Source organism: Mycobacterium celatum, from assembly GCF_002101595.1.
Classification (GTDB): domain Bacteria; phylum Actinomycetota; class Actinomycetes; order Mycobacteriales; family Mycobacteriaceae; genus Mycobacterium; species Mycobacterium celatum.
The window spans coordinates 1-49382 of the sequence record NZ_LQOM01000005.1 but is presented as its reverse complement, the minus strand read 5'-3'; the positions used below and the strand labels follow the sequence as shown (position 1 = coordinate 49382).

Annotated in this window: 45 protein-coding genes and 4 pseudogenes; 25 read left to right on the top strand and 24 right to left on the bottom strand. The window is 68.7% G+C overall.

The features are described from left to right. Positions 1 to 70 precede the first annotated feature (70 nt). Entirely contained in the window at positions 71 to 865 is a 795-nt protein-coding gene (locus AWB95_RS00530; RefSeq protein WP_085167417.1) for an LLM class flavin-dependent oxidoreductase, read from the top strand. Positions 866 to 875: 10 nt separating this feature from the next. On the opposite strand, the gene AWB95_RS00525 is transcribed toward AWB95_RS00530, so the two are convergent. Continuing rightward, positions 876 to 1670, bottom strand: a complete 795-nt coding sequence (locus AWB95_RS00525; protein WP_157011784.1) for an alpha/beta fold hydrolase — start codon at positions 1668 to 1670, stop codon at positions 876 to 878. Between the two features lie 176 nt (positions 1671 to 1846). On the opposite strand from AWB95_RS00525, the gene AWB95_RS00520 reads away from it, so the two are divergent. Continuing rightward, entirely contained in the window at positions 1847 to 2287 is a 441-nt protein-coding gene (locus AWB95_RS00520) for a SpoIIAA family protein (protein ID WP_062541927.1), read from the top strand. Here the strand turns inward: AWB95_RS00520 and AWB95_RS00515 are convergent. The 5 genes from AWB95_RS00515 to AWB95_RS00495 are packed head-to-tail and all read right to left on the bottom strand — an operon-like array spanning position 2284 to position 8153. Next, positions 2284 to 3492: an FAD-dependent oxidoreductase gene (locus tag AWB95_RS00515; RefSeq protein WP_085167410.1), complete on the bottom strand. Its 1209-nt coding sequence runs from the start codon at positions 3490 to 3492 to the stop codon at positions 2284 to 2286. The genes AWB95_RS00520 and AWB95_RS00515 overlap by 4 nt on opposite strands. Positions 3493 to 3546: 54 nt before the next feature. Then, positions 3547 to 4407 carry a haloalkane dehalogenase gene (locus tag AWB95_RS00510; protein ID WP_085167408.1) on the bottom strand — a complete coding sequence of 287 codons (861 nt, stop codon included), beginning with the start codon at positions 4405 to 4407 and terminating at the stop codon, positions 3547 to 3549. 18 nt (positions 4408 to 4425) lie between these two features. Continuing rightward, positions 4426 to 5442: a beta-ketoacyl-ACP synthase III gene (locus tag AWB95_RS00505; RefSeq protein ID WP_085167406.1), complete on the bottom strand. Its 1017-nt coding sequence runs from the start codon at positions 5440 to 5442 to the stop codon at positions 4426 to 4428. 17 nt (positions 5443 to 5459) lie between these two features. Then, complete coding sequence (locus AWB95_RS00500; RefSeq protein ID WP_085167415.1) at positions 5460 to 6767, bottom strand: sensor histidine kinase; 1308 nt, start codon at positions 6765 to 6767, stop codon at positions 5460 to 5462. A 60-nt stretch (positions 6768 to 6827) separates the two neighbouring features. Then, positions 6828 to 8153 (bottom strand): NAD(P)/FAD-dependent oxidoreductase, encoded by a 1326-nt coding sequence (locus tag AWB95_RS00495; protein WP_085167403.1) that lies wholly within the window; start codon positions 8151 to 8153, stop codon positions 6828 to 6830. 107 nt (positions 8154 to 8260) lie between these two features. On the opposite strand from AWB95_RS00495, the gene AWB95_RS00490 reads away from it, so the two are divergent. Then, positions 8261 to 9157 (top strand): crotonase/enoyl-CoA hydratase family protein, encoded by an 897-nt coding sequence (locus AWB95_RS00490; RefSeq protein WP_085167401.1) that lies wholly within the window; start codon positions 8261 to 8263, stop codon positions 9155 to 9157. Here the strand turns inward: AWB95_RS00490 and AWB95_RS00485 are convergent. The 4 genes from AWB95_RS00485 to AWB95_RS00470 are packed head-to-tail and all read right to left on the bottom strand — an operon-like array spanning position 9100 to position 12431. Next, complete coding sequence (locus tag AWB95_RS00485) at positions 9100 to 9969, bottom strand: hypothetical protein (RefSeq protein ID WP_085167399.1); 870 nt, start codon at positions 9967 to 9969, stop codon at positions 9100 to 9102. The genes AWB95_RS00490 and AWB95_RS00485 overlap by 58 nt on opposite strands. A gap of 7 nt (positions 9970 to 9976) precedes the next feature. Beyond that, positions 9977 to 11506 carry an aldehyde dehydrogenase family protein gene (locus tag AWB95_RS00480; protein WP_099539556.1) on the bottom strand — a complete coding sequence of 510 codons (1530 nt, stop codon included), beginning with the start codon at positions 11504 to 11506 and terminating at the stop codon, positions 9977 to 9979. A gap of 21 nt (positions 11507 to 11527) precedes the next feature. Continuing rightward, complete coding sequence (locus tag AWB95_RS00475) at positions 11528 to 12052, bottom strand: mycothiol transferase (RefSeq protein WP_062538794.1); 525 nt, start codon at positions 12050 to 12052, stop codon at positions 11528 to 11530. A 10-nt stretch (positions 12053 to 12062) separates the two neighbouring features. Next, positions 12063 to 12431, bottom strand: a complete 369-nt coding sequence (locus tag AWB95_RS00470) for a VOC family protein (protein ID WP_062538795.1) — start codon at positions 12429 to 12431, stop codon at positions 12063 to 12065. Positions 12432 to 12478: 47 nt separating this feature from the next. Here AWB95_RS00470 and AWB95_RS00465 point away from each other — a divergent pair, with 47 nt between their 5' ends. Together AWB95_RS00465 and AWB95_RS00460 are read left to right on the top strand one after the other, a co-directional pair. Beyond that, positions 12479 to 14206: an N-acyl-D-amino-acid deacylase family protein gene (locus AWB95_RS00465; protein WP_062538796.1), complete on the top strand. Its 1728-nt coding sequence runs from the start codon at positions 12479 to 12481 to the stop codon at positions 14204 to 14206. Then, positions 14203 to 14595, top strand: a complete 393-nt coding sequence (locus tag AWB95_RS00460) for a hypothetical protein (RefSeq protein WP_062538797.1) — start codon at positions 14203 to 14205, stop codon at positions 14593 to 14595. Before AWB95_RS00465 ends, AWB95_RS00460 begins: the two co-directional genes overlap by 4 nt. 69 nt (positions 14596 to 14664) lie before the next feature. On the opposite strand, the gene AWB95_RS00455 is transcribed toward AWB95_RS00460, so the two are convergent. After that, complete coding sequence (locus AWB95_RS00455; protein ID WP_062538798.1) at positions 14665 to 15537, bottom strand: hypothetical protein; 873 nt, start codon at positions 15535 to 15537, stop codon at positions 14665 to 14667. A gap of 188 nt (positions 15538 to 15725) precedes the next feature. Next, a complete protein-coding gene (gene groL, locus AWB95_RS00450) occupies positions 15726 to 17348 on the bottom strand; it encodes a chaperonin GroEL (RefSeq protein ID WP_062538799.1) in 1623 nt (540 codons plus the stop codon). A 317-nt stretch (positions 17349 to 17665) separates the two neighbouring features. Here groL and AWB95_RS00445 point away from each other — a divergent pair, with 317 nt between their 5' ends. Next, positions 17666 to 18157, top strand: coding sequence for a cupin domain-containing protein (locus AWB95_RS00445; protein WP_062538800.1), 492 nt, complete (start codon positions 17666 to 17668; stop codon positions 18155 to 18157). A gap of 72 nt (positions 18158 to 18229) precedes the next feature. Then, on the top strand, positions 18230 to 19885 hold the full coding sequence (locus AWB95_RS00440; RefSeq protein ID WP_062538801.1) for a DEAD/DEAH box helicase: 1656 nt from the start codon (positions 18230 to 18232) through the stop codon (positions 19883 to 19885). Here AWB95_RS00440 and AWB95_RS00435 read toward each other — a convergent pair. Then, entirely contained in the window at positions 19882 to 21249 is a 1368-nt protein-coding gene (locus AWB95_RS00435) for a PH domain-containing protein (protein ID WP_085167414.1), read from the bottom strand. The genes AWB95_RS00440 and AWB95_RS00435 overlap by 4 nt on opposite strands. A gap of 23 nt (positions 21250 to 21272) precedes the next feature. Then, the gene (locus AWB95_RS00430; RefSeq protein ID WP_180275974.1) at positions 21273 to 21785 is read right to left on the bottom strand and encodes a PH domain-containing protein; all 513 of its coding nucleotides are present in this window, start codon (positions 21783 to 21785) and stop codon (positions 21273 to 21275) included. A gap of 55 nt (positions 21786 to 21840) precedes the next feature. Here AWB95_RS00430 and AWB95_RS00425 point away from each other — a divergent pair, with 55 nt between their 5' ends. The 5 genes from AWB95_RS00425 to AWB95_RS00405 are packed head-to-tail and all read left to right on the top strand — an operon-like array spanning position 21841 to position 27658. Further along, positions 21841 to 22764 (top strand): SDR family NAD(P)-dependent oxidoreductase, encoded by a 924-nt coding sequence (locus AWB95_RS00425; RefSeq protein WP_085167397.1) that lies wholly within the window; start codon positions 21841 to 21843, stop codon positions 22762 to 22764. Beyond that, complete coding sequence (gene moeA / locus AWB95_RS00420; RefSeq protein WP_085167395.1) at positions 22764 to 23975, top strand: molybdopterin molybdotransferase MoeA; 1212 nt, start codon at positions 22764 to 22766, stop codon at positions 23973 to 23975. The genes AWB95_RS00425 and moeA overlap by 1 nt, the downstream gene beginning before the upstream one ends. A 9-nt stretch (positions 23976 to 23984) precedes the next feature. Beyond that, complete coding sequence (locus AWB95_RS00415; RefSeq protein WP_085167393.1) at positions 23985 to 24686, top strand: phosphatidylserine decarboxylase; 702 nt, start codon at positions 23985 to 23987, stop codon at positions 24684 to 24686. Continuing rightward, complete coding sequence (gene pssA, locus AWB95_RS00410; protein ID WP_062540981.1) at positions 24683 to 25531, top strand: CDP-diacylglycerol--serine O-phosphatidyltransferase; 849 nt, start codon at positions 24683 to 24685, stop codon at positions 25529 to 25531. Before AWB95_RS00415 ends, pssA begins: the two co-directional genes overlap by 4 nt. Beyond that, positions 25532 to 27658 carry an AAA family ATPase gene (locus AWB95_RS00405; protein WP_062540980.1) on the top strand — a complete coding sequence of 709 codons (2127 nt, stop codon included), beginning with the start codon at positions 25532 to 25534 and terminating at the stop codon, positions 27656 to 27658. It abuts the gene before it with no gap. Here AWB95_RS00405 and AWB95_RS00400 read toward each other — a convergent pair. Beyond that, positions 27640 to 28203, bottom strand: coding sequence for a TetR family transcriptional regulator (locus tag AWB95_RS00400; protein ID WP_238600896.1), 564 nt, complete (start codon positions 28201 to 28203; stop codon positions 27640 to 27642). The genes AWB95_RS00405 and AWB95_RS00400 overlap by 19 nt on opposite strands. A gap of 20 nt (positions 28204 to 28223) precedes the next feature. Here AWB95_RS00400 and AWB95_RS24010 point away from each other — a divergent pair. The 7 genes and pseudogenes from AWB95_RS24010 to AWB95_RS00365 all read left to right on the top strand — a co-directional run. Beyond that, positions 28224 to 28442, top strand: a pseudogene (locus AWB95_RS24010) (hypothetical protein); the annotation flags it as partial. Positions 28443 to 29014: 572 nt separating this feature from the next. Next, positions 29015 to 31852 carry a Na+/H+ antiporter subunit A gene (locus AWB95_RS00390; protein ID WP_085167387.1) on the top strand — a complete coding sequence of 946 codons (2838 nt, stop codon included), beginning with the start codon at positions 29015 to 29017 and terminating at the stop codon, positions 31850 to 31852. Next, complete coding sequence (locus tag AWB95_RS00385) at positions 31849 to 32310, top strand: Na(+)/H(+) antiporter subunit C (protein ID WP_062541383.1); 462 nt, start codon at positions 31849 to 31851, stop codon at positions 32308 to 32310. The genes AWB95_RS00390 and AWB95_RS00385 overlap by 4 nt, the downstream gene beginning before the upstream one ends. Continuing rightward, positions 32307 to 33935, top strand: a complete 1629-nt coding sequence (locus AWB95_RS00380; RefSeq protein WP_062541382.1) for a Na+/H+ antiporter subunit D — start codon at positions 32307 to 32309, stop codon at positions 33933 to 33935. Before AWB95_RS00385 ends, AWB95_RS00380 begins: the two co-directional genes overlap by 4 nt. Before the next feature lie 5 nt (positions 33936 to 33940). Continuing rightward, complete coding sequence (locus tag AWB95_RS00375) at positions 33941 to 34468, top strand: Na+/H+ antiporter subunit E (protein WP_062541381.1); 528 nt, start codon at positions 33941 to 33943, stop codon at positions 34466 to 34468. Continuing rightward, positions 34465 to 34728 carry a monovalent cation/H+ antiporter complex subunit F gene (locus AWB95_RS00370; RefSeq protein WP_062541380.1) on the top strand — a complete coding sequence of 88 codons (264 nt, stop codon included), beginning with the start codon at positions 34465 to 34467 and terminating at the stop codon, positions 34726 to 34728. The genes AWB95_RS00375 and AWB95_RS00370 overlap by 4 nt, the downstream gene beginning before the upstream one ends. Then, positions 34725 to 35036 (top strand): annotated as a pseudogene (locus tag AWB95_RS00365) (monovalent cation/H(+) antiporter subunit G); the annotation flags it as partial. The gene AWB95_RS00370 and the pseudogene AWB95_RS00365, both read left to right, overlap by 4 nt. Positions 35037 to 35051: 15 nt before the next feature. Here AWB95_RS00365 and AWB95_RS00360 read toward each other — a convergent pair. The 6 genes and pseudogenes from AWB95_RS00360 to napA form a co-directional block, all read right to left on the bottom strand. Beyond that, positions 35052 to 35561, bottom strand: a pseudogene (locus AWB95_RS00360) (DUF222 domain-containing protein); the annotation flags it as partial. Between the two features lie 41 nt (positions 35562 to 35602). Continuing rightward, a complete protein-coding gene (locus AWB95_RS00355) occupies positions 35603 to 36217 on the bottom strand; it encodes an LON peptidase substrate-binding domain-containing protein (protein WP_062541384.1) in 615 nt (204 codons plus the stop codon). Positions 36218 to 36240: 23 nt separating this feature from the next. Continuing rightward, positions 36241 to 37392 (bottom strand): glutamate--cysteine ligase, encoded by a 1152-nt coding sequence (locus AWB95_RS00350; RefSeq protein ID WP_084707327.1) that lies wholly within the window; start codon positions 37390 to 37392, stop codon positions 36241 to 36243. Continuing rightward, the gene (gene sodC / locus AWB95_RS00345) at positions 37373 to 38077 is read right to left on the bottom strand and encodes a superoxide dismutase[Cu-Zn] (protein ID WP_062541377.1); all 705 of its coding nucleotides are present in this window, start codon (positions 38075 to 38077) and stop codon (positions 37373 to 37375) included. The genes AWB95_RS00350 and sodC overlap by 20 nt, the downstream gene beginning before the upstream one ends. A 9-nt stretch (positions 38078 to 38086) precedes the next feature. Further along, entirely contained in the window at positions 38087 to 38548 is a 462-nt protein-coding gene (locus tag AWB95_RS00340; RefSeq protein WP_062541376.1) for a LytR C-terminal domain-containing protein, read from the bottom strand. Positions 38549 to 38600: 52 nt separating this feature from the next. Then, positions 38601 to 38909, bottom strand: coding sequence for a nucleoid-associated protein NapA (gene napA / locus AWB95_RS00335; RefSeq protein WP_062541375.1), 309 nt, complete (start codon positions 38907 to 38909; stop codon positions 38601 to 38603). A gap of 130 nt (positions 38910 to 39039) precedes the next feature. Between napA and AWB95_RS00330 the strand changes: the two genes are divergently transcribed. From AWB95_RS00330 to AWB95_RS00310, 5 genes and pseudogenes are all read left to right on the top strand, one after another. Next, positions 39040 to 39633: a peptide deformylase gene (locus AWB95_RS00330; RefSeq protein ID WP_062541374.1), complete on the top strand. Its 594-nt coding sequence runs from the start codon at positions 39040 to 39042 to the stop codon at positions 39631 to 39633. Continuing rightward, positions 39633 to 40490 (top strand): N-acetylglutamate synthase, CG3035 family, encoded by an 858-nt coding sequence (locus tag AWB95_RS00325; RefSeq protein WP_062541373.1) that lies wholly within the window; start codon positions 39633 to 39635, stop codon positions 40488 to 40490. The genes AWB95_RS00330 and AWB95_RS00325 overlap by 1 nt, the downstream gene beginning before the upstream one ends. Positions 40491 to 40492: 2 nt before the next feature. Beyond that, the gene (locus AWB95_RS00320) at positions 40493 to 41299 is read left to right on the top strand and encodes an exodeoxyribonuclease III (protein WP_062541372.1); all 807 of its coding nucleotides are present in this window, start codon (positions 40493 to 40495) and stop codon (positions 41297 to 41299) included. Between the two features lie 174 nt (positions 41300 to 41473). Then, a complete protein-coding gene (locus AWB95_RS00315) occupies positions 41474 to 41911 on the top strand; it encodes a hypothetical protein (protein WP_085167385.1) in 438 nt (145 codons plus the stop codon). A gap of 39 nt (positions 41912 to 41950) precedes the next feature. Continuing rightward, a pseudogene (locus tag AWB95_RS00310) lies at positions 41951 to 46108 on the top strand (HAD-IC family P-type ATPase); the annotation flags it as partial. Here the strand turns inward: AWB95_RS00310 and AWB95_RS24050 are convergent. Then, positions 46077 to 46331, bottom strand: coding sequence for an Rv1535 domain-containing protein (locus AWB95_RS24050; RefSeq protein ID WP_373280818.1), 255 nt, complete (start codon positions 46329 to 46331; stop codon positions 46077 to 46079). The pseudogene AWB95_RS00310 and the gene AWB95_RS24050 overlap by 32 nt on opposite strands. Positions 46332 to 46394: 63 nt before the next feature. Between AWB95_RS24050 and AWB95_RS00305 the strand changes: the two genes are divergently transcribed. Beyond that, the gene (locus tag AWB95_RS00305) at positions 46395 to 46670 is read left to right on the top strand and encodes a hypothetical protein (protein WP_099539561.1); all 276 of its coding nucleotides are present in this window, start codon (positions 46395 to 46397) and stop codon (positions 46668 to 46670) included. Here the strand turns inward: AWB95_RS00305 and AWB95_RS00300 are convergent. Both AWB95_RS00300 and AWB95_RS00295 read right to left on the bottom strand, forming a co-directional pair. After that, on the bottom strand, positions 46649 to 48811 hold the full coding sequence (locus AWB95_RS00300; RefSeq protein ID WP_085167382.1) for a SpoIIE family protein phosphatase: 2163 nt from the start codon (positions 48809 to 48811) through the stop codon (positions 46649 to 46651). The two genes, AWB95_RS00305 and AWB95_RS00300, sit on opposite strands and share 22 nt — an antisense overlap. Next, complete coding sequence (locus AWB95_RS00295; RefSeq protein WP_085167380.1) at positions 48808 to 49176, bottom strand: STAS domain-containing protein; 369 nt, start codon at positions 49174 to 49176, stop codon at positions 48808 to 48810. The genes AWB95_RS00300 and AWB95_RS00295 overlap by 4 nt, the downstream gene beginning before the upstream one ends. Positions 49177 to 49382: the final 206 nt, after the last annotated feature.

Here is a 49382-nt window from a genome sequence, read left to right as displayed (position 1 = left end):
GCCGCCGCCACCGATCCGCCCCGGTCGGTTGCTGATACGGCGATTCGGCGCGCAGGCTACGGTCGGCTTCGTGCGCCACGCGATCTATCTGCCATTGTTTGGAGACCTTGCTGATCCTCGGGCTTTAGTCGATATCGCGCTTGCGGCCGAAACGCACGGATGGGACGGGCTTTTCGTCTGGGACCACGTCCTCAGTCCGGTCCCTGGCGAGTGGGCGATCGCAGATCCTTGGATTGCCTTGGCCGGCGGAGCCACTGTGACTTCGCGCATCCGGTTAGGCCCCATGGTCACCCCTCTGCCGCGCCGCAGAATCATCAAAGTGGCACGCGAAACCGTCACCCTGGATCGCCTCAGCGACGGTCGACTGATCCTGGGACTGGGCATCGGTATCGACACGGGCCGCGAGCTGTCAGCATTCGGCGAGGTTACCGATCCGCGTCAGCGTGCTCGCATGCTCGAGGTCGGGACCAAGGCGTTAGTCGACTTGTGGTCCGGCGTAACGGTGAATTACACGCACGAGGTCATCCTTGACGGTGTGCGTGCAATTCCCGGCCCGGTTCAGCAGCCGCGAATCCCGATTTGGTTCGGCACCGAGCGCGTCAGTGGGTCACCAGTCGCGCGAGCTGCCCACTACGACGGACTCTTTCCTCTCCACGCCAAGCCCGCCGACGTCCAGCGCATTTTCGAAGCCGTCGCCGAGATCCGCGGCGGCATCGACGGTTTCGATGTCGCGATCGTGGCCCGCCGCGACACCGACCTCGACAACTTCCAGAGTGCCGGAGCGACATGGGCGATGCATGCCTTCTGGCCCGGCCACCGTACCGACCAAGTACTCCGGCTCATCGAAAGCGGCCCGCCCAACTGAAACTGAAAAATCACGTTTCGCAGCGCAGCCGGTCGATAGCCGAGACAGTCGCGTCGATGTAGGCGTCCGGATCGGCGAGAAATACGTCGTGGTCGGCGTCGATCTCGATCACCGTGGCGTCAAGCAGTTTGGCCATGAGACGTTGGTCGCGGGCCGGCACCGCTCGGTCGCGGGCGGTGACGACCACTACGGTGGGCACCCCGGCGATGGTCGGCGCATGCGGGCGAAAGTCGAAGGCGTATTCGTCGAGAATCGCATCGACGATCACGCGCGGGCGGCACAACACGAGCTCGCCGCGCAGCCATGGCCACCACGAGCTCGTGTTCGGATGGACACCGCGCATGCGGTTGAAATAGCGCAGCGGCAATGACCGGCCAACGCCGCGGCTGCGATCAGCCAACGGGCGCAACGCCCGCAGCGCGACGCGGCTGATCCGGTCGCCTGGGGTGTCGAAGGACAAGGCGGTTGCCTGCAGGATCAGTCCGGCGATGCGACGACGGTGGCGGCGCGCGAATTCCAGTGCGACCGGCCCACCTAACGAATAGCCGCAGACAACGACCCGGTCGAGATCTAGCGCATCGAGCAGCGCGGCGGCATCGTCGGCGCACTGGGTGATGCCGAACCGTTCGGTCCGCGACAGCGGTAGGCCGCGACCGTGTCCGCGCAAATCCATGACGACAACCCCGAAACGCTGCGCAAGCGGGCTCATCACATGGCAGAAGTTGAAGTCCGCGGTGATCGCCCACCCGTGCAGTAGTAGCACGGGGTTTGCGCCCGCCGCGACGCGCACCATGGCCTGCCCCATACCGCCAGGGAATTCGATTGAGCGCAACGGCGGCAGTTCGCAGCCGACATCCTCCGGGCTGAGGGGAACCCCGGATTTCATCGTGCGGCGGCAGCGGATTGGTTTGTTCTGTCCATCCATTAAGCAATACCCCCGTAGGAGTTCACAAAATCCCCGTCTACGACGAGACTGGATTCGTGCTCAAAGAACTTACGGGCATGCCCGACGATATTCAGGCTATGGAGGCCGTCGGGACAGTGACGGCAGACGATTACACACGGGTCTTTGCACCGCTGGTCGATCAGGCGCGACGAACACGAAGCCGGATGCGGTTGCTCTACCAATTCGGGCCGGCCTTCGAGCGCATCACAGCGGGCGCGCTGTGGGCCGACACGCGCCTCGGGATGAGCTATGTGCGGTTGCTCGACGGCTGCGCGGTCGTGAGCGACATCGGTTGGGTCCGCCGGCCAAGCCGTCGTATCGGCGCGTGGATGCCGTGCCCGGTGCGGGTGTATGCCAAATGGCTGTCATCGCTACCCAAACGCGGCGATGTATCCACCCGCGACATCGCCAAGGCCTACATCGGTGGAGTGGGTGCCGCCGTCGCCAGCCTCGGGGAGCTCGTCGTCGCGCACTAACCAGCGTGGACGTCGGGAGTGCGGACATGCTCAGGGCGGAAACCCCGCCCGACCACGATCGGCGGAATGAACTGCAGCGGCCCCCGGCCGACGATCGCCGGGATACGGATCGGCGATAGGTCACCGTTCAAATTTGGCTCGATCGCCGCATCCTGCAGCAACACCTGCCCTGCCTGGATGATCCGGGTGGGCAGCTGCCGGCGGCGCTGCACCTTGGCGAGGTCGGCATCGGTCACTCGACCATCGCGCAGCGGGGCGTGAAGGATGTTCGCCGCGGCCACCGCATCGGCAACGGCGAGATTGATGCCGATCCCACCGGCTGGCGACATGGCGTGTGCGGCATCGCCAATGCACAGAAGGCCGGGCCGCCACCAAGTCTTGAGCCGGTCCACACGCACGTCGAGCTGGCTGGTGTCGTCCCAGGAGCGTAGGTCGTCGACGTGTTCGCGGAGCCGGGGTTGCGCGGACACCAGGCGCTCTTTGAATTCCTCCAGCGAGCCGTCCCGGGGATTCAACCCCTTCGGCATCAGATACGCGACCTGCCAGTAATCACTCCGGTAGATCATGGCCATCAGGAGGCCCTTACGGATCACGCCGAACAGCTCCTCGGGATCCCCCGGGCGCCATTTCAGCCTGAACCACAGCACATCCATCGGGGAATGCGCCCTCGCGATTTCCAGACCCGCCGCAGCACGCACCGCCGACTTGCGCCCGTCGGCGCCCACCACCAGCTCGGCACGCACCTCCAGTTCCGGTGTGCGCAACCCGGCGACCCGATCGTCGTCGAAGATCAGGTCTGTGACCTCGGCGTTGCGAATCAACGTGAATTCCGGATAGGCAGAAGCCTTTTCGGCCAGGAAGTCCAGAAAATCCCATTGCGGCATCAGCGCGATATAGGGCTGTTTGAAGCCGAGCCATTTGAGCGCACGGAAGTTCCCGAAGGTGCGAATGGAGCCGTCGGCGTCGAAGGCGACGCGGTTGATCTTGGTGTGCGGCAGCCGTAGAAACTCGTCGATCAGACCCAGCTCGTCCATGATCCGCAGCGTGGTCGGATGCACGGTGTCGCCACGGAAGTCGCGCAGGAAGTCGTTGTGCTTCTCCAAGACAACGACCTTGATGCCTGCGCGGGCGAGCAGCAGAGCGTGAACCAAACCGGCGGGACCACCACCCGCCACACAGACCTGCGTCTGGAGGATTCGCGTCATGGCCTGAGGCTACTCGCGGACAGGGCCGGCCCGTCCGAGCACCTTGAGATGGACTTAGCCGAACCGCTCGACGATCGCGTCGGCGATGCGGTCGGGCGCATCTTCCTGGATGAAGTGCTTGGCGTCGGGCAGCTCGACGACAACGTGGTCGGAGAACGTCGCGCGCATGCGCGGAAGGTTACTGCCCGGCTTGAAAGCCAAATCCTTCATGCCCCATACCAACAAGGCCGGCTTCGACCCCAGCTTCGCGGGCACGTCGGCCGCGAGACGCCCCAACAGCGGTGATGCCGCAAGGATTTCCTTGGGCATTCTTGCCACCCCCTTGCGGGCCTCCGGGCTCGGTTGCACTCCGCGGTAGTGGTCCATGACTTCCTCGCTGAGACGCGTCGCGCTGCCCGCCGGAATCAGCCGCTCCACGAAGAAGTTTCGATGCAGGATCGCCCACTGCAGCGGCCAGCTGCCCATGATCCTGCTGAAGGCTTTGGTTGAGACGTCGGCCGCGGGCCAGAACCAGGTGTTCCCCAGCACGACGCCGCGCACCCGATCTGCCCGCGCCGTACCGACAGCCATGCTGACCGGTCCGCCCCAGTCCTGGCCCACCGTCAGAAAGCCATCAAGTCCGAGGTGATCTACCAGCTCGCCTACCACTTGGGCGTGCTCTTCGATCGTGTAGCCGAATCCCGTCGGACGGTCGGACAGTCCGAATCCGAGATAATCCACGGCCACACAACGGAACTTGTCCCGGAGGCGCGTCATGATCCCGCGGTAGAGAAAGCTCCACGTCGGGTTGCCGTGACACAACAGGATCGGCGGCCCGGCGCCCTCGTCGAGGTAGTGCACCCGCCCGCGTGAGCTGTCAAACCATTGCGAGGTAAACGGGTAAAGCTGTGGGTTTGGCGTGAAGTTGATCCTCATCGCGATCCTCTACCCTCGTCACTCGAACGGGACCGGCGGCATCTTCACCACTTGCGCTGCGTAGCTCAGACCGGCGCCGTAGCCCAGCAGCAGGGCCACGTCGCCGGGTTGAGCAGCGCCGGTCGACAGCAGTTCCTCCATGGCCAACGGAACCGAGGCAGCAGACGTGTTGCCAGTATGCACAATGTCGTTGGCCACCACCACATGTGGCGCCAGTTTCAGATTCTTGGCGAGGAGCTCGTTGATCCGGCTGTTGGCCTGATGCGGCACAAAAACTTTCAACTCATCGGTGCTCACCTTCGCCGCCTCCAGCGCTCGCTGGCAGACCTTGGTCATCTCGAAAGCGGCCCAACGAAATACCGCGGTGCCCTCCATCCGCAGAAATGGGCGTGCGCCAGAGGGGTTTTCGGTGTAGTCGATCCAGTCGATGTCTTGACGCACCGCATCGCTTTGCCGGCCGTCGCTGCCCCATACAGTCGGTCCAATGCCTTGCTCGGGCGTCTCGCCGACGACAACCGCCCCGGCACCGTCGCCGAAGATGAAGCAGTTGCCGCGATCATGCATGTCCAGCGTCGGGGACAGTTTCTCCGAACCGATGACAAGCACCTTGCCGGCACTGCCGGCCCGCACCATGTCGGCCCCGACGCCGAGTGCGTACCCGAAGCCGGCACAGCCGACGTTGATGTCGAATGCCGGGACTCCGTGAGCGTCCACCGCGGATGCGACCGTCGGAGCCGACGCCGGCGTTTGCAGGAAATGCGTGTTGGTCGCAACGATCACGGCGTCGATTTCGGCGCCGGTGAGCAACGCGTTCGCGATGGCCCGACGCCCGGCTTCGGTCGCCATGGACGCCGCAGATTCGTCGTCGCCGGCGAATCGCCGGGTCTTTATCCCGGTGCGGGTGTAGATCCACTCATCGGACGAATCGATGTTTTCGCAGATCTCGTGATTGGTGACCACACGGTCCGGCCGGTACGCCCCGATGCTGAGCAGGCCGACCTTGCCGATGCCGCTGATCTCCGCAATCTCATCCATGGCGGGTCATCCTAGCCCTAGCCGTTGTGGGTACCGGGAAGTCGCAGCCGCAGCCGGGCTCCGCCCATGGGGCTTTCGCCCAATGACGCTGTGCCGCCGTGCAACTCGGCTTGCTGGGCGACCAGCGCCAGCCCCAGTCCCGAGCCCGACCGGGATGCCGTCGACCCGCGGGAGAACCGCTCGAAGACGGTGGCGCGTTCCTCCTCCGGCACACCGCTGCCGTTGTCGTCAATGATGAGCTCCACACCATAGGCGGAACTTGTTGCGCTGAGCAGGATTTCGGTGGCGCCGCCGTGCTTGACGGCGTTGGCGATGGCGTTGTCGACCACCAGCCGCAGCCCGACCGGGAGCCCCACCATCAGCACGGTGGGCGACGGCACCAACGAGACGTTCACGTTGGGGTAGACGCGAAGCGCATCGTGCGCGGCGCGATCCAACAGCTCGGTGATGTCGAACGGGACGAAGTCGTCGACCGTGGTCAGTTCACTCTGCGCCAACCGTTCCAGCGCGCTCAGCGTCGCTTCGATCCGGCTTTGGGTGCGCATGACGTCGCCGATCACTTCCTTGCGCTGCTCGGCGGGCAGCTCGAGCGTCGAGAGCACCTCCAGGTTGGTGCGCATCGCCGTCAACGGCGTGCGCAGTTCGTGCGAGGCGACGGCGGCAAAGTCGCGGGCCGACTCCAATGCCGCCTTGGTGCGCTGTTGTTCGTTGCCGATGCGGTCCAGCATTCCCTCGACGGCTTCGGCGATCTCCACCGCCTCTTGCACGCCGCGGACCTGAACTTCGTCGGGGTTGGACTGGGCGTTGATGGCACGCGCCTGCTGGGCCAACAGGCGGAAGGGATTGACCATGATCAGCGAGATGACCCAGGCGGCCGCAATCGTGCCGACAATGACGCTCCCGCAGATCAACAGCACCCGCAGGTGCAGCTCGTTGATCCGATGCTGCGCTTCGGCCAGCGGCGCCCCGAGCGCAATCGAGGCGTGGCCGGCGTTGAAGGTGCGGACCCGGTACTCGACACCGTTGATGGTCGTATTGGCAAAGCCGTTGTCGAGCTTCGGCAAGACGATGTTGCTGGGCACCGACACGGTCATGGGGCCGATCCGCGCGGTGCGCACCAGATCACCGTTCGCGGTGGGCTGGTCCGGGTTGCTCAGCAATGTGCTGATGTCGCCGAGGCTGCTCACCGAGTCCAGCCGCCGGTCCAACTGGCTGTGCTGATCGTTGGTGACGCCGAACCACACCCACGCGCCGAGCGTCAGGACAAGAGCGATCACCGACAGCGCACCGACCACGACGATGGTCCGCAGCGACAGCATTCGCATCAGCAGCCGATACACCCGATTGCCCGGTTCCACGAGGACACATCTTGCCCGACGTCGCGGTTACCGTCGTTCCCAGGCCATATCCGCCATACCCGGCGGGCGCAGCCGTCGTTGCCGCCCTTGTCGCGCGTTTCGCTTCGCTGCGCTGACGATCTCTTTGACGGTTGCCACTATCTGGCGGGGTTCATCGAGAAATGTCCGTGCCGCGGCGCGGGCGAGCCTTGCCGGCGTGAACAGCTGCGACGGGCGAACCTGGTGGTTCAAGATCCCTAGCAGCGCTCGGGTGGCCTCCGCGTCGGCGGCGATCTCGCGCAGCATCCGTCTAGTCAACGGCGACGTGACTCCGGGAGCGCCCGTTTCGCGCGCGTACCAATACATTTCGTAGGCGTCGTGGTCGCGCCAGCGCCACCATTTGTGTAGGGCCGCATCCGGGCTGTCGTTGCCGAGCCCGTCGACGACGGCCGCCGCGAGCTTGCCGGCCTGACGGAACGCGTCGGCGATGCCTTGGCCGGGCGCCGGATCCTTGAAGTGTCCGGCGTCGCCGACCAGCACCCATCCGGGACCGGCGGACTGCCGGAAATAGCCGTGCCAGTTGGCAACTACCCGGATCGGGCCGACGCGCCGCGCGCCCGTAAGGAGATCCGCCAGCTCGGGCCACAACTGAATCCGCGCGGCAAAGCCATTGTCGCGGTCGGCGTCGAATCCAGCTTGCTCGGGCATGTCGATCCCTAGTGCCGCCATGTACAGATCCCCGTCGGTGGGTCCGGCAAGGAAGCCGACGGCGCCCTGCCGGCCGAGCCGCGCGTGGCCTTCCCGGTCGCCGACGCCTTCGAAATACGCCCAGGCGTAGAGCTTTCCGGGCGATGTGCGGTGGTACTCGCGCGCGCCGACGCACGACGCGACCGTCGAGTGACGGCCGTCGGCGCCTACCACCAACTGCGCGTACACGAGCCCCGTGGATGTCTGCACACCGGTCACCCGGCCGTCGTCCGCGATCAGCTGGGTGACCCGCGAACCGGTGCGCACCTCGGCGCCGGCCGCGCCGGCGGCGTCGACCAGCCGCTCGTCCATGGTCAAGCGGCGGACACACAACGCGGGGTGCGCGGACAACTCTTCATCGACCGTAGCCTCGATCCGAACGTCGTCGTTGACCAGCGAAAGTCGGTCGAGTGGTACCGCACCGGCGGCCAGGATCCCGTCGAGCAGCCCGAGCTGATCCAGGACCTGCACACCGCAGGGCTGGATCATGTGCGTCGACGGCGTCTCGGACGGAAAATGCGCCCGGTCGAGCATGCAGACCCTCAAGCCCTGCCGCGCCAGCATCGTCGCCAGCGGGGATCCCGCACATCGTGCACCGACTATCGCCACGTCGAACCGGTCTGCCATGCCAGCTCACCCTACATAATAATTAAGAGAATCGTAAGGATTTTAAGATAACGGTGAGGAAACTGCGGGCCTTGACACCTCCACCCTGGGGCGACTTCGCTTCGGCTATGCCTGAATTCGAGACGTTGCTGTACAGCACGGCCGGCCCGGTCGCCACGATCACGTTGAACCGTCCCGAGCAGCTCAACACGATCGTGCCGCCGATGCCCGACGAGATCGAGGCCGCGGTCGGGCTCGCCGAACGCGACCCGGACGTCAAGGTGATCGTGTTGCGCGGCGCGGGGCGGGCGTTCTCCGGCGGCTATGACTTCGGCGGCGGCTTTCAGCAGTGGGGCGAGGCCATGATGACCGACGGCCGCTGGGATCCGGGCAAGGATTTCGCGATGGTCACCGCCCGTGAAACCGGGCCGACGCAGAAGTTCATGGCGATCTGGCGGGCGTCCAAGCCGGTGATCGCACAGGTGCACGGCTGGTGTGTAGGCGGCGCAAGCGATTACGCGTTGTGCGCCGACCTGGTGATCGCGAGCGAGGACGCCGTGATCGGCACCCCGTACAGCCGGATGTGGGGCGCCTACCTGACCGGCATGTGGCTGTACCAGCTCAGCCTGGCCAAGGTCAAGTGGCATTCGCTGACCGGCCGGCCGCTGACCGGGGCGCAGGCCGCCGAGGTCGAGCTGATCAACGAGGCGGTGCCGTTCGAGCGGCTGGAGGCCCGCGTCGCGGAGATCGCTTTAGAGCTGTCGCGAATTCCGTTGTCGCAGTTGCGCGCTCAGAAGCTGATCGTCAACCAGGCCTACGAGAACATGGGTTTGGCGACCACCCAGATGCTCGGCGGCATCCTCGACGGGCTGATGCGCAACACACCGGAGGCTCTCGAGTTCATTCGCACCGCCGCCACCGAGGGCGTGCGGTCCGCGATCGAGCGCCGCGACGGCCCGTTCGGCGACTACAGCCAGGCCCCGCCCGAGCTGCGCCCCGACCCGTCGCACATCATCGTGCCGTAGATCGCGGCCAACACCCCCAGCGCCACCAGCACACCGCCGGCAGCCAGGGTGAGGTCAAGCCATTGGTGCAGACCGGCTTCGGCATGGCCGACCATGATCTCGGCGATGCGGCGAACGTCGCCGGTGGTGTGGTTGAGCGCGGCGTCGATTCGGCGACGCGCTATTTCGACGCCCGCCCAGCCGGCGGCGCCCACCAGCAGCGCCGACACACCGAGGCCGGCCAGCGCCCGGCCGCGGTTGCGCGCCACGGCCAGGGTCAGCAACGCGCAGATTCCGGTCAGCACTGCCATGGCGATGCTCACCCACGGACCCCAGATCGCCACCGGCCGTAACTTGCCTGGCTGCAACGTCTTTGGCGGCGTCACTGTCAATGGGACATTCAGCGACGTGGGTACTCGCACGTGGTAGTCGGCCAGCATCTGCTGAAAAGCGCTGTCCGCCAACATCGGTGCCAGGTCAACCACCCACGGGTCGGATTGGGTTCGGGGCCGGGTGAACATCCATTGGTGCGCCAACCGGCTGGCCTGCGCGAACTGCGCCGGAAAGGACGGGCCGGCGGTGTAGGCGGTGGCGATGTCGTGCACCGTCGACGGGTCGACGACCGAGCCGCGCTGGCTGATCAGCGCCGTTGCGTTGGCGCTCAATTCCGCTGCGACAGCGGACTGCAACGCTGGATCGTCGGCCGCCTTCTGGGTCAGCGCCGCGTAGCCGTCGGCGTCGACGAGGTTCTGCTGCACCCACGCGATCGGCACCGCCGCCGCCAGCGCCGCCGTGGTGAAAAGCCACAACAGCGCCGTGGCCGCGAACCGCACTAGACGATCAACCCCGCTTGGCGGTGCGACGCGGACGCGCCAGCGCCATCTTCGTCATCATCCGGTTCATCCGGGCCAGCGCTTTGAGCGAATTGTGGTAGTAGTTACCGCCTGCGCCGACGTTGGTGCGCGGCGCGACGACGGTCTCCACCCGGCAGTACTTGCGCAGCCCGTCGGCGCCGCCGAACCGCGCCCCGATGCCCGACGCCTTCCAGCCGCCCATCGGCGCGGTGGTGCACATCAGGTTCGAGATCACGTCGTTGATGTTCGCTGCCCCGCAATCAAGTTGCAGTGCAATGTCTTTGGCGCGTTCGACGTCGCGGGAGAACACCGACGCGCTCAGCCCGTACTCGCTGTCGTTGGCCAGCCGGATCGCTTCCGCGACCGAGCCGACTTTCATGATCGGCAGGGTGGGTCCGAAGGTCTCCTCGGTCATGCAGGCCATCGAGTGGTCGACGTCGACCAGGACGGTCGGCGGGTAGAAGCTACCCGGGCCGTCCGGGCGTTCCCCGCCGGTCAGCACCCGGGCGCCCTTGGCTTTGGCGTCGGCGACGTGCCGCTCGACGACGGCAACCTGCGACTCGTCGATCAGCGCACCGAAGTGCCCCTCGCCGGCGCCGACCTGCAGCGCCTTGACGTCGCGGACCACCGCCTCGACGAACTGGTCGTAGACCGGCTCCAGCACGTAAACCCGCTCGACGGAGACACAGGTCTGGCCGGCGTTGAACATCGCGCCCCACACCGCGGCGTGGGCGGCCAGGTCGATGTCGGCGTCCTCGCACACGATCATCGGGTCCTTGCCGCCCAGCTCCAGGCTGACCGGCGTCAGCCGGCGGGCGGCACGCTCCATCACCTTGCGCCCGGTGGGCGTGGAGCCGGTGAACTGCACGAAGTCGACGTTGTCGATCACGGCTTCGGAGATCTCGCGGGCGCCCTGAGCCAGCGCCAGCACGTCGGGCGCGCCGGATTCCAGCCAGCCGCGCCGCAGCACCTCGGCGGTCAGCGGGGTGCGTTCGGACGGCTTGAGCAGCACCGAGCACCCCGCGGCCAGCGCGCCGATGGCGTCCATCATCGCGTTGGCCACCGGGTAGTTCCACGGCGCGATGATCCCGACCACCGGCCGCGGCCGGTAGTGCAGGGTGATCTTCTTGATCGCCAGGAACGGCAGCGCGGCCGGCCGGCTTTCAGGGGCAAGCGCCTTTTCCATCGTCTTGATGACGTACGACAAGATCATGATCAGCAGCGGCACCTCTTGTGCGGCGTCGACCGCGGACTTGCCGGTCTCCTTGACCAGCAGCTCTTCGATCTCACTGCGATGCTCGCCGAGCCACACCGCGAAGCCGGCCAGCGCCTTGGCGCGCCCCTTGGCGCCACGCTGCTCCCAGTCACGTTGCGCCGCACGAAGTTTCGCGGCGATGCCCGGCACGTCGGCCGGATCGGTCCAATGCACTTCGCCGGCTACGGCGCCGGTGGCTGGGTTGAGGACGGTGCCGGTGCCGGAGAACTCGTGAGTTGTGATGGCGGTCATAGCCGCCATGCTAACCGGGCTCGACAGGTGTCAAGTCCGCCGGTGCGCGATTCCCAGCACATATGCCGCCTGGCCGAGATGCTGGGCGCAGTCGTCGATGACGCTGACCAGCCGAACGCTGGCGGTCACCGGCGGATCCCAACGCGTATCGACGACGCGGGCCAACTCTTCGGCCGTGATGCCTGCGACGTACTCCAGTGTCAGCTTGTGCACGGCGTGGTAGTAGCCGGCCAACAGGTCAGCAGGGGCCAGCACCTTCGCCACATCCTCGGGGCTGTGCCCGTAGCCGGTGTCGTCGCGCGGCAGGTCGAGCCCGAAGCGGTCTACCCAGCCGTCGCGGGTCCACACCTGCTCCACACCGGCGATGTCGGCGACCTGGACGTCCTGCACCCGGGCGCTGTGCCAGATCAGCCAGGCGATGCTGTTGGCGTTGGGGCTGGGCCGGTATCTGGACTCGTCGTCGGTCAATCCGTCGGTGATCTCGTCGACGTGCTCGATCAGCCGGGTGAACGCGTCGCGGAGCAATTCTTGAGCGGCAGCAGCGTTTTCGGTCATATCGGCGACGCTACGCCCCGTGGAAGACCGCTTCGACGTTGTTGCCGTCGGGATCGCGCACGAACGCGCCGAAGTAGCCGGGGTGATACTCGGGCCACAGCCGCGGCGCGTGCAACGACTCGGCGCCGAGCTCCAGCGCGGCGTCGTAGAACGCCTTGACCGCGTCGGCGTCGGCAGCCTGGAAAGCGAAATGAGTTTCGCGGTTGGGACCCATGTCGGCGCCGTCGACGATCCAAAACGTGGGGTGGCCGTCCCGGCCGTAGCCGATGGCCTCGCCGAAATCCATCTGCCGCGTGTAGCCGAGCACCCCGACTACCCGGTCGTAGAACTGTTGGGCTTTGGCGTAGTCGGCGCAGTTGATACCGAAGTGATCGATCATGGCCTAGAGCCTGGCATGTGCCACCGACACGGTCGTAGATTATTTAGATGACCTACGACCTCGTCATCCGCAACGGCACCATCGTCGACGGGCTGGGAGGTGAGCCCTACGTCGGTGACGTCGGGGTGCGCGACGGCGTCATCGCCGCCGTCGGGGAGGTTTCCGAGGGCGGGGCCCGGGAGATCGACGCGACCGGGCTGCTGGTCACGCCGGGCTTCGTCGACCTGCACACCCACTACGACGGGCAGGCGATCTGGTCGGACCGGCTGAACCCGTCGTCGGCGCACGGCGTGACAACGGTGGTGATGGGCAACTGCGGCGTCGGGTTTGCGCCGTGCCGCGCCGCTGACCACGACGTGCTGGTCGACGTGATGGCCGGCGTGGAGGACATTCCCGGTGTCGTGATGACCGACGGACTGCCCTGGACGTGGGAGACCTTCGGTGAGTACATGGACGCGTTGGACGCGGGCCGGCGGGACATCGACGTGGCCGCCTATCTGCCGCACTCGCCGCTGCGGGTCTACGTGATGGGCCAGCGCGGTGCCGACCGCGAACCTGCCACCGCCGAGGATCTGGCCAAGATGCGGGCGCTGGCCAAGGAGGCCGTCGAGCTCGGCGCGCTGGGCTTCGCGTCGTCGCGGCTGGCCACCCACCGCACCGAGGGCGGCCGGCAGATTCCCAGCTACAACGCCGCCTACGACGAGATCCTCGAGATCGGCCGCGGCATCGCCGACGGCGGCGGCGGGTTGATTCAGTTCGTGCCCGACATCCCGGCCGGCGGGTATCAGCCGGTGTTGCAGCAGGTGTTCGACGCCGCGAGCGACGTCGGGCTGCCGGTCACGTTCACGCTGGTGGTCGGCAACGCCGGCGACCCGCTGTGGGAAGACGCTGTGACGATGGTCGAGAAGGCCAACGGATCCGGCGGCGAGGTCACCGCACAGGTCTTGCCGCGGCCGATCGGGCTGATGATCGGCCTGGACCTGACCGTCAACCCCTTCATGCTCTACCCCAGCTACCGCGAGATCGCCGGGCTGCCGCTGGCGGAGCGGGTCGCCACGATGCGCCGGCCGGAGGTGCGGGCCCGCATTCTGGCCGACAAGCCGACAGAGACGGCGATGAATCCGCTGTTCTATTTGGCGCAGGCCTGGGACTGGATCTTCCCGCTCGGCGACAATCCCGACTACGAGCCCGACGCGGCGAACAGCATCGCCGCCCGGGCACGCGCGCGAGGTGTTTCGCCGCTGGCGGAGGCCTACGACCGGCTGCTCGACGACGACGGCCACGCCATCCTGCTCGGTGCGATGGCCAACTTCCAGGGCGCGTCGCTGGACACCGTCGGCGAGCTGATCCGCCGCGACGACGTGGTGCTGGGCCTGGGCGACGGCGGGGCGCATTACGGAATGATCTGCGACGCAAGCTATTCCACGTACCTGCTCACCCACTGGACGCGCGACCGGGCATCCGGCCGGCTGCCCGTCGCCGAGGCTGTCCGCGAGCTGACATCGGTGCCGGCCCGCGTCGCCGGGCTTGGCGACCGGGGGCGCATCGCCGTCGGCTACAAAGCCGACCTCAACGTCATCGACCACGGGCGGCTGCGGCTGCACAAGCCGGTGGTCACCCACGACCTGCCGGCCGGCGGGCGGCGGCTCGACCAGACCGCCGACGGCTACGTCGCGACGATCGTGTCCGGTGAGGTCATTTCAGAGAACGGCGTGCCCACGTCGGCGCGGCCGGGCCGGCTGGTCCGCGGCCACCAACCCGCACCGACGTCATGAGCGCCAAGAAGGTCGACCTCAAACGCCTGGCCGCGGCGCTGGGCGACTTTCCGTTCGCCTACCTGATCACCGTCGGCGACGACTACCGCGCCCACACCGTGACGGTCGAGCCGGAGATGCGTGGGGGTGTCCTCGACGTCGGGCTGATCGGCGGGCGCACCACCAAGAATCTCGCCAACCGCAGCGACGTCACGCTGCTGTGGCCGCCGCGCGAGCCGGGCGGCTACTCGTTGATCGTCGACGGCCGGGCCGAGGTCACCGACGCGGGCGAGGACACCGTTCGGCTCTCGGTGGTGCCCACTCGAGCGCTGCTGCACCGCAACGCCGACTCCCCCTCTGCGGCGAAGGGCTGCCTGCACGACTGCGTGGTATTCAGCGAGCCCGCGTAACCCGCCGTAACCCGCCGACTGTGCGGTTTCATACGCGACTCGCCGGTCGGGGCGGATGAATTCGCACAGTCACCACGTCTTCGGGCAGCCGCGGTCGCTCAGCGCGTCGCCGACGCGGTTGAGGAATACCCGCGGACTGTGGTGCAGCGTTCGGGCGGTCAACCTGACGTCAATCCAGTTCAGTTCAGACAACTTGGCATATCGCTCGACGTCCCAATCCCGCTGCCGCGGATCGGTCCAGTGGTGCGTGCCCTCGAAGTCGACGCCGACACGCCATTCCGACCAACCCATATCGATGCGCGCGATCACGAACCCGTACTTGTCGTACACCGGGATCTGGGTCTGCGGGCGGGGAAATCCGGCTTCTATCAAGAGCAATCGAGTCAGCGACTCGTAGGGCGACTCGGCGCCGCCGTCGACAAGCTCCAGCGTCTTACGCAGTTGCCGGAGTCCCCGAACGCCCGGATGTCGGTCGGTCACCGCCTCGATCTCGTCGACCTTGAGGTCGGTGGCGTTCATCAAAGCGTCGATACGCTGAACACCCTCCTTCAGCCCGAGTCGCCTGCCGAGGTCGAAGGCGGTGCGAGCAGCCGTCGTTGCTGGCATTCCGCAGATCATTTGCTTCTCGTTCGCTAGTAGGGCGTCGGTGTGGACGACGATCAGCGGCGGCGGTCGCCGGTTGGTATGGACGAGTTCCGCCGGCAGGCCGGCTTCGATCCACTTGGCGCCCAACGTCGCTGAGGCCGACAATCCGGCCAGCACGCCGTTGCGATCCGACCACAGCCAGGCGGCGCGGGCCCGCTGAGCCGCTGACAGCCCGGCTTCGCGCGGCGCCCACACACCGGGGTAGACCGCGGCGTGGAAGCGGCGCAGCTCGCGGAACGTCAGCACTCCGGCTTCCAGCGCCTCCGCCGCTCGAAACGGCCACTCGATCGGCTGCATCACCGGACAGTGGCACGTCGGCCCACAACGGTGTCGACGGCTGTCCACAGACCCTGCCCGCGACTGTGCGGATTGATACGCCGACCTCGGCGAGTCGCGTATGAAACCGCACACTCGAGGCGGTGGTGGCCCAGGAGCCACGAAAAAAACCCGGCTCACTTGGTGAGCCGGGTTTTTCCGTAAAGGACTTAGAAGTCCATGCCGCCCATGTCACCGCCACCGGGCATGGCGGCCTTCTCCTTCTCCGGCTTGTCGGCGACGACAGCCTCGGTGGTCAGGAACAGGCCCGCAATCGACGCGGCGTTCTGCAGCGCCGAACGGGTGACCTTGACCGGGTCGGCGACGCCAGCCTTGAGCAGGTCCTCGTACTCGCCGGTCGCGGCGTTGAGGCCGTGACCCGCCGGCAGGTTGCGGACCTTCTCGGCGACCACGCCGGGCTCCAGACCGGAGTTGAACGCGATCTGCTTCAGCGGAGCCTCCAGCGCCACCTTGACGATGTTGGCACCGGTGGCCTCGTCACCCTCGAGCTTGAGCTCGTCGAGCGTCGGGGCCGCCTGCAGCAGGGTCACGCCACCACCGGCGACGATGCCCTCCTCGACGGCTGCCTTGGCGTTGCGCACCGCGTCCTCGATGCGGTGCTTGCGCTCCTTGAGCTCCACCTCGGTGGCCGCCCCGGCCTTGATCACCGCAACACCGCCGGCCAGCTTGGCGAGCCGCTCCTGCAGCTTCTCGCGGTCGTAGTCGGAGTCGCTGTTCTCGATCTCCTGGCGGATCTGGGCCACCCGGCCGGCGATGGCGTCGGTGTCACCGGCGCCCTCGACGATGGTGGTCTCGTCCTTGGTGACGACGACCTTGCGGGCCTTACCCAGCAACGAAAGGTCGGCGTTCTCCAGCGTCAGGCCGACCTCTTCGCTGATGACCTGGCCGCCGGTGAGGATCGCCATGTCCTGCAGCATCGCCTTGCGGCGGTCACCGAAGCCGGGGGCCTTGACCGCCACCGACTTGAACGTGCCGCGGATCTTGTTGACGACCAGGGTGGAGAGGGCTTCGCCCTCGACGTCCTCGGCGATGATCAGCAGCGGCTTGCCGGCCTGGATGACCTTCTCCAGCAGCGGAAGCAGGTCCTTGACCGTCGACACCTTGGAGCTGACCAGCAGGATGTACGGCTCCTCGAGCACCGCCTCCTGACGCTCGGCGTCGGTGACGAAGTAACCCGAGATGTAGCCCTTGTCGAAGCGCATACCCTCGGTGAGCTCGAGCTGCAGGCCGAAGGTGTTGGACTCCTCGACGGTGATGACGCCCTCGTTGCCGACCTTGTCCATGGCCTCGGCGATCAGGTCGCCGATCGACTGGTCGCCGGCGGAGATGGCCGCGGTGGCAGCAATCTGCTCCTTGGTCTCGACCTCCTTGGCGCCCTTGAGCAGCGTCTCGGTGACCTTCTCGACGGCCTTCTCGATGCCGCGCTTCAGGCCGAGCGGGTTGGCGCCGGCGGCGACGTTGCGCAGGCCCTCCTTGACCAGCGCCTGGGCCAGCACCGTGGCCGTCGTCGTACCGTCACCCGCGACGTCGTCGGTCTTCTTGGCGACTTCCTTGACCAGCTCGGCGCCGATCTTTTCGTAGGGGTCCTCCAGCTCGATCTCCTTGGCGATGGAAACACCGTCGTTGGTGATCGTGGGAGCGCCCCACTTCTTCTCCAGGACGACGTTGCGGCCCTTGGGACCCAACGTCACCTTTACCGCGTCGGCGAGGCTGTTCAGGCCCCGCTCGAGGCCGCGACGGGCCTCTTCGTCGTACGCAATTGTCTTGGCCATTGCGAAGTGATTCCTCCGGATTGGGGATGACACGTCCTGGCCGGGTGCAGTGCCCGCGACGGACGATCCTGAGCTGGATCTCACCGTCCCGACCTAGCACTCACCGGTCGCGAGTGCCAAGTCATTCTTAGCACTCGCCTATGGAGAGTGCAAGAACACCGATCGTCTGACCGTCGGCTGTTCGCGGTATTAAATCGGTCGCGGGTCGGGCGCGCAGGCTGGCGCAGCGGTATACATGTCGGCGGTGATCCGGGGTCGGTGACCTGCCGGCCACGCCTTCGCCGCACCGGTGGCTACGGACGTGGCAGGCTGGGCCAATGTCGCTCGTGGTGCCGCCCTATCCAGGGCCCCGGTATCTTAACGACGAGCCCGAGGTCAGCGCCTGGCTCAAACGCGCCGACGAACCGCCGGACTACGAAACCTTCGGCGTCAAGTACCACTACCTGGCCAACCAGCAGGCCACCGACGGCGACTACGGCCTGTACCGGGTCGACATCAGCCCACAAGGCGGCGGGCCCGGCCCGCACTACCACCGGGCGATGTCCGAGGCGTTCTTCGTGCTGTCCGGGACCATGAGGCTCTACGACGGCCACGACTGGCTCGAGGGCCACCAGGGCGACTTCCTCTATGTTCCGCCGGGCGGGATCCACGGTTTCCGCAACGAGGCCGACACGCCGGCGTCGATCTTGATGTTGTTCGCTCCGGGCGCACCGCGGGAGGCCTACTTCGAGGGTTTTGCCGCGTTGGCCGACATGACCGACGACGAACGCCGCGAGTGGTTCATTCGCCACGACAACTTCTTCGTCTGAGCGGCTTCCTGCCAAGATGCGCTGACCGATGTCCTTGCGCTACAGTGCATCTCGTTGGATAGGAGGCCTCGGGTGCGGGCAACTGATGCGCCCGACACCCGAGCTTTGCGGGGCTGGCAGCGGCGAGCCCTGGTGCGGTACCTGACCGCCCAGCCGCGCGATTTCCTGCTGGTCGCAACCCCGGGTGCGGGTAAGACGGCGTTTGCTCTGCGCATCGCCGCGGAGCTGCTGGCCGATCGCAGCGTCGAGGCGATCACCGTGGTGGTGCCCACCGAGCATCTGAAAAACCAATGGGCCGCGGCGGCCGCCGCCGGCGGCATCGCGCTGGACCCGAAGTTCCGCAATACCGCCGCCCACACCTCGGCGGAGTACCACGGCATCGTCGTCACCTACGCACAGGTGGCCAGCCACCCGACGCGGCACCGGGTCCGCACCGAGCGCAGGCGAACCCTGGTCATCTTCGACGAGATCCACCACGGCGGCGACGCCAGAAGTTGGGGCGACGCGATCCTGGAGGCCTTCGGCGACGCCACCCGCCGGCTGGCCCTGACCGGCACACCGTTCCGCAGCGACGACGCCGCCATCCCGTTCGTCCGCTACGAGCCCGGCGGCGACGGCCTGCTGCGCTCACAGGCCGACCACACCTACGGCTACACCGAGGCGCTCGCCGACGGGGTGGTCCGCCCGGTGGTGTTCCTGGCCTACTCGGGAGAAGCCCGCTGGCGTGACAGCGCCGGCGAGGAGTACGCCGCCCGGCTCGGCGAGCCGCTGAGCGCCGAGCACACCGCCCGGGCGTGGCGCACAGCGCTGGATCCGGCCGGGGAATGGATGCCGTCGGTGATCTCGGCGGCCGACACCCGGCTGCGGCAATTGCGCGACGGCGGCATGCCCGACGCCGGCGGCATGGTGATCGCCTCGGACCAGAAGGCCGCGCGGGCGTATGCCGTTCTGCTGGAGCGGATCACCGGCGAGGCGCCGACTGTCGTGCTGTCCGACGACCCCGGCTCGTCGGAGCGCATCGCGCAGTTCGCCGCGGGCACCAGCCGCTGGCTGGTCGCGGTGCGGATGGTGTCGGAGGGTGTCGACGTGCCGCGGCTGGCGGTCGGTGTGTATGCGACCAGCGCCTCTACGCCGTTGTTCTTCGCCCAGGCCATCGGGCGGTTCGTCCGGTCCCGGCGACCCGGCGAGACGGCCAGCGTGTTCCTGCCGTCGGTGCCGTCGCTGCTGCTGCTGGCCAGCGAGTTGGAGGCGCAGCGCAACCACGTGCTCGGCAAACCGCATCGGGAAACCGATGAGCTGGCCGCCGCGCAGCGCCGCCAAAGCGAGCCGTCCGACATCGAGAACGGGTTCATGTCCCTGGGCGCCGACGCCGAGCTGGACCAGGTCATCTTCGACGGCGCGTCGTTCGGCACCGGCGGCGACGAGGCCGACTATCTCGGCATCCCCGGCCTCTTGGATGCCGAGCAGATGCGTGAACTGTTGCGGCGCAGGCAAGCCGAGCAGCTCGCGGCCGCCGGGGGAAGTGCTCCCGAACCGGTCACCCGGCACGGCCAACTACGCGATCTGCGCCGCGAGCTCAACGCGTTGGTGTCGGCGGCGCATCACCGAACGGGCAAGCCGCACGGCTGGATTCACAACGAGCTGCGCCGCATTTGCGGCGGGCCGCCGGTCGCCGCGGCAACAAGCGACCAGTTGCAGGCCCGCATCGCGGCGGTGCGGGAGCTTTAGCGCGTCGCCCAGACGCTGCCCGCCACCCACGGCGACGCCGTCGCAGCCACCGACCAGGCCTGCTGCTCGGGGACGTCGATCAGCGGATAGCGCTTGACCCCGGCGGCGGTGGCGGCCACCAGCGTGACGACGCCGGCCCGCCGTTGCATCGGCGTCTGCCGCACGGTCCAGCCGATAATGCCCGCGGTGGCAAGGCAATCGCGGCGCCGCTCCAGGCAACCGGCCCGCGCGACCAGCCAATCGGCGTCCACCCGGTGCCCGAGGGCCTGCACGCGGTCGGCGGCCATCAGCGCGCAACACACCATCACCCCGGCCCACACCAGCCACACCCAGGCCGGCCCGCCGAGCGCCGCCAGCACCACACCCGCCAACGCCGGCAGACCCAGCGCGCGGGTCCACCGTCGCGCCGCCGCCCGCGGGCCATGCCCACGCAGCGGGCCGGTCACCACGTCGGAAGAGCCGACCAGGCCCGTCAGCACCCCCTCGGCCGCCGCAGCCGGACACGGCGGCAGCAGCATCGACGACTCGCCGGCGCCGTGTACACCCGTCATCACCGCGTCCAGCCGGGCGCCGCGCAGCGCGCGCACCAGCAGCGGCTGCCGCAGCGTCCCGCCGCGCAGCCGGCTCGTGTCGTAGGTGTGCTCGCGGACCCTCAACAACCCGTGCCGCAACTCCAGGAACCCTTCCCGCCGCAGCAACACCAGGTTGCCGTAGGTGAGCAACGACCGCATCACCGCCAGCAACACCGATGCGAGCAGCACCACGGCCACCGTCGCCGCCACCCCGTACCGCTGAGCGGTGTCCATCCCGAATTGCCGTAGCGGCGCGGCGAATCCGCTCTGATACACGACACCCACCGCGGCGGCGATCGTCACCAACCCGGACAGGCTCAGTGGCGCGTACCGCAACCAGGACGGCTGCCAGCGCGCCAACATAACGCCCGTGGCCTGGTCGGCCGGCGGCTCGGATTCGGCCAGCAGGATCGCCCGAAGCCGCGGAACCTGCGCAACCTCGACGGCGTCGAGCTCGAAAACGTTGTCGCCCGCTGCTTCTCGTCCGGTGCTCACCCGCAGCACGGCCAGCCCCAGCAGCCGGTGCAACAGCCGCGCGTCGGTCTGCACCGAGCGAATCCTGTTGCGTGGCACCGACAACACCTTGCGGTGCAGGACACCGGCCCGCAACTGCACCTCGTCCGGCTCGATGCGGTAGCTCGTGGTGAACCAGCGCGCCGCCCCCAGCAGTGCCGTCACCGCCAGTGCCGCCACCGTCCACCACGGGTTGCCGGTGGTGGAACCCAGCACGATCGCGCCGATCAGCAGCGGCAACTGGCGGAGAAGCTCATGTACGGGATGCACCAACAACATTCGCGGGCTCAGCCGCTGCCAGCTCACGTGGCGTCCTCGGCGCCGATCGCGGCGATGTCGGTCAACTGGGCGACCACACGGTCGGCGACCGCGTTATCCAGCGCCACGATCCGCACGGCTCCGGCCGACGACGCCGTCGTCACCGTGACATTGGCCAGCCCGAACAACCGGTCCAGCGGGCCGCGATAGGTGTCGACGGTCTGCACCCGCGAAATCGGCGCGATGCGGCGTTCCTGGACCAGCCACCCGGTGCGCGTGTATACCGCCTGCGGGCTGATCTCCCAGCGGTGCACCCGATACCGCCACCACGGCACGACGCCGACGGCCACCGCCGCGCCGAGTACAGTGACGGCCGCGCACAACCCGTGCACCCACAACACCCGCTGATCTACTGAGAACCAAATCAGCTGCCCGACGGCCAGCGCCAGCCACGGGATCGCGCCGCCCACCGCCCACATCAGCGGCGCCTTCTGACTGGGCGGATGTGCAGGGTCGGCCATGGCCACCACGCCCACGCCGGGCGTGCCGTCGTCCATGGCGTCGAGAATGCCACCCGACGGCGTCGGGCATCCGTCGGTATCGTTTTCGGCCATGAGTTCCAACGGCAAATGGTCGGAAGCCGATGTGCCAGACCAGAGCGGCCGCATCGCGATCGTCACCGGCGCGAACACCGGAATCGGCTACCACACGGCCGCGGTGCTCGCCCGGTGCGGCGCGCACGTCGTCCTCGCGGTGCGCAACCTGGAGAAGGGCAACGCCGCGCTGGCCCGCATCGTCGCCGCCCAGCCGCAGGCCGATGTCACGCTGGCCGAACTCGACTTGAGCTCGCTGGACTCCGTGCGCGCGGCCGCCGACGCGCTGCGGACGAACTACCCGCGCATCGACCTGCTGATCAACAACGCCGGCGTGATGTACACCCCCAAGCAGCTCACGGCCGACGGCTTCGAAATGCAGTTCGGCACCAACCATCTCGGGCACTTCGCGCTGACCGGGCTGCTGCTCGACCACATGCTCGGGGTCCGCGGTTCGCGAGTGGTGACCGTCAGCAGCAACGCCCACCGGTTCCGCGCCTCGATCCACTTCGACGACCTGCAGTGGGAGCGCAGCTACGACCGGATCGCCGCGTATGGGCAGTCCAAACTGGCCAACCTGCTGTTCACCTACGAGCTGCAGCGCCGGCTGACCGCTCAGCAGAAAAACACCATCGCCGTCGCTGCACACCCCGGCACCTCGAACACCGAGCTCACCCGCAATCTGCCCACCATCCTCAAGCCGGCCAACGCGCTGCTCGGCCCGCTGCTGTTCCAGAGCGCGGCGATGGGTGCCCTGCCGACCTTGCGCGCCGCCGCCGACCCGGACGTCGAGGGCGGGCAGTATTACGGCCCCGACGGTCTCGGTCAGCAGCGCGGCTACCCCAAGCTCGTCCAGTCCAGCGCGCAGTCCCACGACGAGGAGCTGCGGCGCCGACTGTGGGCGGTGTCCAAAGAACTCACCGGCGTCACGTTCCCGGTCTGATGCGCTCGGTCGAAGAACATCAGCGGGTCGTCGCCGAACTGATCACGGCGCGGCCGGCCGGCACAGCCACGCTCGCCGACGCCGAAGGTCTCGCGCTGGCCGGCGATGTGATCGCGACGGTGTCGCTGCCGGTGTTCGACAACTCCGCGATGGACGGCTACGCCGTGCGGGCCCACGAAGTAGCGACGGCATCTGCCGACCATCCGGTGAAATTGCCTGTGGCCGAAGATATTCCGGCCGGACGCACGGACATTCCCACGCTGGAACCCGGGACTGCGCACCGGATCATGACCGGCGCGCCGATGCCGGCCGGGGCGACGGCCGTCGTGCCGGTCGAGAACACCGACGGACGCACCGACGTCGTCACGATCACCGCCCCCACCGCCGACGGGCGTCACATCCGTCGCGCCGGCGAGGACGTCGCCGCCGGCACCACCGTGTTGCGGGCCTGGCAGCTGGTCACCCCGGCGGTGGTCGGGCTGGCCGCCGCGCTGGGACTGCCCGAGCTGCCGGTCATCCCGCGGCAGCGAGTGCTGGTGGTCTCCACCGGAACCGAATTGGTGTCGCCGGGCACACCGCTGCAGCCGGGCCAGATCTACGAGTCGAACTCGATCATGCTGGCCGCTGCCGTCCGCGGCTCCGGCGGCGAGGTGGTTGCCAGCCCTGCCGTCGAGGACGAGGTCGCGCAGTTCGCCGCCGTGCTGGACCGCTACGCCGCCGAGGCGGATCTGATCATCACCAGCGGCGGGGTCAGTGCGGGCGCCTACGAAGTGGTCAAGGACGCGTTCGGCCGCGAGGGCGATCAGGGCGTGGAGTTCGTCAAAGTCGCGATGCAGCCGGGCATGCCGCAGGGCACCGGCCGGGTCGCGGGCACGCCGATCGTCACGCTGCCCGGTAACCCGGTCAGCGCGCTGGTGTCGTTCGAGGTGTTCGTCCGGCCCGCGTTGCGCGCGGCGATGGGCCTGCCGGCGGCGCATCGGCCGCGACGAACCGCGGTGCTCACCGAGACGTTGACCTCACCGCGCGGCAAAAGGCAGTTCCGGCGCGGGGTGTTCGACGCCGACGCCGGCACGGTGATGAGCTACGGCCCGCCGGCATCCCACCATCTGCGGTGGCTGGCGTCGGCGAACTGCCTGCTCGACATCCCCGAAGAGGTCACCGAGATCGCGGCCGGAGCACAAGTAGAACTCTGGGACCTGTCCGCTCCGTAAGATGACCGCGTGGCACGACGCCCGTCCGACGGCCTGAGCCGCCCCCAACGCCTGGTGGCGTTGCTGCGGTCGACCATTCCCCCCGTGCATCCCGCCGGGCTGCCGTTCATCTCCGCCGGCCTGGGGGTGGCGCTGGTCGGCCGCCGCTATCGCTGGCTGCGCCGGACCGGTCTGCTGGCCGCCGGTGCCTGCGCCGGCTTCTTCCGTCACCCGCCGCGGGTGCCGCCGACCCGGCCCGGCGTCGTCGTCGCACCCGCCGACGGCCTGGTCTGCCTCGTCGAATCCGCCGCTCCGCCTGCCGAACTCGGCCTCCCCGACACTCCGCTGCCCCGGGTCAGCATCTTCCTGTCGCTGCTGGACGCGCATGTGCAGCGGGCCCCGATCAGCGGCGAGGTGCTCGACGTGCAACACCGGCCGGGCCGCTTCGGATCGGCCGAGCTGGCCGCGGCCAGCGAACACAACGAACGCACCAGCGTGCGGATCCGCACCGATGCCGGCGCCGAGATCGTCGTTGTGCAGATCGCCGGACTGCTGGCGCGCCGGATCGTCTGCGACGCCCGCGTCGGCGACAAACTCTCGATCGGTGACACCTACGGGCTGATCCGGTTCGGGTCTCGGCTGGACACCTACCTGCCCGCCGGGACGGAGGTGTTGGTCAGCGTCGGGCAACGGGCGGTGGCCGGCGAAACGGTGCTGGCCCAACTGACATGACGACCAAACCCCGCCGATCGGTCAACCTGCGCATCCTGCCCAGTTCGATGAGCGTGCTGGCCATCTGCGCCGGGCTGAGTTCGATCCGGTTCGCGCTGGAGGCCCAGCCGCACGCGGCGATGGCGCTGATCGCCGCCGCCGCCATCCTCGACGGGCTCGACGGCCGGGTGGCCCGCATCCTGGACGCCGAGTCGCGGATGGGTGAGGAGATCGACTCGCTGGCCGACGCGGTGAACTTCGGGGTGGCGCCCGCGGTGGTGGTCTACGTGTCGCTGCTGGCGTCGTTGCCGGCCGGCTGGGTGGCGGTGCTGCTGTATGCGGTGTGCATCGTGTTGCGGCTGGCCAGGTTCAACGCGCTGCTCGACGACGCCACCCTGCCCGCCTACACGCGCGAGTTCTTCGTCGGCATGCCTGCACCCGCCGGCGCGATCGCGGTGCTCGGCCCGCTGGCCGCCAAGCTGCAGTTCGGTGTCGGCTGGTGGAGCTCGCCGTGGTTCGTGTGCGCGTGGGTGGTGGTCTGCTCCATGCTGGTGGTCAGCCGGATCCCGATGAAGAAGATGCATGCGGTGTCGGTGCCGCCGAACTTCGCCGCGCTACTGCTGGCGGTGCTGGCGATCGTCGCGGCGGCCGCATTCCTCTTCCCGTACATCCTGGTGATGGTGGCCATCGCGGCGTATCTGTGCCACATTCCGTTTTCGGTTCGCAGCCACCGCTGGCTGGCCGAGCATCCCGAAGTGTGGGGCGAGCGGCCCAAAGAGCGGCGGGCCGTGCGTCGGGCCATCCGGCGAGCGCAACCGAACCGCCGCTCGATGGCGCGGCTGGGCCTGCGCAAGCCGGGGGGCTGAATGGCCCAGCTGACGTTGACCGCACGGCTGAACACCTCGGCGGTGGATTCGCGTCGCGGCGTTGTCCGGCTGCACCCGGAAGCAATTGCGGCCCTCGGTATTCGCGAGTGGGACGCGGTGTCGCTGACCGGGTCGCGGACCACCGCGGCGGTGGTCGGCACGGCTCCGGGTACGCCGGCCGGCACCATACTTCTCGACGACGTCACGCTGTCGAATGCCGGTCTGCGCGAAGGAAACCCGGTCATCGTGGCGGCGGCGACGATATGCGGCGCGCGGTCGGTGACGCTGAGCGGCTCGTCGCTGGCAACCCGGTCGATCACGCCGGCCACACTGCGGCAGGCTCTGTTGGGCAAGGTGTTGACGGTCGGCGATGCGGTGTCGCTGCTGCCTCGTGACCTCGGACCGGGCACGTCGACGACGGAAACCACCCGCCTGCTGGCGTCGGCCGTCGGAATCAGCTGGACTTCCGAACTTTTGACGGTCACCGGCGTCGACCCCGGCGGCCCGGTGAGCGTGCAGCCGAACTCACTGGTGACCTGGGGACCCGGTGTGCCCGCCGCGGTCGAGCCGGTCGCGCCGACGCCGGTCCACGACCTCAAGGGCGTCGACGCCCAGGCCCGCAAACTCGGCGAATGGCTCAAGCTGTCCCTGGACGAGCCGGGTCTGCTGCAAACACTCGGCGCCACAACCAATTTGGGTGTCCTGGTGTCCGGGCCGGCCGGCGTCGGGAAGGTAACGCTGGTGCGGGCGGTGTGCGCCGGGCGGCGGCTGGTGGAGTTGGACGGCCCCGGGGTGGGCGCACTGGCCGCCGACGAACGTCTGAAAGCCGTTGCCGCGGCAGTGGCCTCGATACGCCAGGGCGGCGGGGTGCTGCTGATCGCCGACGTCGACGCGCTACTGCCGGCCACCGCCGAGCCGGTGGCGTCGCTAATCCTTGCCGAACTGCGCACGGCGATAGCGACTCCCGGGGTGGCGTTCATCGCCACCTCGGCGGTGCCGGAGAACCTGGACGCCAGGCTGCGTGCGCCCGACCTGTGCGACCGCGAGCTGGGTCTGAGCCTGCCCGACGCCGCAACCCGCGCCGCGCTGCTGGGCTCGCTGCTGTCGCGGGCGCCCACCGATGAGCTTGACCTTGCCGAGATCGCGGGCCGTACACCGGGTTTCGTGGTTGCCGATCTGTCAGCTTTGGTGCGCGAGGCCGCGTTGCGGGCCGCCGCGCGGGCCAGCGCCGACGGCGGGACGCCGACATTGACCCAGGACGACCTGCTAGGCGCGTTGACCGTCATCCGGCCGCTGTCCCGCTCGACCGGGGACCAAGCGACGGCCGGGGACGTCACCCTCGACGACGTCGGCGACATGGCAGCCACCAAACAGGCGCTCACCGAAGCGGTGCTGTGGCCACTGCAACATCCCGATACCTTCTCCCGACTCGGCGTCGACCCGCCTCGCGGCGTACTGCTGTACGGACCGCCCGGCTGCGGCAAGACGTTCCTGGTGCGCGCGCTGGCCAGCACCGGCCGGCTGAGCGTGCACGCGGTCAAAGGCCCCGAGCTGCTGGACAAATGGGTGGGCGCCTCCGAGAAGGCGGTCCGTCAATTGTTCCGCCGTGCAAGGGATTCGGCGCCGTCGCTGGTGTTCCTTGACGAGGTCGACGCGCTGGCGCCGCGACGCGGGCAGAGCTTCGACTCGGGCGTCACCGACAAGGTCGTCGCCACGCTGCTGACCGAGCTCGACGGCATCGACCCGCTGCGCGACGTCGTCGTCGTCGGCGCCACCAACCGGCCCGACCTGATCGACCCGGCGCTCCTGCGACCCGGCCGGCTGGAGAAGCTGGTCTTCGTCGAACCACCCGACGCTGCCGCCCGCCACGAAATCCTCAGCACTGCAGGCAAATCCATCCCATTACACGCCGACGTCGACTTGGCGGCGCTCGCGGACGCGCTGGAGGGCTACAGCGCCGCAGATTGCGCGGCGCTGCTGCGGGAGGCCGCGCTGGCCGCGATGCGGCGGTCCATCGACACCGCCGACATCACCGCCGACGACATTGCCGCGGCCCGCAAAACCGTGAGCCCGTCGCTGGACCCCGGGCAGGTGGCGGCGCTGCGCGCCTACGCGGAAGCCCGGTAGGCCCTGAGCAGCGCACGCACCGCAGCGGCGACGTCGTCCTCCAGCCACGCCGGGATCGGGTCGTCGCGAGCGTGCCGGCGAACAACCGCGTACGGCAGGTCGGCGACCGCTCTGGCGACGGCGTCGACGCTGCGCGGATCGGTGCTGCCGTAGAGCTCGTCGGCCAGACTGCGCACCCGCTCCTGCAGCGGCGCGTTCATGGCGGCCAGGGTCTGCTCGAACGCCGCGTCGGGTTTGCCGTCGAGCAGGTCACCCGGCCGGATGGTCAGCAGCAGCCGCGCGTCCTCCGGGAGCTCACGCATGAAGCCGATGGCCGCGACGGCCATCGCGACCGCGGATTCGAGGGCGGTGCCGGCCGCGGCGGCCATGGCGCGCGTCTGGAATCGTTCGAGCGCGCGCAGCCAGGCGGCGGTCAGGATGCCGTTGCGATTGCCGAATCGGTGATACAGCGTCCCGGCCGGCGCGCCGCTGGCCTGGGCGATCGCGGCAACGCTGGCCGCCCGCGGTCCTTCGGCGAGCACCAGCGCGCGCGTCGCGTCGAGGATCCCATCGGTCTCATGCTTCCGCGACGGCGCCGGCGCGGCTGGCGTTGAAGGGCCGGCACCCGTTCGCCGTCTACCGGTGGATATTCGAATTGGACCCCGAAGGTTTGCAGCGCACCCGCGTGCGCTCGCAGACGTGGGCGGCATTTCCCGGTCTGCACGGCAAGATCTACCGGGCGCTGGTCATCGGCAGCGGCGGACATCGCGTGGCGGTGCGCTGGACGCTCAAACGCATTGCGGCAGCGGCTGAAACCGATGCCGACTACACAGACACGTTCGAAGCGCCGATCCTTGACGGCGATTCGCGCAGTGTCGAATCTGGCGCACTGGGCAGTGTGGTGCGGTGGATTCACCGCCACGTGCTGAGATTCGACGGGTGGACGGTGGTCCGTTCGGACCCCGACGAGCGCGTGCTCGCGGCGGACGGGCCGCTCATGCGGGCGACCCTGACACTGCGGCGCCACGACGGCCGCGCCTCACTAACGACCCGCCTGCACTACCGGCGCAAGCTCGTCGCCCGAACGGTCTGGGCGGCGGTTGGTCCGCTGCATCGAGTCGTTGCGCCGCGGCTGTTGGCCTTCGCGAGTGTGCGATTCGATACGCAGACCTCGGCGCGTCGCGTATAAAACCGCACACTCGGCACCTATGGCTGTGTGCTAATCCATACACTCACGAAACGCGTTGAGCTGCAACACGTCCCACACGCCGACGGTACGCCCTTGGATTCCGTCGCAGCATGCAGCGCCCGACCAACCGCTAGACTGCCTAGCGAAATAGCCTTCCTATCAGGCTGACACCCCGACACCGGAGTGCCATGCTCGCCATCCTGTTCGCCCACGCGGTCGCTGCTGCGTTGGCGCCGCTGCTGGTGCGCACATGGGGCCGGTTGGCGTTCTACCCGCTCGCCCTGGTGCCGCTCGGGTCGCTGGGGTGGGTGGTGCTGCACTGGCCAAGCCGCGCAGACCACCGCGTCGACATCAGGTGGGTGCCCGAGCTGTCGATGGACATCGCCCTGCGGTTCGACCCGCTGGCCGCGATCATGAGCGTGTTGGTGCTGGGCATCGGCGCGCTGGTGCTGTTCTATTGCGCCGACTACTTCCACCACCGCGACGGTCACACCGAAAATCGGCTGCCCAGCTTCGCCGCCGAACTGGTGGCGTTCTCCGGCGCCATGTTCGGGCTGGTGGTCGCCGACAACATGCTGGTGCTCTACGTGTTCTGGGAGCTGACCACGGTGTTGTCGTTCCTGCTGATCGGCCACTACGCCGAGCGGCTGGTCAGCCGGCGCGCCGCCGTCCAGGCGTTGCTGGTGACCACCGCCGGTGGGCTGGCGATGCTGGCCGGGATCGTCATCCTGGGCCACGCCGCCGGCAGCTATGAGCTCTCCGACATCCTGGCCGCTCCCCCGACGGGCACCGCGGTCGCCGTCGCGGTGCTGCTGATGCTGGTCGGCGGGCTGAGCAAATCGGCGATCGTGCCGCTGCACTTCTGGTTGCCGGGCGCAATGGGCGCGCCGACGCCGGTTAGTGCCTATTTGCACGCCGCCGCGATGGTCAAAGCCGGTGTCTACCTGATCGCGCGGATGGCCCCCGGATTCGCCGACTCGCCGGGCTGGCGCCCCACCGTCGTGATCCTCGGCGTGACCACCATGCTGCTGGCCGGCTGGCGCGCGGTCCGCGAATACGACCTCAAGCTGATCCTGGCGTTCGGCACGGTCAGCCAGCTCGGGCTGATCACTGTGCTGGTCGGCAGCGGCGGCCGCGACCTGATGCTGGCCGGGCTGGCGGTGCTGTGTGCGCACGCGATGTTCAAGGCCGCGCTGTTCATGGTCGTCGGCATCGTCGACCACGCCACCGGGACCCGGGATGTGCGCCGGCTGGCCTGGCTGGGACAGCGCTGCCCGTCGCTGCTGGTGATCGCTGCCACGGCGACCGCCAGCATGGCCGCGCTGCCGCCGTTTCTGGGTTTCGTCGCCAAGGAGGCCGCGTTTGCGACGCTTGCACACGCGCCGTACGTGCTGGGCGTGATAGCCGCCGGCTCGGTGTTCACGATGATCTACAGCGTCCGGTTTCTGTGGGGCGCGTTCGCCCGCAAAGGCCGTCGCGAACCGAGCGCCCCGGTCGCAGGCATGCACCCGCCCACCGCGACGTTCCTGACCGCGCCGGCGATCCTGGCCGCCGCCGGTCTGGTGCTGGGCGTCGAACCGGCACCACTGGGCCGGCTGCTGGATGGCTACGCAGGCAGCGCGAATAGCCTGACGCTGTGGCACGGCGTCGGCCTGCCGCTGGCGTTGTCGGCGGGCGTCACGACGCTGGGTGCCGCGGCTTTCTTCGGCCGGGCCCGGCTGCGTCGTGCCCGGGTTGGCTGGATCCCGCTGGGCAACGCCGATCGCACCTACGACGCCGTGGTCCGCGGCCTCGACCTGATATCGGTGCGGTTGACCGGCGAAACGCAGCGCGGCTCGATCCCCGCCACCCAGTCGGTGGTCCTGTCGACGCTGGCGTTGGTGCCGACGGCGGCGCTGCTGCTCGGCGCCCGGGATCGGCCGCGGTTGGCGCTGTGGGGTTCGCCGTTGCAGCCCACGCTGGCAACGCTGCTGGTGGCAGCCGCGCTGGGCGCGACCATGACCCGCAACCGGCTGGCCGCCGTGCTGATGGTCGGGGTCACCGGCTACGCCTGCGGGGCCATCTTCGCCTTCCACGGCGCGCCCGATCTGGCGCTGACCCAGTTCCTGGTGGAGACGGTGACGCTGGTGATCTTCGTGCTGGTGCTGCGCACACTGCCGGCCGAAATCGATCCGGCCGACATCAGGCGCCACCGGCTGCCCCGCGCGGCGCTGGCGCTGGCCGTCGGCGCCACCGTCACCGTGCTGGCGATGTTCGCCATAGCGGCCCGCCACGGCACCGCGATCGCGAGCCTGCTGCCCGACGCCGCCTACCTGCGCGGTCACGGCGCCAACACCGTCAACGTCCTGCTGGTCGACATCCGGGCGTGGGACACCCTCGGCGAGATCTCGGTGTTGCTGGTCGCCGCGACGGGCGTGGCGTCGCTGGTATTTCGGCACCGACGGTTCGGGTCTGCGCCGCGGATGCCGCGGGCCGGGCAGCCGGATATCGGGAACATTCCGATCACGCCCTACAGCCCGGCGATCGGCGACACCACCTGGCTGCGCGGCAGCGAATACCGTGATCCCCGCCACCGCTCGCTGGTGCTGGAGGTGACCACCCGCATCATCTTCCCGCTGATCATGGTGGTGTCGGTGTACTTCTTCTTCACCGGCCACAACACTCCCGGCGGCGGTTTCGCCGGCGGGCTGACCGCCGGGCTGGCGCTGGTGCTGCGCTATTTGGCCGGCGGCCCTTATGAACTCGGCGAGACGCTGCCGCTGGACGCCGGCAAGATCCTGGGCGTCGGGCTGGGCCTGGCCGCGGGCACCGCGGCGGCGTCGCTGTTGCGCGGGGCGCCGGCGCTGTCGTCGGCGGTGCTGGCTGTCGACCTGCCGGTGCTGGGCCACGTCACGTTCGTCACCGCGTTGTTCTTCGATCTGGGCGTCTATCTGATCGTGGTCGGCCTGGTGCTCGACGTGCTGCGCAGCCTCGGTGTGCGAGTCGGCGAGGACCAGGCCGCGGCTCGCGAGGCGGCCCTCACATGACCGTCTACCTGATTCCGCTGCTCGCGATCGGCGCGCTGGTCAGCTGCGGGGTGTATCTGCTGCTCGAACGCACGCTGACCCGAATGTTGTTGGGGCTGCTGCTGATTGGCAATGCGGTCAATCTGCTGATCATCGCCGTCAGCGGTGCGCCGGGCAATCCGCCGGTGCACGGCCGCGGCAGTCCCGGCAAACCCACCGCCGACCCGCTGGCGCAGGCCATGGTGCTGACCGCGATCGTGATCACGATGGGCGTAGCGGCGTTCGTGCTGGCGCTGGCCTACCGCTCGTACCGGCTGACTGCCGCCGAAGCCGTCGGCAAAGACCCCGAGGACACCCGCGTCGCGCAGCTCTCGCCGGAGGAAGCCGCCGACGTCGACGCCGACCCGGAGGAGCCGTACCCAGACACCGACGAACCGGACGAACTCGACGCGCTGCCCGGCCATCGGGGGTCGCGATGACCCTTGCCGCAACGCTGATCCCGCTGCCCGTGCTGGTGCCCATGCTCGGCGCCGCGGCGACCCTGGTCGCCGGCCGACGCCCACGGCTGCAGCGCCTGATCACGTGGGCCGCGCTGGCGACGATCGTCCTGGTCGGCATCGCGTTGCTGTTCTTGACCGATCGCAACGGCACGCTGGCCCTACACGTCGGCGGCTGGGGCCCAACACCTTTGGGTCCGCTGGGCGTCACGCTGGTGGTCGATCGACTCTCGGCGTTGATGCTGGTGGTGTCGTCGGTCGTGTTGCTGACCGTGGTGGCCTACGCGATCGGTCAGGGTATCCGCGACGGCGACGACCGCCAGCCGGTGTCGATCTTCTTGCCCACCTATCTCGCGCTGGCCGCCGGCGTGTGCATGGCGTTTCTGGCCGGCGATTTGTTCAACCTGTTCGTCGGGTTCGAGGTGCTGCTCTCGGCGAGTTTCGTGTTGTTGACGATCGGCGGCAGCGCCGCGCGGGTGCGCGCCGGCATCGGCTACGTGATGGTGTCGCTGCTGTCGTCGCTGATCTTTTTGTTCGGCATCGCGTTGATCTACGCCGCGACCGGCACCTTGAACATGGCCGAGCTCGCAATCCGCGTCGGCACCGTCAGCCCCGGCATCCGCAGCGCGATGTTCGCGGTGCTGCTGGTCGCCTTCGGCATCAAGGCCGCGGTGTTCCCGCTGTCGGCGTGGCTGCCCGACTCCTACCCCACCGCGCCCGCGCCGGTCACCGCAGTGTTCGCCGGCATCCTGACCAAAGTCGGCATCTACGCGATCATCCGGGCGCATTCGCTGCTGTTCCCCGACGCCGGGCTGAATCATCTGCTGCTGGTGGCCGCGCTGCTGACCATGCTGATCGGCATCCTCGGCGCCATCGCGCAAAGCGACATCAAACGGCTGCTGTCCTTCACCCTGGTCAGCCATATCGGCTACATGGTGTTCGGGGTCGCGCTGTCCACGCAGGCCGGCATGTCCGGGGCCATCTACTACGTGGCGCATCACATCGTCGTGCAGACCACGCTGTTTTTGGCGGCGGGCCTGATCGAACGCCAGGGCGGGGCGTCTTCTCTGCAGCGGCTTGGCGGGCTGGCGGCAAACCCGTTGCTGGCCTTCGTGTTTCTGCTGCCCGCTTTGAATCTCGGTGGTATTCCGCCGTTTTCGGGGTTCATCGGCAAGGTGGCGCTGCTGCGGGCGGGCACGGCCGACGGGTCGGTGCTGGCTTGGCTGCTGGTCGCCGGCGGAGTGCTGACGAGCCTGCTGACGCTGTACGTGGTGGCGCGGGTGTGGTCCAAGGCGTTTTGGCGTCCCCGCGTCGACGCGCCCGACGGGGACCTGGTGGCGGCCCGCACGGCGGCGCTGCTGGAGGAAGTCGAGGACGTTGCGTTCGACGACCGCGACGACGTCGGCCACATGCCGATCGGAATGGTCGCGCCGACGCTGGCACTCATCGGCGTCGGGCTTTCGTTGACCGTGTTGGCCGGGCCGATCTTCGCCTACAGCGACCGGGCGGCTGCCGAGGTGCTCGACCGCGGCAATTACATCTCGGCGGTGCTGTCGCCGCCTGGCGACGATGCGGGCGGAAACGCCCGAGGAGGAGCCGGGCCATGAGACCGATGAGGGCCACGCTGCTGCGGATCGCCATCCTGGTCGCGCTGACCGGCGTGTGGGTGTTGTTGTGGGGCAACTATTCCGCGGCCAATGCGGTCAGCGGGCTGGCGGTCGCCCTCGCGATTACGCTGCTGCTGCCGATGCCGCCGGTGCCGGTCCAGGGCCGGGTGCATCCGCTGTCGGTGCTGCGGTTGGTCGTGCGGGTCGCGTGGTATCTGGTGGTGTCCAGCGTTCAGGTTTCCTGGCTGGCGATCAAACCGGGTCCGGCGCCGCCGTCCGGGGTGCTGCGGGCCGAGGTGTCGATCAAGTCCGACCTCGTGTTGGTCTTCGCGGTCAACATCTTGACGATGATCCCGGGCTCGATCGTGCTGGAGATCGACCAGCTGCGCCGGGTGTTGTATTGCCACGTGATCGACGTCGGCTCGGGCGTGGCCGTCGACCGGTTCTACCGCCAGGTCGCCGAGGTGGAGCGGCTGGTGGTGGCCGCCTATGAGCGCGACGAGGATTGGCAGCCTGCCGAGGAGGCCGCATGAGCGTCTGGTTGATCGCCGGGATTCTGCTGGGCGCCGCGGCGGCCATCACGATGTTCCGACTGCTGGCCGGGCCGAGCACATTGGATCGGCTGGTGGCGGTGGACACGCTGATCGCGGTGACCATGTGCGCGATAGGCACCTGGGCCGCAGCCAGTTTGGACAGCACAGTGACCTACAGTCTGGCGGCGCTGGCGCTGATCAGCTTCGTCGGCTCGGTCAGCGTGGCCCGCTTCCGAGTCCCCGACCGGGACCGCCGATGAGCCCCCTCGACGTCGTCTCCGGTGTGCTGGTGCTGGCCGGCTCAGTGCTGGCGCTGACCGCCGCCATCGGCGTGGTCCGCTTCGGCGACACGCTCTCGCGGATGCATTCCGCGACCAAGCCACAGGTGCTGGGTCTGCTGCTGGTGCTGGCTGGCGCCGCGATCCGGCTGCGTGGCAACTACGACGTCGGAATGCTGGTGCTGACCGGGGCGTTCACAGTGATCACCGCACCGGTGGTCGCACACCGGGTCGGGCAATTGGCGTACCGGGAACAGAACATTCGGGAATCCCTGACGGTTGACGAAATGGAAAGTGGCGATGGCGATCTTGTCCACCTGCCCGGCCAGCCGGCTCTGGGTCATCGACGGCCAGCGCGGCACCGCGAGGGCCAACTGGGCATCCACCCCGGCCAGCACCTCGCGATCGGTGATCAGATCGGTGCGATACACGATCGTCTGAAACACCCGAAAGTCGACGTCGCCGGCACCAAACACCGCACCGAGCTTCGGCAGGCGCTCGCGCATCGCCCGCGCGTAGCGCAACCGGCTGCCCGCCAGCCCCTGGCTGATCCGCAACGCCGCCGCCACCTCCGCGGCCACCGCCGCCTCGGTGTCGATCGCCCACTCCTCGGTGTCCGAACAGCGCGAGAGCCGATAGGCAAACAACTCCCCGATCGCGACCAGCTGCGCAGCCGCAGCCCGATTCTCCGCCCGTGCGCCCGCACAGATCCGATCCAGCAGCACCGCCGACTCGCGGGTGGGAGTCGGATAGTGCCGCTCGAACAGCTCATCAAAGCGGGCAACCACCGCCTCCCGCGCCACTTCATCGAACATACATTCGATTATGCCACAGCGCGCCGACAAGTAACTTCGGCTTACTCCGACAGCTGGAATTCGATTATCGCGGCGACCGACTCGACGGCCTCGCGAAGCGCCGCCAAACGATCTGCCGCCGACGGCGCGGACAACACTGCATAGCGGTCCGCCTGACCCATCGGTACCCGACTTGCCAACGCGTACAACCGCTCTCCCGCGTCATCGGGGCGCGGACCTAACAGCGTGTCGGGTCCCGGCAGCACCACACCACGGGCGCTGGCGATCCGCTCGAACAGCGCCAGCACCTGGTCCTCGACCTCGCGCAGTTGGTCGGCGCCCACCGGATCCCCGGGCTCGTCGGGCCAGAACCGTGCAAGGCCCCGCGGGTAGGGGTCGTCGGGCAGCCATTCGCTCACCCGGATCCGCCCGCGGGTACGGCAGCGTAGCGCATACCGGCCGGAGCCCACATCGATGCATTCGTTGATCGCCGCCACAGTCCCCACATCGCAACGCGCATCGCCGCCACCGACCTCGCGGCCGCGCGAGATCAGCACCACCCCGAACCACGGCTCGGTGCTGCGCATGCAGTCCTGCACCAGCGCGGTGTAGCGCGGCTCGAAGATGCGCAGTGGCAGGTCCTCGCCCGGCAGCAACGCCGACTCGAGCGGAAACATCGGCAGCTCAAATGTTTCCACGATCAGATGTCCAGTTCGCCAACAAGCGCGTCGACGACAGCGCGCAGATCGCCGTCGTGCTCCTCGGCCACCCGGCGCTGCCGTTGATACGACGCCCCGAGCCGCGGAATATCGGCCACGGCAGCCAGTTCGTCGGCGCAGTGCAGCGATTTGGCAACCGGCTCAAGGCGATTGAGCACGTCGGCCAGATGGTCGGTGACGAGGCGCTCGTTGCTGTCGGCGTCGAGGATGATCACCGCGTCCAGGCCATAGCGGGCAGCCCGCCACTTGTTCTCCTGGACATGCCACGGCGGCATGGTCGGCAGCGTCTCACCGGCTTCCAGCCGGCGATCCAGGTCGACCACCAGGCAGTGCGTCAACGCCACCAACGCGGAGAGCTCCCGCAGGTTCGACACCCCGTCGCAGATCCGCACCTCCAGTGTCCCGTTGTGTGGCGAAGGGCGGATGTCCCAACGGATTTCGTCGATATCGTCGATGATCCCGGTTTTCTTCTGGTCATGCACGAATTTCTCGAACTCGGCCCAGGTCTGAAACTGGAACGGCAGGCCGGCGGTTGGCAGCTGCTGGAACATCATCGCCCGGTTGCTCGGATATCCGGTATCCTCACCGCCCCACCACGGCGACGACGCCGAGAGCGCCAGCAGGTGCGGGTAGTAGTCGAGCAGCGACGACATGATCGGCATCACCTTGTGCGCCGAGGACAACCCGACGTGCACGTGCACACCCCAGATCAGCATCTGCCGTCCCCACCACTGGGTGCGCTTGATCAGCTCGGCGTAACGCGGTGCGTCGGTGAGCTTTTGGGCGGACCACCGCGCGAACGGATGGGCGCCCGCGCAGAACAGCTCCATGCCGCGGTCCCGGACGATGGGACGCGCGGTGCGCAGCGTCTCGCGAAGGTCTTCCATCGCTTCGGCGGTGCACTCGCAGACGCCGCTGACGATCTCGACGGTGTTGCGCAGCAATTCCTTGTGGACACGGGGGTTTTCGCCGATCTCTCCCATGACCTCGACGGCTTCGTTGCTCAGGTCACGGGTCTGCGCGTCGACTAGCGCGAATTCCCATTCCACTCCGATCGTCGGCCTTGGCGAGCCGGCGAAATCCACACGCTCGGTTACCCTGTTGCCCGACGGGCTAACCGGAACCAATGACACCGCACGCCACCCGCTTGCCGGCGTCGCCGGTGGCCATGGTGGTCTGGTCGGGTCCGGGCGCGCCGTTGACCTGGGTGTAGCGCTCCGGCGGGATGTTCGCGAAGTTGTCGGCACCCTCGTGGATGACGATCGCCGAGCCGTCGCCGGACACCAGATCCTCCTTGGTGAACGCGTCGGTGGTGGTCACCAGCAGCGCGGCGCCGTCCTTGCGGACCTGCAGCGAGGTCAGGTCACCACTTTCGGGATCTCCGGTATGCCCGGGAGCCTGGTAATGGCCGCCGGCAGAAAGGAAGTCGCCCGGAGGACCGCCGGTCGGGGCAACGGAGTTGGGCTCGCACTTGCCCACCGAGTGGATGTGCACGCCGTGGAACCCGGGGGACAGCTGGCCCAGGCCGGTGGTCTCGATCGTGACGGTCACAAAGCCGTTGTCGAATTCGAACTTCGCCGTGGCAACCTGCACGCCGGTGGGCGACATCAAATGCGTGGTCAGGCTCTCCGGCCGTCCCGGACCGCCCGTCGGCGGCGTGCTGGCCGGCGGCGGCGACCCGGTCCACACCGACGGCGTGGTCCCGGGCGACGTCGCCGGCGGCTGGTTGGGCGAACAAGCGCTCAGCAGCGCGACTGGGACGGCGAGCACTCCGAGGGCGGTTGCGGCGACGACTTTGCGGCTCACGGGCTTGACCATGGGTAGAGACTATCCCGCGACCACCACGATGACGCCGGGCGGCTGGTCGGCCACCTCGGGGACGCGGGGTTCAACCGGAGCATCCAGCAACTTGCCCACCGCGTCGGCGGTCTCCCGCTCCCCGGGGGCATTGCTGAAGTACACCGTGGTGGTCGAGACATCGGGCAACGACAGGTTGCCGACCTCGGCAACGTCGTAACCCTTGCCCTTGAGCTGGTCGGCGGTGCGCCCGGCGACGCCCTCCTGGCCGGAGATGTTGTACACCCGCACCTGGGACTTCGCCGCGGCCGACGTCGACTTCTTCGGCGGCATTGTGCTCGTCGTCACGGTCGACACCGAATCGTCGTCGGAGTGCCCACTCGATCCCATGGCCTGGAAACCCACCAGCAGGAAGATGACGCCGAGAAACAGCAGCACCATCACCATGGCCCGCAGGGGTAGGCCGGAAGAGTCCGGAACACGTTCGTTCATTTCAGCCCACTGTATCCAGGAGTGGGCCCAAACCCACAAAACCGGATAAAGGTCAGGTGACCTCGAAGCCGAGCCGCCGCGCGGCCCGCGCCTTCTGCCGGCTGGCGCGCAACCGTCGCAGCCGTTTCACCAGCATCGGATCGGCGGCCAGCGCCTCAGGCCGATCGACCAGCGCATTGAGCACCTGGTAATAGCGCGTCGCCGACATCGAGAACAACTCCTTGATGGCTTCTTCTTTGGCGCCGGCGTATTTCCACCATTGGCGCTCGAACGCCAGGATGTCGTGTTCGCGGCGGGTCAGCCCATCAACGATTTCAGAGTCGTCCCCCGATCGATTAGCCCGCGCCATAGCGCTGTCCATATCGCTCCTCTGAGCCTTCCCAAGACCCTTCGAATCTCGAATGCTGGCTGTTCCGGCGATTATTCAACCACGCCCGCAACAGCTGACCCGTAACCCTCGCCCGCGAGTCGCCCGCTTAAGCTTGCCGACCATGGCAGTCGTACCCATTCGGATCGTGGGAGATCCGGTCCTGCACACGCCCACCAAGCCGGTGCCGGTGGGCGCGGACGGTTCGCTGCCAACCGATCTGCCCGAGTTGATCACCACCCTCTACGACACCATGGACGCCGCCTACGGCGTCGGCTTGGCCGCCAACCAGATCGGCGTGAGCCTGCGGGTGTTCGTCTACGACTGCGCCGACGACCGCGGGAAAACCGCGCGGCGTCGCGGCGTCGTGATCAACCCGGTGCTGGAGACTTCCGAGGTCCCCGAGACCATGCCCGACCCGGATCACGACGACGAGGGCTGCCTGTCGGTGCCCGGCGAGTCGTTTCCGACCGGACGCGCAAAATGGGCGCGGGTCACCGGACTCGACGCCGACGGCAACGCGGTCACCGTCGAAGGCACCGGTCTGTTCGCCCGAATGCTGCAGCACGAAACCGGGCATCTGGACGGCTTTCTGTATCTGGACCGGCTGATCGGCCGGCACGCACGCGCCGCAAAGCGCGCCGTCAAGTCGCACGGCTGGGGCGTTCCTGGATTGTCCTGGACACCCGGCGAGGGGCCGGACCCGTTCGGGCACTGATGGTTTCGTGGCCCGATCTCGGGACCCGGGTGACGGTTCGCTACCGCAGGCCGGCCGGCAGTGTGCCGCCGCTGACCGACGCGGTGGGCCACCTGCTGGCCGTCGCCCCGCTGGTGCGGGTTCGCACGAAAAGCGGTCAGGTGGTGGAGTTTTCGCCCGACGACGCGGTGGCGGTGCGGGCGCTGACCGACGCGCCGGTGCGTACCTCCCAGATCCGCGCCTTAGAGCATGCGGCCGCGCTGGCCTGGCCGGGCCTCGAGCAGCAGTGGTTGGGCGGCTGGCTGCTGCGAGCGGGACATGGCGCTAGCGTCGAAGTGAATTCAGCTGTGCCGCTGGATGTTTCAGCGACAACCGGAGCCGTCCCATCGATCGTCGATTGGTACACGCAGCGCAACCTGACGCCACTGCTCGCTGTACCCGACCGACTGCTGCGGCTGCCCGATGCCGGTGAGCACGCTCACCGGGTGCTGGTGCGTGACGTGAGCACCACCGACCCCGACCCGGCCGTCAGGCTGACCACCCGCCCCGACGACGACTGGCTGCGCTGTTACCGCGGAGCGGAGCCCGTCGACGTGCTGACCGCCGTGCTCGACGGCGAGCTGGCATTCGGACTCCACGACCGGGCGGCGGCGCGGGCGGCGGTGACCGACGCCCCGGACGGCACCCGCTGGGTCGGCCTGTCGGCGATATCCGACGACCGCTTGTGCGAGGCGCTGCTGGCATGGGGCGCATCCCGCGGTGCAACCCGCGGTTATGTGCGGGTGCTCGACGACGAGCACGCGGCCGGAAGCCTGCTCGAATCGCTGGGTTTCACAGCGCACCACCGGGGCCGCTACCTCGACGTGCATACGCTTTAAGCATGCGGCTCGCCACCTGGAACGTGAACTCGATCCGCACGCGCCTCGACCGCGTGCTCGATTGGCTGCACCGCGCCGAGGTCGACGTGCTAGCGATGCAGGAAACCAAATGCGCCGACGACCAATTTCCGACACTGCCGTTCTTCGAACTCGGCTACGAGGTGGCCCACTGCGGGTTCAACCAATGGAACGGCGTGGCGATCGCATCGCGGGTCGGGCTCGACGACATCGAGGTCGGCTTCGACGGCCAACCGAGCTGGAGCAGCACGCCGGATATCGCGGCCGCTGCGGAAGCACGCGCTTTGGCCGCAACCTGCGGCGGGATCCGGGTGTGGAGTCTTTATGTGCCCAACGGACGCGCGCTGGGCGATCCGCATTACACCTACAAGCTGAATTGGCTTGCCGCGCTGCGTGATACGGCCGCAGGCTGGCTTCGCGACGACCCGTCGGCGCAGATCGCGCTGGTCGGCGACTGGAACATCGCCCCGACCGACGACGACGTCTGGAGCGTCGACTACTACCGCGGCTGCACGCACGTCTCCGAGCCGGAACGCAAAGCGTTCAACGCGATCGTCGACGCTCAATTCGCCGACGTGGTGCGGCCTTTCACGCCCGGACCCGGCGTGTACACCTACTGGGACTACACCCAGCTGGCCTTCCCCAAAGGACGCGGGATGCGCATCGATTTCATCCTCGCCTCACCCGCGCTGGCCGCCCGCGTCGCCGGCGCGCAGATCGTGCGCGATGAGCGCAAAGGCAAAGCGCCCAGCGATCACGCCCCCGTTTTGGTGGATTTGCGCCGGGATTGAGTTATGGCCGGCACCTGTCGGACGGCTGTGCGTTCTCTGTACGTTTGCCCTGCACCGGTCATAGCATTTATGAAGCTGAACAGAATCTCATTGATTCGGTGAACTCCAGCGGTCTGCGGGTATACAACCGTCGTCGAATCGGGGTTCGACAACTCAAGCGGTCAGGGAGTCATCATGGGTGTCATTGACGGCGCGGTGCGCAAAGCGAGTCGAACGGTGGGTCGCGCCGCCGCGGCCACCACTGCCGCCGCGGGCGCGGTGGGCGGCGCCGCGGTCAATGGCACGGTCGGAGCCGTGACCGGTGCGGCGGCCGGCGTGCAAAAGGGAATCAGCTCCGGCAGCCATTCGGTACCGGCGGCGGCGCTGGCATTGGGTGCGCTGGGCGTTGCCGGGCTGGTCGAGTGGCCGGTGCTGTTGGCCGTCGGCGGCGGCGCATTGGTGTTGCGGCAGCTGAACCGCCCGCGCGACACCGCCACGCCGGCGAAGACCACTGCCGGCGCCGCGCCGGCCAAGAAGTCCGCCCCCGCGAAGAAGTCGACCGGTTCGACAACCCAGGCCAAAAAAACACCAGCACGGCGCTCGCGCGGCACCCAATCGCGTGCCCGCCGTTAGTTCACCGGATTGAGTACCGTCGAATCCGTGCGAAGATCCATGCCTCTGCGCGCGGTCGCCATGGGCTTTCAAACCCTGAGCACGACAGCCTCCGTCGGCGCCAGCATGGTCGCCATCCCGGTGCGCGAAGCCGTCAGAGCGGTGTCGGGCGAGCTGCCCGGCCCGCCACTGAACCGGCATTGCTGGCGCGGACACAACCGCGCCTGGATCGAGGTGCGCGGCCTGGACCGCCCCGACGGCGACGCGCTGGGACTCGCAGTGCTCGACGCGATCACCGCCCGCCCTGGGGTCGTCGCGGCAAAGCTGAACCGTCCGCTGTCGCGGGTGGTCGTCGAGCTCGACGGCGACCACGTGTCACTGCGTGAGCTGTGTCGGGCGGTCGACGACGCCGAAACCGGCCGCGCGGACGGCGAACGCCCCCAACCGTTGCCCGGCGACGGCCTGCTGATGGCCACCAAGGCGGTCGCGGTCGGCGCCACCGCCGCCGGAATGGGCGCGGCGCTGGCCGGCCGGGTGCTGCGCTGGCCGCGCCTGCCGGACACCGTCGAGGCGGCGGTAGTGGCCGTGGACTACCAACCGCGGCTGCGCCGTCTGCTCGAGGACCGGATCGGCCACCCGGCCACCGACACTGCCCTGACGCTGGCGATGACGGCCGCGCACATCATCTCGCTCGCACCGGCGTCGCTGGCGGTCGACCTGATGATGGAAACAATCAAGGCCGTCGAGTGCCGCGCCGAGGCGCAGGCCTGGCGCCGCCACGAGCCGAGGCTGGCGGCCCACGCCGATCACCTCGACCTTCACCCGCCGTCGCGGCCGGTGCCGGCGCCACCGGGGCCCGCCGAGCGCCACGCCCAGCGCGCCGCGTACGCGCAAGCCGTCGGGGCAGGCGTCGTCGGCGCCGCCGCCCGCAGCGTCAACATGGCCGGCACGGCGGCGTTGGTGGCCGCGCCGAAGGCGCTGCGTACCACCCGCGAGTCGTTCGCCGCAGCGCTCGGCCAGGGGTTGTCCGACCATCACGGGGTGCTGCCGTTGCGTCCGCACAGCCTGCGCCGGCTCGACCAGGTCGACGCGCTTCTCGTCGACCCCCGGGTGTTGTGCACCGACAAATTGCGGGTGGTGCGCGTCCGCGGTGCCCGCGACGACGAACTGGCGCAGGCGTGGGAGCGCGCCCAGGCGCTGCTCGACGACGCCGATGTGGGCTGGCACCGGGTTCCCGGCGGGCGGGGACGCAGAGTCGAAGCGCTGATCTGTCCCACCCACGACCCGCTGGCCCCGGCGGTGATGGCCGAGGCCCGCCGCTGCGGTGTGGACCTGATCTCCGTCGACACTGACGCGCTCGGCGAACTGCGGCCCGCGTTCGACGACGTGCGGCCGCTGGATGTCGGATCGGTCGACGACGCGCTCACCGACGCCCTGGCGCAGCTGCAGCAAGACGGTCACACCGTGGCGGTGCTGTCGTCGGCCGCGGCGCAGGCGTTGTCGTCGGCCGACGTGGCGCTCGGCCTCATCCCTAGCGACGAGGGCGAGCCGCCGCCCTGGTATGCCGATCTGCTGCTACCCGATTTGGCGGGCGTCTGGCGGGTACTGCACGCGCTGCCGGCCGCGAAGGCCGCCACCCGGCGCGGCATCGAAATATCCACCGGCGCTTCGGCTTTGGGCGCGCTGCTGATGCTTCCCGGCGTCCGCGGCCGCGGCCCCGGCCCGGTGACCACCGGCGCGGCCGCCGGCCTGCTGTCGGGCTACTGGCTGGCCCGCGGGGTGATCGGTGCGCCGACACCGCGCCCGGCTCCGGTCCAAGAGTGGCACGCGATGACCGTCGAGCAGGTCCGCCGGGAGCTGCCGCCGCCCGCCGCGCCCGACGTCGCCAAGCCCAGCCGCGCGGTCGCCACGGCTCAACGCGGCGCCGAGATCACCGCACGGCCCGGCCGCGCGGTCTGGAATTTCGCCAAGGCCGTGCGCGCAGAGCTGTCCGACCCGCTGACCCCGGTGCTGGCGCTCGGCTCGGCGGCGAGCGCGGTGCTGGGTTCACCGGTCGACGCGGTGCTGGTCGGCTCGGTGCTCACCGGCAACGCCGTGCTGGCCGCCAGCCAGCGGCTGCGCGCCGAGAGCCGGCTGAACCAGTTGCTGGCCTTGCAGATTCCGCCGGCCCGCAAAGTCACCGCCGACGGCTACGTCGACGTCAAAGCGGCGCAACTGCGGCCCGGCGACGTGATCGAGGTGCGCACCCACGAGGTAGTGCCCGCCGACGCTCGCTTGATCGAGGAAGAAGACCTCGAGGTCGACGAGTCCACGCTCACCGGTGAGTCTCTGCCCGTCGAAAAGCAAACCGAGCCGACCCCGGGCGTGGAGCTTGCCGACCGTCGCTGCATGGTGTTCGCCGGGACCACCGTCGTGGCCGGCACCGCGCGGGCGCTGGTCACCGCCGTCGGCGCCGACACCCAGGCCCGGCGTGCCGCCGAACTCGCGTCCGGTGAGCTGCCCGACGTCGGGCTGCAACACCAGCTCAGCCAGCTCACCAACCGCGCCTTCCCGGTCAGCATGGCCGGCGGCGTACTGGTCAGCGCGCTGGGGTTGTTGCGCCGCAAGGGTTTACGCCAGGCGGTGGCCAGCGGCATCGCCGTCACCGTGGCCGCCGTGCCCGAAGGGATGCCGCTGGTGGCCACCCTCGCCCAGGCGGCGTCGGCCCGGCGGCTGACCAATTACGGTGCGCTGGTACGCATTCCGCGGTCGGTGGAGGCGCTCGGCCGCGTCGACGTGGTGTGCTTCGACAAGACCGGCACGCTGTCCGAGAACCGGCTGCGGGTGTCGCAGGTGCATCCTGTGGCGGGCCGCTCGCGCGAGGAGGTGCTGCACTGTGCCGCGCACGCCGCGCCGACCGCCAACGGCAACCCGCACGTGCACGCCACCGACCGGGCCATCATCGAGGCGGCGCAGTCGGTGAACGGCGCCGTTGATGGGTACAAGCCCACCGACGAGCCCGACGCTCATCTGCCGTTCCGGTCGGGCAGGTCGTTCTCGGCCTCGGTGTCCGGCGACCAGCTCACCGTCAAGGGCGCGCCGGAAGTCGTGTTGCGCGCCTGCCGAAATGGCGCCGCCGACTCCGAGCGCACGGTGCGTCGCCTGGCGGGCGAAGGGCTGCGGGTGATCGCCGTGGCACGCCGGCAGCTGACCCCCGAGCAGGCTCAGGCGGTCCAGGACGACGAGGACGCCATCGACGACTTGTGCCGCGACGGCTTGTCACTGACCGGGTTCCTCGGCCTGTCCGACACTCCGCGGGCCCAGTCGACCGGTCTGCTGGCCGACCTGGCCGAACGCAACATGGCCATCCGGCTGATCACCGGCGACCACCCGATCACCGCCACCGCGATCGCCGCGGAGCTGGGCATGCCGGTGACACCCGAGCAGGTGATCACCGGCGCAGAGTGGGACGAGTTGTCCCGCAAGGACCAGGAACGCGCCGTCGCCGAGCGGGTGATCTTCGCCCGGATGTCGCCGGAGAACAAGGTGCAGATCGTCCAGACGCTGGAACGCACCGGCAAGGTGTGCGCGATGGTCGGCGACGGCTCCAACGACGCCGCCGCGATCCGGGCCGCGACCGTCGGCATCGCCGTCGTCGCCCGCGGCAGCGACCCGGCCAGCGTGGCGGCCGACGTGGTGCTCGTCGACGGCCGGATCGAGGCGCTGCTACATGCGATCGACGAAGGCCGCGAGCTGTGGCGGCGGGTGCAGGCGGCGGTGTCGGTGCTGCTCGGCGGCAACGCGGGCGAGGTGGGGTTCGCGATCATCGGCAGCGCGCTGACCGGCAGTTCGCCGCTGAACACCCGCCAGCTGCTGCTGGTGAACATGCTCACCGACGCGCTGCCGGCAGCGGCGCTGGCCGTCAGCCAGACGAGCGGCTCGGGCAACCGCGACGGACGCGGACCCGATCAGCACGCGCTGTGGCGTGCGGTCGCGATCCGCGGGACGACGACGGCGGCGGCCGCGACCGCGGCCTGGGCGATGGCCGGGGTCACCGGGCGGCCGCGGCGCGCCTCGACGGTGGCCCTGGTCGCGCTGGTGTCCGCCCAGCTGGGGCAGACGCTGCTCGATTCGCACGCCCCGCTGGTGGTGCTCACCGCCGGGGGCTCGCTGGTCGCCATGGGGACGCTGATCAGCATCCCCGGCGTCAGCCAGCTGCTCGGCTGTACACCGCTCGGGCCGATCGGCTGGGCGCAGGGGCTGGGATCAGCCGCGGTGGCAACCGGCGCGGTGGCCGTCGCGAACCGTCTGCTGTCGGGTCAGCGCAGCGACTCTGACCAGCCGGAACAACCTCCAGAACACCGGCCCGCCACAGCGCCGCGTACAACTCGATCACCGGAACGGTCAACACAACAGCGAACGCGCAAGCTAGTGGATCGGCCAGAGCATCGGTCGTCGACATACGTCCGACAGTGATGGCAGCACCCGGCCCGACGGCAAACCCAACGTGTCAGAAAGGCAAATGATGGTGGAAAAGAAGACGCGCCGCGGCACCTCCCAGCGCGAAGCCGTCGACCACATCCGCGAGGGCGAGACCTTCTTCGTGAACCTGCCGGTCGTGGGACGGGTCGAAGTTCCGCGGCCCGAGCAGCTGGCCTACTACGGCGGTTTGGCCGCCCTGGCCGCGTTCGAGCTGATCGACTGGCCGGTCGCGCTGGTGATCGCCGCGGGCCACATCCTGGCCAGCAACCACCACAACAAACTGCTCGAGGAGCTCGGTCAGGCCATGGAAGAGGTCTGACCCGCCGCGTGATCGAACCGCAGGCTGATCCGGGTCCCCGCAGCGGTGCGCTCGGTCTGGACGTGGTCAGCGAGCCCGTTGATCAGCGTGAGCCCGCGTCCGCGCTGCTGGCTGCGCAGGCTGGCCGACGAATCCCCTGACCACCGGCCGGCATCGCTGACGGTCACGGCCACACTGCCGCCGCACACGAACCCCTCGATGGAAACCGTGCCGGCGTGATCGGCGCGGCTGCCGTGTTCGATCGCGTTGGTGACCGCCTCGCCGGTGGCCAGCAGGATGTCGGCCTCGCGTGGCGGGTCGGCTACGACGGCGGACAGCCACCGGCGCAGCCGGTGCCGCGCATCCGCGATGTGGCTCACCTCGGCGGGTATCACGGTGGCGAAGCTGCGCGCGGCGGCGTGGCTGGGCCGCAGCGCCAGCACGGCCACGTCGTCGGTGTAGCCGCCCGGCGGGCGCATCCGGTCGACCAGCACCGCACAGATGTCTGAAACCGGCAGATCGGTACAGTCCGCGGCTGCGGCCCGTAACCGCGCGAATCCGTGGTCGAGGGCCTCGCCGGGTCGCTCGATCAGCCCGTCGGTGTAGAACAGGACCAGACTTCCGGGCGGCAACTCGGTTCCCGCGGCGTCGCGGGCGGACTGGCGTTCCCATACCCCCACCGGCGGCCGGCGGCCGGACTGCAGGAAGACCGGCTCCTTACCGGGCGCGAGCAGCAACGGGTAGGGATGGCCGGCGCAGGTGTAGCTGATGCCGGCCCCATCGTTGCCGACGTCGATGACTGCGTAGGTCAGCGTCGCGCAGCGCGCGCCCTGAACCGTCATCGCGTAGCGGTCCATCGCGGTGAGCACTGCGGCGGGGTCGGCGTCGGTGAGGGCGGTGGCGGCCACCGCGGCGCGCAGCCGGCTCATCACGATCGCGGCGGGAAGCCCGTGTCCGACGACGTCGCCGACCGAGACCGCGAGCCGCCCGTGGCGATCGAGCGGGGTGACCAGATACCAGTCGCCGCCGACGCGCAGCGCCTCGCCGGCGGGCTGGTACGTGGCGGCGACGACGGCGGCGGTGCTCCCGCGGTCCAGGTCGAGCAGATGCTCCTGGAAGTCGGCGGCGATCTGGTGCTCGCGCTGCAAGTCGCGGATCCGGTCGACGGCCGACTGGGTGATCTCCGCCATGCGGGCAGACAACCCGAGCTCGGCGTCGCTGAACGTACGGGGTTCGGGCCACAGCAGCATCAGAGCGCCGATCACCCGCCCGGCCCCGCCGCGCAGCGGATGGATGACGAGGGCACGAACGACGTCGGCGCCGTCCTGCACGGCGTGCTGATAGCGCGGCGGCAGGCTGAAAGTGTCGGAGATGACCACCCGCTCACCGGTTTTGATGGCGTCCCCCAGCACCAACGGCGCGTGCAGCCCGACCACATGGTAGCGGTCCCGCAGCTCGGTGGGCACCGCGCCGGCGTAGTCGATGTGGATGTTGTCCTCGTCGTCGAGCAGCCCTATCCCGACAGCGGTGGCGTCACCGGCCGACTGCAGCAGCGCGGGCAGGATGCCGGGGACCGACTCGATGGCCTGCAGCGCGATGTCGAGTTGTTCCGTTGCAGCAGAACGTCTTTCGCGGGCAGCGGCGGACAGCCGCGCGGCGAGCCGGTCGCTGAGCACCCGTTCGGTGGTTTCGAACGACGGGCAGAAGATCCCGTAGATGGAGCCGTCCTCGCCGATCAGCGGGCTGTAGGTGAACGTGAAATAGCGTTCCTGGCGCCGGCCGCCGGTCGCCATCGGCAGCATCAGATCATGCGACCAGGTGGCCTCGCCAGTGGCGATGACGCCGGCGAGCATCGGGCTGATCGGTTCCCAGATGTCCCACCACACGTCACGGCCGGGCCGGCCCAGCGCCGCGGGATGCTTGTCGCCCAGGATCTGGATGTAGGCGTCGTTGTAGACCAGGAACAGATCCTCGGCGCCCAACCACAGCACGATCGGAAACCTTGAGGTCAATACCAGCGCCACCGCCGAGCGCACTTCGGCGGGCCAATCCTGAGCAGACCCCAAAGGATGTGCGGCCCAGTCGAATTCGGCGAACAGCTGACCCAGTTCGCCGCCGAGTTCGACCGCAGCGGCGAGATCAGCCGGTAGGTGCTCGCTCACGTCTGTTGAGGATGGCGATCCTGCAGCGCATCGGTCAGCGTCGGGAAGATCTGCAGGACGCTGTCCAGGTTGGTTACTTCGATCGGCCGGATCACCAGGTCGTTGTCGGCCACCAGCCGCACCGACGTTCCCGCTTCGGCTCCTTGCCGGTGGCAGTCGAGCACTGCATTGAGCCCGGCGCTGCCGAAGTAGGTCAGCGACTGCAGGTCGATGACGAGCAGCTTGGCGACATGTGTTTCGGCTTGGCGCAGCGCGGCGCCCAGATCCGAGATCAGCCCGCCGACGGTACTGGAGTCCACTTCGCCCTTGACGTGCACGACGACTGCTTCCGGCACCACTTCACAGTCGACCGCCAACAACTCCATCCATTCACCCGCTTCGATGTGTGCGGCCCGAAGACCGCTGATGCAAAGTCGACTGACAGACGAAATGCGGTGCCGACTCGCCGTCTATGCAGCCCAACGTCTACCGAGCCTAGCCCGGTCGCGAGGCTAAGTGGTCTGCGACATAATTACAGTGACGTAATTTAGATCCCACACTTTTGTACGATTACGTGTCATGGTTCCCTCAA

Coding starts and splice junctions, on each gene's coding strand:
- AWB95_RS00525 (WP_157011784.1), bottom strand. CDS start 1,670: ATGGGGCAGGCCATGGTGCGCGTCGCGGCGGGCGCAAACCCCGTGCTA.
- AWB95_RS00515 (WP_085167410.1), bottom strand. CDS start 3,492: ATGACGCGAATCCTCCAGACGCAGGTCTGTGTGGCGGGTGGTGGTCCC.
- AWB95_RS00510 (WP_085167408.1), bottom strand. CDS start 4,407: ATGAGGATCAACTTCACGCCAAACCCACAGCTTTACCCGTTTACCTCG.
- AWB95_RS00505 (WP_085167406.1), bottom strand. CDS start 5,442: ATGGATGAGATTGCGGAGATCAGCGGCATCGGCAAGGTCGGCCTGCTC.
- AWB95_RS00500 (WP_085167415.1), bottom strand. CDS start 6,767: ATGCGAATGCTGTCGCTGCGGACCATCGTCGTGGTCGGTGCGCTGTCG.
- AWB95_RS00495 (WP_085167403.1), bottom strand. CDS start 8,153: ATGGCAGACCGGTTCGACGTGGCGATAGTCGGTGCACGATGTGCGGGA.
- AWB95_RS00490 (WP_085167401.1), top strand. CDS start 8,261: ATGCCTGAATTCGAGACGTTGCTGTACAGCACGGCCGGCCCGGTCGCC.
- AWB95_RS00480 (WP_099539556.1), bottom strand. CDS start 11,506: ATGGCGGCTATGACCGCCATCACAACTCACGAGTTCTCCGGCACCGGC.
- AWB95_RS00475 (WP_062538794.1), bottom strand. CDS start 12,052: ATGACCGAAAACGCTGCTGCCGCTCAAGAATTGCTCCGCGACGCGTTC.
- AWB95_RS00470 (WP_062538795.1), bottom strand. CDS start 12,431: ATGATCGATCACTTCGGTATCAACTGCGCCGACTACGCCAAAGCCCAA.
- AWB95_RS00465 (WP_062538796.1), top strand. CDS start 12,479: ATGACCTACGACCTCGTCATCCGCAACGGCACCATCGTCGACGGGCTG.
- AWB95_RS00460 (WP_062538797.1), top strand. CDS start 14,203: ATGAGCGCCAAGAAGGTCGACCTCAAACGCCTGGCCGCGGCGCTGGGC.
- AWB95_RS00455 (WP_062538798.1), bottom strand. CDS start 15,537: ATGCAGCCGATCGAGTGGCCGTTTCGAGCGGCGGAGGCGCTGGAAGCC.
- groL (WP_062538799.1), bottom strand. CDS start 17,348: ATGGCCAAGACAATTGCGTACGACGAAGAGGCCCGTCGCGGCCTCGAG.
- AWB95_RS00445 (WP_062538800.1), top strand. CDS start 17,666: ATGTCGCTCGTGGTGCCGCCCTATCCAGGGCCCCGGTATCTTAACGAC.
- AWB95_RS00435 (WP_085167414.1), bottom strand. CDS start 21,249: ATGTTGTTGGTGCATCCCGTACATGAGCTTCTCCGCCAGTTGCCGCTG.
- AWB95_RS00430 (WP_180275974.1), bottom strand. CDS start 21,785: ATGGACGACGGCACGCCCGGCGTGGGCGTGGTGGCCATGGCCGACCCT.
- AWB95_RS00425 (WP_085167397.1), top strand. CDS start 21,841: ATGAGTTCCAACGGCAAATGGTCGGAAGCCGATGTGCCAGACCAGAGC.
- moeA (WP_085167395.1), top strand. CDS start 22,764: ATGCGCTCGGTCGAAGAACATCAGCGGGTCGTCGCCGAACTGATCACG.
- pssA (WP_062540981.1), top strand. CDS start 24,683: ATGACGACCAAACCCCGCCGATCGGTCAACCTGCGCATCCTGCCCAGT.
- AWB95_RS00405 (WP_062540980.1), top strand. CDS start 25,532: ATGGCCCAGCTGACGTTGACCGCACGGCTGAACACCTCGGCGGTGGAT.
- AWB95_RS00390 (WP_085167387.1), top strand. CDS start 29,015: ATGCTCGCCATCCTGTTCGCCCACGCGGTCGCTGCTGCGTTGGCGCCG.
- AWB95_RS00385 (WP_062541383.1), top strand. CDS start 31,849: ATGACCGTCTACCTGATTCCGCTGCTCGCGATCGGCGCGCTGGTCAGC.
- AWB95_RS00380 (WP_062541382.1), top strand. CDS start 32,307: ATGACCCTTGCCGCAACGCTGATCCCGCTGCCCGTGCTGGTGCCCATG.
- AWB95_RS00375 (WP_062541381.1), top strand. CDS start 33,941: ATGAGGGCCACGCTGCTGCGGATCGCCATCCTGGTCGCGCTGACCGGC.
- AWB95_RS00370 (WP_062541380.1), top strand. CDS start 34,465: ATGAGCGTCTGGTTGATCGCCGGGATTCTGCTGGGCGCCGCGGCGGCC.
- AWB95_RS00355 (WP_062541384.1), bottom strand. CDS start 36,217: ATGTTTCCGCTCGAGTCGGCGTTGCTGCCGGGCGAGGACCTGCCACTG.
- sodC (WP_062541377.1), bottom strand. CDS start 38,077: ATGGTCAAGCCCGTGAGCCGCAAAGTCGTCGCCGCAACCGCCCTCGGA.
- AWB95_RS00340 (WP_062541376.1), bottom strand. CDS start 38,548: ATGAACGAACGTGTTCCGGACTCTTCCGGCCTACCCCTGCGGGCCATG.
- napA (WP_062541375.1), bottom strand. CDS start 38,909: ATGGACAGCGCTATGGCGCGGGCTAATCGATCGGGGGACGACTCTGAA.
- AWB95_RS00330 (WP_062541374.1), top strand. CDS start 39,040: ATGGCAGTCGTACCCATTCGGATCGTGGGAGATCCGGTCCTGCACACG.
- AWB95_RS00325 (WP_062541373.1), top strand. CDS start 39,633: ATGGTTTCGTGGCCCGATCTCGGGACCCGGGTGACGGTTCGCTACCGC.
- AWB95_RS00320 (WP_062541372.1), top strand. CDS start 40,493: ATGCGGCTCGCCACCTGGAACGTGAACTCGATCCGCACGCGCCTCGAC.
- AWB95_RS00315 (WP_085167385.1), top strand. CDS start 41,474: ATGGGTGTCATTGACGGCGCGGTGCGCAAAGCGAGTCGAACGGTGGGT.
- AWB95_RS24050 (WP_373280818.1), bottom strand. CDS start 46,331: ATGTCGACGACCGATGCTCTGGCCGATCCACTAGCTTGCGCGTTCGCT.
- AWB95_RS00305 (WP_099539561.1), top strand. CDS start 46,395: ATGGTGGAAAAGAAGACGCGCCGCGGCACCTCCCAGCGCGAAGCCGTC.
- AWB95_RS00295 (WP_085167380.1), bottom strand. CDS start 49,176: ATGGAGTTGTTGGCGGTCGACTGTGAAGTGGTGCCGGAAGCAGTCGTC.